Origin of the sequence: Mycolicibacter longobardus (genome assembly GCF_002102265.1) — a bacterium.
In the GTDB taxonomy this organism is placed as follows: Bacteria; Actinomycetota; Actinomycetes; order Mycobacteriales; family Mycobacteriaceae; genus Mycobacterium; species Mycobacterium longobardum.
The window spans coordinates 115,344-171,378 of the sequence record NZ_LQPG01000017.1 but is presented as its reverse complement, the minus strand read 5'-3'; the positions used below and the strand labels follow the sequence as shown (position 1 = coordinate 171,378).

Genomic DNA, 56,035 nt, shown 5'->3' with positions numbered 1-56,035 from the left:
GGAACGCAGGTGCCGGCCGTCGACATGGACCCAGCCGCGCATGGTCCGCCCGCCCATCTCCATGGGCTGGGCGGCGGTCGTCTTCAGAACCTGTTCGGCCCGCGCGACGCCGACTCGGACCAACAACCCGTCGGCCATAGCGGCGACCGCGATCTTGCCGGCGACCAGGAACGCCAGCCCGCCGAACATCGCCTTTTCGAGCACGGGCGGGCCGTCGGCGAACATCTCCCGCACCCGGGCCGCCAGCTGCTTGTCGTAGGCCACTATGACCCCGAGGATGCGTGCCAGTCGCGGATCGCCGTCGCGAATCGCTCGGCAGCCTCGGATGCGACGAAGTGGCCGGCGCCTTTGACGATGACGGTCTGGTGATCGGTCAGGGTCTGCTCCCACCGGCGTAATTCCTTGTCCCCGAAGGCGAAGTCGGCATCACCCCAGATGATCAGCGCGGGGAGCCCGGCGATGTCGGGCAACCCGGACTCGATGCCGGCGAGAAAGGCGCGGCTGGCGGTGATCTCGCGAGGAAAGACCGCCGACGCCTCGCGGCGCGCGGGGCTGTCGAGGGCCTTCTGGTAGTGGGCCATCTCCTCGCCGGTGAGCTTGGTCAGGCGGTGCCCGAGCGGGATCATGACGTTGACAAACAGGTTGAACTGCCGGATCAGCAGGCGTCCGAGCGGGCCGCCCATCACATGGGACATGACCTGCACGGCCGGGGCGTCGACCGGCCATGCCGCCGTGTTGGTCAGCACCAGCCGGTCAAAGACCTCGGGGTGCTGCTGCACCGTCGCCAGTCCGATCGGGCCGCCCCAGTCGTGAGCCACCAACGTGACCCCGCGCAGCGCCAGCGCTTCGACGAACGCGCCCACCACCCGGGCGTGTTCGGCGGGCAGGTACCGGTATCCCGGCGCCGCCGAGGACAGCCCGAACCCGGGATAGTCCACGGCGATGCACCGAAAGTCCGGCCGCAACGCCTCGATGACCTTGCGATACTCGAACGACCAGGTCGGGTTGCCGTGCAGGAACAGCAGCACCGGCCCGGATCCCTCATCCACGTAGTGGACGCGGTTCCCGTCGATGCCGACGAACCGGCTCTCGAACGGGAACAGCTTGTCGTCGACCCACGCGGGTCTTTCCGTGACCGTCATGTCCACCTCCCCAGTTCACTTGATATAATCAACTGAACTTTAAATTAGCAAGTAGATGGTGATGAGTCGAGACTACGGTCAGTACTGCGGACTTGCCCGGGCCCTGGATGTGGTGGGTGACCGGTGGAACCTGTTGATCGTCCGCCAGCTCCTGCTGGCGCCCGCCCGCTATCGCGAGCTGCGCGACGGGCTGTCCGGGATCGCGACGAACCTACTGACCGACCGGCTCCGCGATCTCGAAACCGCGGGGGTGGTGCAGCGGCAATTGTCCGAGGACGGCAACGCGGTGACCTACGCGCTCACCGAATGGGGCGCGCAACTGCGTGAGCCCATCTACGCGCTGGTCCGCTGGTCGACGCCGCTGATGATCCGCGGGCCGCAGGGCGACGAATTCCGCGCCGACTGGCTGCGGCTGGCGCTTCCGGCCCTGTTCGCCGGTCGGGTGCCGGCGGATCGGTCGGTGGCGGTGGGGGTCGCGGTGGACGGCGGCATGGTTCAGCTGCGGGCCACCGAGTCCGGCATCGACGTCGAGATGCCCGATGGGCGCGACCTGGACGCCGTGCTGCATACCGAGGCGCCGATTGTCCTCGGTCTCGCGGCGGGTGTGTTGGCGCTTGACGACGTCGCTGCGCTGGTCGAGGTCGACGGTGACGAATCCGCGCTGCGCACCTTCTTCAGCGCTACAACGACGTCAGATACCTCACCCGGTGGGCGATAACCCGTTGCGACACATCGGCATCCGGTGCCAGCAGGTCGAACGCATGCGGGCAGCCGGGGTACACGTGCAGCTCCACGGGGACTGCCGCGGCGAGCAGCCGGTGCGCAAAGGCGACGTCCTCTTCGGCGAAGATGTCCAACCCGCCGACGTCGATGTAGGTCGGCGGCAGGCCGGTCAGGTCGTCGGCTCGGGCCGGCGCGGCGTAGCCGTCGGGGGCACCGCCGCCCAGCAGCGCTCCCCAGCCGGTGGCGTTGTCGTCGTAGCTCCAGGTGAGCAACGGGGGAACCGCGCCGTCAGCACAGGTTCGGTCGTCGAGCATCGGGTAGATCAACAGCTGCGCCGCGATCCCCGGCCCGCCTCGGTCCCGGGCCAGCAGACCCACCCCGGCCGCCAGTCCCCCGCCGGCGCTGTCGCCCATCACCGCCAGCCGGGACGCGTCGACGCCGAGCTCGTCGGCGTGTTCGCGGAGCCAGCGCAGTGCGGCGTAGCAGTCCTGCAGCGGAATGGGATGCGGGAATTCCGGGGCGACCCGGTAATCCACGACCAGCATCGGCACCCCCGACGCGGCGACGTAGCCGCGCACCGCCGCGTCGTACAACGCACCGAGGTGCGCCCAGTCGAAGATCATTCCGCCGCCGTGTAGATACAGCACCGCACTGCCGGGCTGGTCCGTGCCCGCCCGCCGGTACCAGCGCAAGCCGATCGTGCTGCCGTCGTGATTCAGCGAGAACTCTGTCGTCTCAACGCCGGGGACGGGTGGCCGGGACGCCAGCACCCGCTTGAACATGTGCCCCGCGTTGCTCCGGCGGGTGGCGACGTCGCCGACCGCCGGCGGGGGCGGCGCGTCGTCGTCGCGCAGCGCCAGCAACGCCGCCAGCACCTGGGGGTCGGGCGGTCCGGCCATCAACGCTCCCTCTCCCGGACCGCGGTGGCCACCACCTTGGTCTCCAGATATTCCTCGAAACCCGCCAGGCCCATCTCCCGGCCGACTCCGGACTGCTTGTAGCCCCCGAACGGTACGTCGGCGGAGTACCACATGCCGCCGTTGACATTGACGGTCCCTACCCGCAGCCGGGAGGCGACGCGAGCGGCACGGTCATCGCTGCCGAACACGGTGGCGGACAGCCCATACGGCGAGTCGTTGGCGATCCGCGCCGCGTCGGCCGCGCCGTCGTGGGCCAGCACCACCAGCACCGGACCGAAGATCTCCTCGCGGGCCACCCGGGCGTCGTTGGTCAGCCCGGCGATCACCGTGGGCTCGATGAAGAAGCCCCGGTCCAGGCCGGCGGGCCGGCCGCCTCCGCAGTGAAACGTTCCGCCTTCGGCGATCGCCAGCTCCAGATAGGACTGCACGCGATCGCGCTGGCGTGCTGAAATCAACGGCCCACATAGGGTTTTCGGATCACTGGGGTCGCCCACCGGGACCCGCGACATCGCGGTGGCCACCGCGTCGAGAGCCTCGCGGTGGCGTTCGCGCGGCACCAGCAGGCGGGTGGTCAGCGCGCAGCCCTGCCCGGCGTGCATCGACACCGTCGATGCGGCAGCGGTACACGCGGCGTCCAGGTCGGCGTCGTCGAGCACGATGAACGCCGATTTGCCGCCGAGTTCGAGGAAGACCTTCTTGATGGTCTGCGCGGCGGCGGTCATCACCGAGCGACCGGTCACGGTCGAGCCGGTGAAGGACACCGCATCAACCCGGGCGTCCTCGGCGAGCCGGGCGCCGATCCGGTGATCGGATGCGGTGACGATGTTGACCACCCCGGCCGGAAAGTCGGTCTTCTCGGCGATGATCCGGCCGACTTCGGCTGCGCACCAAGGGGTGTCGGGCGCCGGTTTGAGCACGACGGTGTTGCCCGCCGCCAGTGCCGGGCCGAGCTTGGCGAGGGTGACCTGATGCGGGAAGTTCCACGGCGTGATCGCGCCGACCACGCCGAGCGGCTCCCGCACGATGGTGCGTGCGGTGGTTATGCCCATGGGGGCGGCCACGCCCAGATCCACCCGCCACGGGTAGTTATCCGCGGTGGCCGCCGGGAACTCCAGATCGTCCACCGGGGTCTGGAGCTGGCCGCGGTAGGTCAGCGACCGCGGCGCCCCGACCTCGGCGATGGTGATCTCACGTAGCGTCTCGATCTCGTCGTTGAGTGCGTCGCGCAGTTGGCGCAGGCAGTGCACCCGCAACTCGGTGTCGCGGCACCAGTCCGAGGAGTCGAACGCCGTGCGGGCCGCCGCGATGGCGCGGTCGAGGTCGGCCGCGTCGGCGTCGGCGGCCTCTCCGATCGGCTCTTCAGTGGCCGGGTTGATGGTGGGAAAGGCGCCCGCACCACCGGGGACCAGCGCGCCGTCGATCAGCAGCTGGGTCGGCTGGCCGGTCACGGTCCCCAGGCTAACGGCGAGGCAGCGGCGTAATCAATCGATTGATCATTTTTATGCGCTACGGTGACGCCGAGGAGGTGACCGGTCAGTCCCATGCCACTACTGAGCGCCCTGCGCCTGAACATGACCAACGTCCCCGGCGCCGGAAATGCCGACCGCTACCGGGCGGCGCTGGAGATGGCGTCCTACGCCGACGCCCACGGAGTCACCGCAGTCGGGTGCGAAGAACATCATCTCGCGGCCACCGGATGGTTGCCGGCGCCGCTGCTGATGGCCGCCGCCGTCGCGGGATGCACCACCGATATCCGCATCAGTATCAATGCGTTGCTGGTGCCGCTCTACGACCCGGTGCGCCTCGCCGAGGACATCGCGGTCCTCGATCACCTGTCCGGCGGGCGAGTGAGCTTCGTCGCCGGAATCGGTTACCGCCCAGAGGAATACCACGCTGTCGGTAAGGATTTCCGGCGGCGGGGACGGTTGATGGACGAATGCCTCGACGTGCTGCTCAAATCGTGGGGTGAGGAGGCGTTCGAGTACCACGGCCGGCTGGTCGACGTCACGCCCAAGCCGTATTCCAAGCCGCATCCGGTGTTCTTCATCGGCGGGATGAGCGCCGCGGCGGCCCGCCGGGCGGCCCGGTTCGGATTGCCGTTCTCGCCGCCGATGCCGATGCCCGAGATCGAAGCGGTGTACCGGGAAGAGCTGGCCCGCACCGGCAACCAGGGGTTTGTGTTCTGCCCCGAGAACGGCAACACCGTCACACATCTGACCACCGACCCGGAGGCGGCCTGGGCCCGGTGCGGTGACCATTTTCTGCACGAGACCACCGAGTACAGCTCCTGGGCGGTGCCGGAGGTGCCGCGCCCCAACGAGAGTCCGGCCGCCACGGTCGCCGAGCTGCGCACGGCCGCCAAGGTGGAGGTGCTCACCCCCGACGAGCTCGTCGCGCAGTGCCGCGCCGGCCGGACCGGAGTGACCCTGCACCCGCTGATCGGCGGGCTGCCGCTGGAGGAGGGCTGGGCGAGCCTGCGGCTGCTGGTCGAGCAGGTGCTGCCGGCGGTGCGGAGAGTCAGCTAATCCAGATCGAGATCGCGCAGCGCTTCCGGAATGTCACGACGCTGATGCAGGACGCGCAGAACATCGACGTGGTCACGGCGCTCGAGGTACAGGACAGTAAACGGGAAGTGTTCCAGTGTCTTTCCGCGCAAGCCCGGAATATCGAGTTCGTAGCCGTAGCGAGGAGAACCGATACCAGGGTGCCGTCCGATCAGGCGATATGCCGCCTGCAGGGAATCGACCAGCCCTGACGCGGCTTGCGCCGCGCCCTCGTTGAGGTAGTGGTCGACTGCCTGCTCGACATCATGGACGGCTCGCTCACGCGGGATAACCGGCTTGATCGTCATCCGGTGCGCTGTTGGCGGATGCGGGTACGCAGCCGATCGAAGTAGGCGTCGTCAGCGGGTTCAGTCGGCGCGGACGCGGCACCCTCAAGGATCAGGCTTCGCAGCGCCGCGCGGTCTTGATCCTTACGGATCAACTCGCGGACGTACTCACTACTGGTGCCATAACCGCATTGGGCAACCTGCCGCTCCACGAACTCCTTCAGCGAATCAGGTAGCGAGATGTTCATGGTGCCCATTGAGCAAGGCTAATGAGCAATGCCAAAATTTGTCAAAGAACTGCTCGGCGTCAGTGCTGCGCGGCCTTCTTGCGCTCGATGTCGGCCAGTGCGGCGGCCAGCTCGGCCCGCTCGGCGGCTGAGGTCTCCCAGGCCAGTTTGCGGTTCTTGACCACCTTGGCCGGCGCGCCCACCGCGATCGAGTAGTCCGGGATGACGCCTTTGACCACCGCGTGGGCGCCCAGTACGCAGCCGCGGCCGATGCTGGTGTCGCGCAGGATGGTGACCTTGGCCGCGATCCAGGTGTCCGGCCCGATCCGCACCGGGCTCTTGATGATGCCCTGGTCCTTGATCGGCACGTTGATGTCGTCCATCTTGTGGTCGAAGTCGCAGACGTAGCACCAGTCGGCCATCAGCACCGAATCCCCGAGCTCGATGTCGAGGTAGGTGTTGATGACGTTGTCACGACCCAGCACCACCTTGTCCCCGAATCGCAGCGACCCCTCGTGCGCCCGGATGGTGTTCTTGTCGCCGATGTGCACCCAGCGGCCGATCTCCATGTACGACATCTCCGGGGTGGCCTGGATCTCCACGCCCTTGCCCAGGAAGACCATGCCGCGGGTGATGATGTGCGGGTTGGCCAGCTTGAACTTCAGCAGCCGCCAGTAGCGCACCAGATACCACGGCGTGTAGGCCCGATTGGCCAGCACCCAGCGCAGTGAGGCCAGCGTGAGGAAGCGGGCCTGGCGCGGATCACGCAGTCGCGAACCCCGCCAGCGTTTGTGGATCGGAGCACCCCACATGGTCGTCATGGCCGGAAAGCCTACGCGAGCGGATTCCCGCCACGCGCTACCCTCACCTGGACTCGTTCACACACCCGGCCGAGGATTGGGGATTGCCACTGTGTTGCGGCGACGTGGTGCCCTGGCCGGACTCGCGGTGGTGGTGGCCGCGGGGTTGCTGAGCGCCTGCGCCAACACCGATTCGTGGGTGGACGCCGCCCCCGCGCCGGGCTGGCCCGCCCAATACGCCGACGCCGCCAACAGCAGCCACACCGCCACCGCGGGCGCGACCGACCTGCAGCTGGACTGGATCCGCTCGGTCAAGGGCGAGCTGGGGGCCGGCCCCGCGCTGGGCATTCACGGCTGGATGGTGCTCAACGCCCAGACCGAGGCCGGCTGCTCCTTGATGGAGTGGGAGAACGCCGACCGCGGACGGCAGCGCTGGTGCACCCGGCTGCATCAGGGCGGCGGGTTCTTCGGGGCGCTCATGGACGGCTTCGACAACGTCTACGTCGGCCAACCGGGTGCCATGCTGTCGTTTCCGCCCACCCAGTGGATCCGTTGGCGCGCACCGGTGATCGGGATGCCGTCGACGCCGCGGATCATCGGTGACGGCCTGCTGCTGGTGGTGACGCATTTGGGCCAGGTGCTGGTTTTCGACTCGCACCGCGGCACCGTCGTGGGCACCCCGCTGGACCTGGTGGACGGCGTCGACCCGACCGACTACCGGCGCGGATTGTCCGACTGCGCCACTGCCCGGCCGGACTGCCCGGTGGCCGCCGCACCCGCGTTCTCACCGGCGAGCAACACCGTGGTGGTGAGCCTGTGGGAGCCGGGCGCCAAGGAGGCCGGACTGGTCGGCCTCAAGTACCACCCGGGTGGCACCCCGTTGCTCACCCACGAGTGGACCAGCGACGCGGTCTCGGCCGGGGTGCTGGCCAGCCCGGTGCTGTCCGCCGACGGCGCCACCGTCTACGTCAACGGACGCGACCAACGGCTGTGGGCGATCGACGCCACCGATGGGAAGGCGAAATGGTCGGTGCCGCTGAAGTTCCTGGCCCACACGCCGCCGGCGTTGACCCCCGACGGGTTGATCGTCTCCGGCGGCGGTCCGGACACCGAACTGGTCGCGTTCACCGACCGCGGTGACTACGCCGAGCAGGTGTGGCGCCGCGAGGACGTCGCTCCCCTGTCGTCGTCGAGTCTGGCCGGCAAGGTCGGCTACACCGTTGTCGCCGGTACCAGCGTCGGCCCGGCCGGTTTGTCGCTGCTGGTGTTCGACCCGGCCGACGGCCACACCGTCAACAGCTATCCGCTGCCCGAATCACGCGGGTTCCCGGTCGGGGTCTCGGTGGGCCACGACCGGCGGGTGGTGGTCGCCACCAGCGCCGGGCAGGTGTTCAGCTTCGCCCCGGCCTGATGGCCGCCCGCCCGAGCTTGCTCAGACGGCCAGTTGCGGGATCGCGGTGCGCGGCACCTTCACCGAAGTGGCGCCGGCGCTCATCGGCAGCAACTCGCCGGGCGCGAAGTAGAAGATCACCTCGTCGTTGGTGATGGCGAAGTTCTGGTAGTGCATCGGGTCCATTCCCGAACCCGATGAGATCAGGATCGCCGGTACTCCGGTCTGGCGCTCCAAGTCGCGCTGCACCACCGGGAAGATCGCCTCCAGCGGCTTGCTGTTCGGCGCGAACAGGGTCTCGAAGGTGATCGGCTTGCGGGTCGCCAGATCGTAGTTGAAGGACTGGTACCAGGTAGAGGGCTGCGGGCCACCGAGGTCCTGGAAGATCTTGAGCACCACGCTCTGGGTTCCCTTGGGCGCCTGTCCGGAACGGTGCTGCTCGAAGGTGGCATCCATTTCGTAGGGGGTGCCCCGCGACCCGCCGGGCGACTTGGCCACGGTCAAGAATCCGTCGCGGTTCTGCACCAGGTAGTCGGTCAGTGTCTGCTGGTCGGGGTAGTCGACCGGGAACTTCATGTCCAGGGTGTAGTTGGCGGTCGAGGAGTGGACGTGACACAGCCCGGACTCCATCGTCCCGCCCAGTTCGGCACAGGGCGAGGCCGCAAGCGCCGGGGACAGACCGGCCACACCCAGCCAGCTGCCCACTGCCCCACCCGCCAGCAGGGCGGCAACCAGAATGCGCATTGTCGGTTCGTCTCGCTTTGTCTCGCCTTGCCGCAGCAAGCAGGAATGGCCCCGGGAACAGCCTTGGCCGACAGCCTACCGGGCCGCCTACCGGGACGGATGGCAGACGAACGCAATCGCCCGCGCCGCACCCCCGGTCCCGATCCGGGTGATCACGACCGACAGCGCCGCTCCCCCGCGCAGCCGCAGCCGGCGGCGCAGACCATCGGGGTCGGCCTGCACATCGCGGACACCGCGGACCAGGATTTCCAGGGCGCCGCAGTCGTGTGCCGCGAGTGCCTGACGAAGGCGTTTCTCGCTGTAGGCCAGCGACTCGAGCACCTCGAATCCGCGTACCCCGTCCGGCAGTTCGTCGCCGGACAGGTAGGCGATGTCGGGATCGAGCTGCCACAGGCCGTGCCGGGTGCCGTACTGGCGGACCAGGCCGGCCCGCACCACCGCACCGTCGGGATCGACGATCCAGCGGCCGGCCGGACGTACGTCGCAGTCATCCGGGTCGGCGTCGGTGATCTGCTCGTCACGGTCCAGGATCGTGGCCCGGCGGCGCACCCCGGACTCGGCCAGACCGGGTGACCACAGGCAGGCTTCCCGCACCGAGGCGCGCCACGAGGTGACCTCGATCTCGCCCTGAAAACCCAGCTCGCCAACCTTCTCGAAATCGATTCCGGGGGCGGCCTTTACGACGATGTCGCGGCCTGCGTAGACGTCCAACAGCCGGTCCAGCGCGGGCTGGTAGTCGGCCGGGTCGAAGCGTCGCCGCCCCCCGCCGCGCCGGCCCGGGTCGGCCAGCACCACCGTGTCACGACTGACCGGCGCCAGCGCGTCGGCCCGCACCACGGTCACCCCGCCGAGTCCATGCGGCGGTCCCAGCTTCGCCTCTCCTCCGTCGAGCCTCGCTGAACCGCCGAGTCCATGCGGCGGTCCCAGCTTCGCCTCTCCTCCGTCGAGCCTCGCTGAACAGCCGAGGTTGTGGCGCGCCATCGCCAACCGCACCGGGTCCAGGTCGCTGCCCAGCACCCGATCGGTCACCTCGGACAGCACCGCCAGCTCGGTGCCGACCGAGCAGGTCACGTCATGCACTACGGCGTCCGGCGCGGCCGCTGCGATCCGGCGCGCCCGGTGCCGCGCCACCGGTGCGGCGCTGGCCTGCTGCAGCGCCTCGTCGGTGAACAGCCACTGCGAGGTCCCGGGCAGTTCGGCCAGCTTGGCCGCCGCACGCCGGCGCAGCAGAACGGTCTCGACCAGTGCCGCCGTTCGATCACCGAAGCGGCCGCGCAGTGCGGTGATATCGGCGATGCGGGTGGCGTCGGTCAGCGCGAAACCGGCCACCTCGGCCAGGCCGGCGGTACCGGCGGCCGAGCTCAGATAGCCGACGTCGCCGGCAGTGAAACGGTAGCCGCTGATCAGGACGGTTTAACGCCGGTGACCATCACGTTGTAGAACCAGCCCTTGGGCACCACACGGCTCAGCACGTTGGCGTCCACCCAGCTCAGGGCGGTCCAGCTGCGGAACGCGAACCGCGCCCAGCCCCAGCCGAGCTTGCCCGGCGGGACCGTCGACTCGAAGGTGCGGACCGGCCAGCCCAGCATGGCGGCGGTGAACTCTTCACTGGCGGTGCGCACCTCGACCGCACCGGCGTTGGTGGCCATGCGCTCGAGGTCACTGGGCTCGAAGGTGTGCAGATCGACGATCCATTCCAGCGCCGCGGCCCGCGAGTTCTCATCGAGCTCTTCCTGCGGCCGGCGCCAGGAGCCCATTCCGGGCAGCTTCATCGCGGCGACCGTGGTCTTCCAGGTCAGGTCGGCCAGCCGGCGGGCGTAGAAGTTGCCGACCGTGGTGGGTTCGCCGGCGAACACGAACCGTCCGCCGGGCTTGAGTACCCGCAGCACCTCGCGCAGCGACAGTTCGACGTCGGGAATGTGGTGCAGCACCGCGTGACCGACCACCAGGTCGAAGGTGTTGTCCTCATACGGGATGCCCTCGGCGTCGGCGACCCGGCCGTCGACGTCCAGGCCCAGGGCCTGACCGTTGCGGGTGGCGACCTTGACCATGCCCGGCGAGAGGTCGGTGACCGAGCCGCGTCGCGCCACCCCGGACTGCATCAGGTTGAGCAGGAAGAACCCGGTGCCGCAGCCCAGCTCCAGCGCACGGTCATAAAGGGGCCCGTCCGTGCTCTGCCGTTCGGAAGCGGGCACGATCACGTCGAAGCGGCCCCGGGCGTAGTCGATACAGCGTTCGTCGTAGGAGATCGACCACTTCTCGTCGTACTGCTCGGCCTCCCAGTCGTGGTAGAGCACCTGGGCGAGCTTGCTGTCGTGCCGGGCGGCCTCCACCTGTTCGGCGGTGGCGTGCGGGTTCGGCGTCGGGTCCGTGCTCGTCATAGTGAGTCAGCGTAGCGGCCAGCTCAGATCGCTCCCATCAAGCCGTCCAGAACCGAGTCCCCGGCCGAGCCGGCGCTGTCGCCCAGCGCGCCGATGATGGTGTCGATCACGGCCTGGGGGAAGTTGACGAAGGCGGTCAGCACGTCGTTGAAGCCGGTCTGCAGCGCGGCAGTGATGTCGGCGGAATCCCCGCCCTGAATGGCCTCCCAGATGTTCCACAGGGCGATCTGCGGCACTGTGACCAGGTCGCGGTAGTCGACGAACAAGCCGGTGAACAGGTCCGGGGTCTGCGGAACGGGCGTCCCGCCCCAGCTGACCATCGTCCAGCCGTCGATGGGATTGCCCTCGAGCACGGCCTGGTTCACGTTGGGAGGCGGACCGAGTGTTTCGAGCAGCTGCTGCAAAAGCAGAAAAATGGGCGGGTTCTCCACGTTCATCAGCGCCCAGATGGCGATCGGCCCACCGCTGGAATACGCCACACTGGTCAGTGGTCCGTCGCCGGCGATGGTGTTGTTGTAGATCGTGTCGACGGCGTTGTTGACCTGCTCCTGGAACTGCACCCCGTTGATGGAGCCGGGTGCCTGCACGAAGAGATTGCCGAGGACCCACGAGGCCATCGGCAGGAAATAGCCGATCTGGGTGAGCAGATCCCGGGGTTGGCCTTCGAAGATTCCCGCGGGGATCTCGTTGAGCCCCGGCAAGATCTGCACGTCCATCCCCAGCGCCTGGGCCAGCGGCGCTGCGGTCTCCTGGGTCCGGATGAGCTCCGAGGCGTAGACCCCGGCGATGCCGTCCGGGAACTGCTCCTGAATGGCCTGGGCGACCTCTGCCGACTGCTGATGGCCCAGTTCGGTGAGCCCGTCACCGGGTGGCAGCGTGCCGAGAATGCCGTTGAGATCGTCGGTTGATTGGCCGTGCCGCACGAGGTCCAGCGTGATGTCCTCGGCGGCGAGGCGGATGTCGAAAATGTGCGCGGCGGCCGATGCGGGCGCCGTCACCGGCGTAGCGGTGATGACCCCGGTGACGACCAGCGTGACGCCGGCGGTGAACCACGAATGGCTGACTAGTCGCATGTCCATCCCCCCAGACAGAATGCATTGTGAGCGATGTCACATCGTATGCAGGAGGCGGCGAGCTGAGCAATACCCGACCCGGTCGGCGGCCATGGGTGTTGCAGATACGGCATAGCCGGGCGCGGTGAGGGGCGGCCGCGCCCGGCTATGCACTTGCTGTGGCTCAGCCTGCCAGGGCAGCCACCAGGTCACCGATCACGTCGCCGGTCGCCTCGGCGCTGCCGGCGGCGTCGCCCAGTGATCCGGTGATGGTGTCGATCACTGCCTGCGGGAACGCGGCGAACGCGGCGAGCACGTCGTTGAAGCCGGTCTGCAGCGCGGCCATGATCTCGGCCGGGTCCCCGCCCTGGAGGGCTTGCATGACCTGCCAGCCGGCCATCTGCGGCGCGACGATCAGGTCGCGGAAGTCCACGAACAGTCCGGTGAGCAGCCCCGGGTTCTCCGCGACCTCGGTTCCGTTCCAGCTGACCAGCGTCCAGCCGTCAGTCGGGTTGCCTTCGACGACGACCTGGCCGGTGTTGGGCAGCAGCCCCTGGGTGAGGCCCTGGAAGTACAGCCCGAAGTCGGGGTTCTTGACGTTCATCATCGCCCAGGTGGTGATCGACGCACCGTGGGAGAACGCCACGTTGTACATGGTGTCATCGGCGTCGGCGCCGCCGCCGTGGTTGTAGATGGCTTCGACGGCGTCGCTGAAGCGGTCGTTGAAGGCCATCCCGTTGATGTCGACGGTGGAGCCGAGCTGTGGCACCCAGTACTGGCCGAACATCCACGCCAGTGGCGCCATCAGGTAGAGCAGGCCGGTGAGCGTGTCCTGCTCCTGGCCTTCGAGGAAACCGGCGCTGAGTTCGTTGAGTCCGGGCAGGATCCCCACCGCGGTGTCCGGTGCGCCGGCCGCGGCGAGCCATTCCTCGGCGGTGGACTGGGCGCGCAGGAATGCCGAGGCGAAGACTCCGTCGTAGAAGTCCGGGTTGGCGAGGTGTTGTGGGTTGTCGGGGTCGGCCAGATACTCCGCCTGCGCCACACCCTCGTCGGTCAGCGGTGCACCGGGCGGAACGGTGCCCAGGATGTGGTCGACGTTGTCCTGCGACTCGCCGTGCCGTACCAGGTTGAGCACCATGTCGGCGGCGGTCAGCTGGATGCTGGGGAAACTGACGGCGGTCAGGACTCCTACGGTCGGGGTCACCGGGGTGGCGGCGACGACTCCGGCGCCGACGAGGGCGACTCCGGCGGTGATCCACGGGCGGGTGTGGTGCATGACCTTCTCCTTCAACGAATCCCTAAGTTCAGTTACGCTACGGCGCGTAGCGCAAATGGCTGGCTCAGATTAAGCTGATGTTTTTCCTAATGTCAATAGCCCGGCGGCCAAGATCCACGAGCGCTCGCCAGCCGGGTGACGGCAGCACGAGAAAGCCGGGCGCAGCAGGATGAACCTGCCACGCCCGGCCAGGCGTAAGAGCGCGGTGCCCTACCCGCTCAACGCGCCGGTGATGGTCTCGAACACGGCCTGCGGGAACGTGACGAAGGCGGTCAACACATCATTGAAGCCCGTCTGCAGCGCGGCGGCGATCTCGGCCTGATCCCCGCCCTGGCACGCCTCCAGAATGTGCCATGCTGCGATCTGCGGCGCCACGTTCAGATCGCGCCAGTCCACGAACAGTCCCGTCAGCAGGTCCGGGGTGGCGGCTACCTCATGCCCATCCCAGCTGACCAGCGTCCAACCATCGGTCGGGTTGCCCTCGATGACGACCTGACCGACGTTGGCCAACGGACTGCGGGTGTCGAGCAGTTCGTTGAAGACCAGGCCGAAGTCGGGGTTCCTGACGTTCATCAACGTCCACATCGCGATCGTCCCGGCGTGCGCGAACGCCGCGTTGGTCAACGGGTTCTCCGGGTCGGCGACGGTGTTGCCGTAAATCGCTTGGATCGCCTCGCCGACGCGGTCGTTGAACACCACCCCGTTCGGGTCGATCGTGGAGCCCAGCATGGGCACCCAGTAATGACCCATCACCCACATCAGCGGCGCGAAGGCGTAGCCGACCTGGACGAGCAGGTTGTTGAGGTCGCCGCCTTCGAGCCAGCCCGCGTTGATCTCGTTGAGACCGGCCAGGACCGTGATGTCCATGTTCAGCAGATCGGCCAGCGGCTGCGCGGTGTCCTGGGCACGAATGAACTCCGACGCGTAGATTCCGGCGATCCCGCCCGGGAACTCGGAATTGATCTCCGAGGCCACGTCGATCGCCTGTTGCTGTCCGAGCGCGGTGAGCTCAGCACCCGGCGGGAGTGTGCCCAGGATGTGCTCGGCGTTGTCCACCGACTCGCCATGGCGCACCAGGTCGATCGTGATGTCCTGGGCGGCCAGCAGGATGTCCGCCGCAACGGCCCCGGCCTGGGGCACCACCAGTGGTGTGGCTGCGACGGCGCCCGCCCCCAGGAGGGCTACGGTCGCGGTGGTCCAGGGGCGGATGGCACGTGACTGCATGGTGTGTTCCTAACGCCGGCATAGTGGGCGGCCGTCGCCGCTGAGTGGACGTTAGCTGATAAAAACGTGAAAAGAAACCGACACCCGCCCAAGTCGTTCTGGCGTGGCGGCTTAGGGTTCACTCCTCGTGGATCCGATACCAGCGGCGAACACCTCGGCATAGCGCCGCTGGTCGGCCGCGGCCCGCTCGGCCGGGGAAAGCGTCGCGACGGAGTCGATCGAGGCCTTGACCGCGGCCAGCGCCCGCGGCGGGGTGTCGACGAAACGGCGGGCCCAGGTGATCGCCGCGTCGTAGACCCCGTCGGGGGCAACCATCTCATCGATCACTCCCAGTTCCAGCGCCTCCTCGGCGTCGAAGAACCGGCCGCTGTACGCCAGCTCCTTAGCGCGGCTCGCGCCGATGGTTTGGGCCAGCCGGGCCAGTCCGGCGCCGTCGGGAACGAGGCCGGCCAGGATCTCGGTGGCCCCGAACTTGACGTTGTCGCCGCTGATCCGCCAGTCCGCGGCCAACGCCAGCGCCAGGCCGCTGCCCAGCGCGTAACCGGTCACCGCCGCCACCGTCGGCTTGGCGATCGCCGCCACGGCCTGCACGGCCTCGTGGCGGACGCGGGCGAAGACCTCGGCCTCGGCGGCGATCAGGGTGCGCAGTTCGGGCACTTCGTCACCGGCGCAGAAGATCTCGTGCCCGCCGAACAGCACCACCGCGGCGACGTCGTCACGGGCCGACACCTCGGCCGCCGCCGCGCCGATCTCCCGGTAAACCTGCCGGGTCATGGCATTGGTCGGGGTTCGCGACAGCACCAGGGTGGCCAACCCGGGCTCGTCGGTCGACGTGTGGACCGACACGAACTCGCTCATCCGGGCCACCGCTTCCCGCGTGCTGCGTTGTAGCGCTCGGAATTGAAGAATTCGATCTCCCAGTTCTCACCACGGCGGGCCAGGTCCGGTTGCACCACCACGATCTGGCGTTCCACCGCCAGCACGTCCTGCACGCTGCGACCGATGAGGGAATCCAGTTGGGTCCAGGTCGGCGGCAGCAGGAAGCTGCGCCCGGCCGCGAAGTCTTCGATCGCGGCCTCGGGGGTGAGCCAGCCGGCCCGGTCGGACTCGGTGTTCTCCCCGTCGGCCCGTTGGCCGACCGGCAGCGCGGCCGCGAAGAAGTAGGTGTCATAGCGGCGGGTGCGCTCGGCCTCCGGCGTCACCCAGTTCGCCCACGGCCGCAGCAGGTCGGCATGCAGCACCAGCTTCTCGGAGCGCAGGAAGTCGGCGAACGACAACTCCCCGCCCGCCAGCGCACGCCGGGCATCGGCATACACCGAGGCGTCGGCGACAACCCGATCCGCGTCATCGGCGGGACCGGCGAACAGCACCCCGGACTCCTCGAACGTCTCGCGCGCGGCCGCGCACACCAGTGCCGCAGCCAGGTCGACGTCCACCCCGAAGCGCTGCGCCCACCACGCCGGTTCCGGCCCGTACCAGGCGACTTCGGCGCTGCGGTCGCGGTCGTCCACCCCGCCGCCGGGAAACACCATCACGCCGGCGGCGAACTCCATCGCGGCGTGCCGGCGCATCAGGAAGACGTCCAACGCCGTGTCGCCATCCCGGACCAGCATTACCGTCGCGGCGGGCCGCGTGGGCAGCGGTGGGGCCTGGGGGTCGGTCATGCGCGCCTCCGGTGAGCTGCTCTGCTGCGGGTCCGGCGAGCGAAATAACGCCCGTCGATGACTTCCAGCGAGATCGACTGGCCGAATGCCGCCGACAGGTTCTCGGCGGTGAGCACGTCGGCGAGCAGGCCGGCGGCTACCGCGCGGCCCTCGGCCAGCAGCAGGCAATGGCTGAAGCCGATCGGGATCTCCTCGACGTGGTGGGTGACCAGCACGATCGCCGGGGCGTCCGGGTCGGCTGCCAGATCGCCCAGCCGGGCGACCAGTTCCTCGCGCCCGCCCAGGTCGAGACCGGCCGCCGGCTCATCGAGCAGCAACAGCTCGGGGTCGGTCATCAGCGCACGGGCGATCAGCACCCGCTTGCGCTCGCCTTCGCTCAAAGTGCCGTAGGTGCGATCGGCCAGGTGCTCAGCGCCCAGGCTTTCCAGCAGGTCGATCGCCCGCTCATGGTCGATGTCCTCGTAGCGTTCCCGCCACCGTCCCAGCACCGCGTAGCCGGCCGAGACAACCAGGTCGCGGACGGTTTCGCCGTCCGGTATCCGCTGCGCCAGCGACGACGAACTCAGGCCCACCCGGGCCCGCAGTTCGGTGGTGTCGACCCTGCCCAGCTGCTCACCCAGCACGTAGGCCACACCCGTCGACGGGTGTTCGGTGGCGGCGGCGATCCGCAACAGCGAGGTCTTACCGGCGCCGTTGGGCCCGATGATCACCCAGCGTTCGTCGAGTTCGACCGACCAGTCCAGCGGTCCCACCAGGGAGCGCCCGTCGCGGGACAGCGAAACGCCCTCGAAGTGGATCAACAGGTCCTGATCGGCCCCTGTTGCGGGGGCGGGGCGTCCGGTGTCGGGCACGGCCCTATCGTGCCGTACCCCGGCCCCGCGGGGACCGACCGGGTACCGCTATCGGGGACACCTGCTCGGGCCGATCTTCTTGTTGCTGACATTCCATTGTCTTGTTGTAACGTTTGCCACGGTCTGTGCACATCAATCCTTAAGACTTCAGTTCAGGGGGTTTGGATGTCCCGTATTCCGGGTGCTCTCGCAGTCGGCCTTGTCGGTGCCGGTCTCCTCGCCTCCCCCGCGGACGCCGCGGCCCCCGCGGTAGGGCTCACCGGTCTCGACTCACCGCTGGGCGGCGGAACAGCACTGATCATGGGCGGCAGCGGTATGCCGACGCCGGGCCAGGCCTACGCCGACATGGTCAACGAGCTCTACCTGGCGCCGCTCGGCTTCACCGGGAACACCCAGATCCTGAGCACCCCGGCGGCGCTGTACCCGTTCCTGGGCCCCTTCACCGAGACCTTCGACCGGTCAGCCGAACAGGGCGGAGAGATCCTGGTAGCCGCGATCCTCGATCAGATCGCCGGCGGCCAGGTCGACGCCGAGGACCCCGTGGTGGTGTTCGGCTGGTCACAGAGCGCGGTGATCTCGACGATGGTGATGCAGCGCCTCGCCGACGAGGGCGTGCCCAGCGACTACCTGCGTTTCGTGCTGATCGGTGACGAGAGCATTCCCAACGGCGGCATGCTGGCCCGCTTCGATCTGCCGGCCGGTGCCCACCCGGAGATCCCCAGCCTCGGACTGACATTCAGCGGGGCGGCACCCACGGACCTGTTCCCCACCACCGTCTACACCCACGAATACGACGGTTTCGCCGACTTCCCGCAGTATCCGATCAACTTCCTGTCCACCCTCAACGCCGCGCTGGGCATCTTCTTCCAGCACGTGACCTACCTGGGGCTCACCCCGGAGGAGATCGCGAACGCGATTCAACTGCCGACGTCGTCCGATGACGTCCTGAGCGAGTACTACATGATTCCGGCCGGCACCCTGCCGCTGCTTGCACCCCTGCAACTGCTGCCGTTCATCGGCAACCCGTTGGTCGACCTGCTGCAGCCGGCCCTGCGAGTGTTGGTGAATCTCGGGTACGGGAACATCGAGCACGGCTGGAGCCCCGGGTACGCCGACGTGCCCACTGCGCTGGGCTTCCTGCCGCCCGCCGATGTCCTGCAACAGGTTCCGGCAGCCCTCGCCGACGGCGTGCAGAAGGGCATCACGGACGCCTTCAACACCTTGATGGACCCGGCCAACTACGTGTATTCACTGCCGGAATGGGCCGAGCAGCTGCTCAGGACGGGGGAAGCCCTGGCGGGCCTGGAGACCTCCGCCGGGGCGATGGTGCCCACCACGTGGCAGGACCTCTTCGAAACGTTCCCGCCGCACACCGGTTTCCCGCCGCTGGACATGCTCAGCGCGGTGATGTTCACACTGCCCCAGTACAGCTACGAGGTCTTCATGTCCGAGCTCGCCGACGGCGACCTGCTCGACGCCATCGGCATCCCGCTCGCCGCCGGCGTCGGGCTGCTGCCCCTGATGGTGATGGGCGCCCTGATCTGACCGCCGGGCTGATGGCGGCGACCCGCCGCTAGGCCGGCGGGATCTCGACCCGGCGCAGCACTCCGTCGTTCGCGTCGGCGGCCTCGATCTCGGCGCGGGTGACACCGAGCAGGAAGAGCACCGTGTCCAGGTACGGGTAACTCAGTGACGCATCGGCCACCTCGCGCAGCGCCGGTTTGGCGTTGAACGCCACGCCCAGCCCGGCCGCGGCCAGCATGTCGATGTCGTTGGCGCCGTCGCCCACGGCCACGGTCTGCTCCATCGGCACGCCGGCACGGCTGGCGAAGTCCCGCAGCGCTTCGGCTTTGCCGGCCCGGTCGACCACCGGTCCGGTCACCCGGCCGGTGAGCTTGCCGTCGATGATCTCCAATTCGTTGGCGGCGACGAAGTCCAGCTTCAGCTCGTCGGCCAACGGCGCGATCACCTGCCGAAAACCCCCGGACACCACACCGCATTTGAAACCCAGCCGGCGCAGCGTGCGCAACGTGGTGCGCGCCCCCGGGGTGAGTTCGATCTGCCCGGCCACATCGTCGATGACACCGGCGGGCAGACCGGCGAGGGTGGCCACCCGGTGGTGCAGCGACTCGGCGAAGTCGAGTTCACCGCGCATGGCGGCCTCAGTGATCGCCGCGACCGCATCCCCGGCACCGGCACGGGCGGCCAGCATCTCGATGACCTCCCCCTGGATCAGGGTGGAGTCGACGTCGAAGACGATCAGGCGTTTCGTCCGCCGCGACAGGCTGGCATCCTGAAACGCCACGTCCACCTGCTGCTGCGCGGCCACAGTGCTCAGCGCGGACTGCAACCGACCCGCGGCGCCGTCGGGCACCGAGACCCGCAGTTCCAATCCGGTCACCGGGTAATCCGAGACGCCCCGGATCATGTCGATGTTGGCGTCGATCTCGGCGATCTCGCGGGCCAGGGCTCCGAGCGCGGTGGCCGCCACCGGCCGGCCCAGCACCACGATCCGGTGGGTGGACGGCGCCGCGATGATCGGCGCATCATCGCTGCGTTCGATCGTGACCTCAAGGCCCACACCGTGAATGGCGGCGGTGACCTCGTCGGCGAACGCCGTTCCGTCGGCCACCGTCGGCGGCACCGAGACCAGCACCCCCAATGTCAGGCGACCGCGGACCACAACCTGCTCGACGTTGAGCAGCTCGACCTGGTATCGCTCCAGCACCTCGAAGAGCGCCGACGTCACGCCCGGTTGATCGACACCGGTGACGGTGATCAACACCGGCACCTTGGGCGTGCTCACCCTCGGCGGGCGCCCGACTCGACCGGACGCCGCCTCTCCCCCAGCGGGCCCATCAGACCGGTGCGGGCTCGTACAGCTCGTCGCCGGGGTGACGGCCGACGTGCGCCTCGGCACGCAGCCGATCGATCATGTGCGGGTAGTGCAGCTCGAAAGCCGGGCGCTCCGAACGGATCCGGGGCAGCTCGGTGAAGTTGTGCCGCGGCGGCGGGCAACTGGTCGCCCACTCCAGGGAGTTGCCGTAACCCCACGGGTCGTCGACGGTGACAACCTCGCCGTAACGCCAGCTCTTGAAGACGTTCCAGGTGAAGGCGATCATCGACGTGCCCAGGATGAACGCCCCGACGGTGGAGACGATGTTCAGCGGAGTGAACCCGTCGGTGGGCAGGTAGTCGGCGTAACGGCGCGGCATACCCATGTTGCCCAGCCAGTGCTGGATCAGGAACGTGGTGTGGAAACCGATGAACGTCAACCAGAAGTGCAGCTTCCCGAGCCGCTCGTCGAGCAGCCGGCCCGTCATCTTCGGGAACCAGAAGTAGATCCCGGAGAACGTCGCGAACACGATGGTGCCGAACAGCACGTAGTGGAAGTGCGCGATCAGGAAGTAGCTGTCGCTGACGTGGAAGTCCAGCGGCGGGCTGGCCAGCATCACACCGGTCAGTCCGCCGGCCAGGAACGTGACGATGAAGCCGATCGCGAACAGCATCGGTGTCTCGAAGGTCAGCTGACCCCGCCACATGGTGCCGATCCAGTTGAAGAACTTCAGCCCGGTCGGGATCGCGATCATCAGGGTCAGCAGCGAGAAGAACGGCAGCAGCACCGCGCCGGTGGCGAACATGTGGTGCGCCCACACCGCCGTCGACAGTCCGGCGATGCTCAGCGTCGCGTAGACCAGGGTGACGTAGCCGAAGATCGGCTTGCGGGAGAAGACCGGAAAGACTTCGCTGACGATGCCGAAGAACGGCAGCGCGATGATGTACACCTCGGGGTGGCCGAAGAACCAGAACAGGTGTTGCCACAGCAACACACCGCCGTTTGCGGAGTCGTAGATGTGCCCGCCCAGGTGGCGGTCGACGGCCAAGCCGAACAGCGCCGCGGTCAGCAGCGGGAACACGATCAGCACCAGGATCGAGGTCACCAGGATGTTCCAGGTGAAGATCGGCATCCGGAACATCGTCATGCCGGGGGCACGCATGCAGGCCACCGTGGTGATCATGTTCACCGCACCGAGGATGGTGCCCAGACCACCGACTGCCAGGCCCACGATCCACAGGTCACCGCCGGCGCCCGGCGAGTGCACCGCGTCGCTGAGCGGGGTGTAGGCGGTCCAGCCGAAGTCGGCGGCACCACCGGGGGTGATGAAGCCGGCCAGCGCGATGGTCGCGCCGAACAGGAACAGCCAGAACGAGAACGCGTTGAGCCGGGGGAAGGCCACGTCCGGGGCGCCGATCTGCAGCGGCAGCACCAGGTTGGAGAACCCGAACACGATGGGAGTGGCGTAGAACAGCAGCATCACCGTGCCGTGCATGGTGAACAGCTGGTTGAACTGCTCGTTGGACAGGAACTGCAGGCCCGGTACCGCCAGCTCGGTGCGCATGAGCAGCGCGAGCAGGCCGCCGATGAAGAAGAAACCCATGCAGGCGACGCAGTACATGATGCCGATCAGCTTGTGATCGGTGGTGGTGATCACCTTGTACAGCAGACTGCCCTTGGGGCCCATCAGCGCAGGGAAGGGCCGACTGGCCTCGAGTTCTGCGCGCGGGGGTGCTTCGGCGGTCAAGATTCCTCCAAACATGGGCATCCCGGGAAACTTGGTCGAATCCTAACCCCGAGCGTCCCCCCGCCGGTATAGGCCTCCTACAAACTGTCGTATTCGTCTCCTGGACGGGCACACCGGGCGTGGGTGTTACCGTCACCGCGTGATCAGGGCGGACCGGCGGGCGGTGTCGGTGGCAACGCTGGCCGTGGCCTTGGTCACGGTCGCCGGATGCGCCGGCGAGGGGCCGGAAAGCTCCCCGACGTCGATGCACACCACCACGACCATGGTCGCCGGGGCCGGTGTGCTCGGCAACGACCGGCGGCCCGACGAGTCCTGCGCCGCTGAGCCGGTGCGCCCGGACCCCGGCCCCTCGGTGCGGTCGGTCCGCAATGCGGCCGGGGTGGAGCCGCCCAGCGTCGAGGTGCCCGAGGAACCGCAGCGCATCGTGGTGCTCTCCGGCGACCAGCTCGACGCACTGTGCGCCCTGGGTCTGCAGTCCCGCGTGGTGGGCGCGGCACTACCGGAGGGCTCGGAGAGTCAGCCGTCCTATCTGGGCGCCGTGCTGCACGGCGTGCCGGCGGTGGGGACCCGCAGCAATCCGGACACCGAAGCCATCGATGCGCTGCACCCGGATCTGATCCTGGGTGCACAGGGCCTGACGCCGGACTACTCGGCACTGGCCTCGATCGCCCCGACCGTGTTCACCGGGGCGCCGGGTGCGGCGTGGGAGGACAACGCGCGCGGTGTCGGCGCCGCGACGGCCCGCAGCGACGCGATCGACGAGGTGCTCGAGAAATTCGGCCAGAACGCCGCCGAAACCGGCGAGGTCAGCGACGCCACCCACTACCAGGTCTCGGTGGTTCAGCTCACCGACAACAGCGTGCGGGTCTACGGGGCGTCCGGCTTCGCCGCCAGCGTGCTCAAGGCCGTCGGCGTGGACCGGCCGCCGTTGCAGCGGTTCACCGACCAGCCCTACCTCGAGATCGCCGCCGGCGAGGCGGATCTGGGCGGCCGGGCGGACTTCTCGGCGGCCGACGGCGACATCGTCTACGTGTCTTTCGCCTCCCCGGCGGCCAAGGCACGGGCAGCCACCGTCTTCGACAGCGTCGCCTGGCGCCGGTTGGCGGCCAACCGTGACAGTCGGGTGTTCGTCGTCAACAACGAGGTGTGGCAGACCGGGCAGGGACCGGTTGCCGCCCGCGGTGTGGTCGAGGACCTGCGCTGGGTGAACGCGCCGATCAACTAGGCGGGCTCGGCCCCGACCACTCTGCGCAATTCGTCTGACGCCCGCTGCTGCTCCGCATCGGCCTGCTCGCGAAGCCGGCGCACCTCGGCGTCCAACGCACCGACCCGGTCTTGCAGGATCTCCAGCTCGCGCACCTGCCGGGCCCGTAGCTCACCTTCGGCGCCGTCGGTGCCGAGCACCCGCAACTGTTCGGCGATGCGGCTCTGCGCGGCGTAGGCCTCATCGCGTTGCTCTTCGGCCCGCGCGCACTGCTCGGCGAGTCGGCGCGCCGTGTTGCGATGCGCCAGCACCTGCGAAAGCGCTTGCACCGTCTGCGCATCCAGAGTGCGGTCGGCCAGCCACTCCTCCAGCCGGCCCGGTTCCAGGTCGTCATAGGCGATCTCGCGGTACACCGGCCAGGTCTCCAACACCGTCGCCTCGGCGCTGCGGTGCCCGGCAACCGTGACCGCAAATCGGCACCACACGCCGTCGTGGCCGGCGTCGGTGACGCCGGCCTGCGCGGCCACGGTGTGATCCGGGGGCACCGGCAGTTCGAAGATCACGTCAACCGAGTCGTCATGATCGTTCTCGGCGTGCAGGGTGTGTCGTCGCTCGCAGCGCTGCTCCTCGACCAGGGCGTCGGCGGCCAGCCTGATCCGGGTGGTGACAGTCTGCAACGACGCAACGCTGCGGCAGCGCACCGCGAGGTCCTTGGCGAAGGCCAGCCGTACGTCGGCACCGCGAGAGGTGAAGCCCAGCATGGCTTCCCCGGCATAGCCACCCTGCTCGTAGATCACCGCCGGGCCTTCTTCGAGCACCACGCCCGTGGTGTTGGTGAATCCGAGCACGATATCGGGAACGGGACCGCGTTCCTCGCGCCATACCAGCTCCCGGCGCACCCCGTCGACGGGTGCCACGGCCAGCGGGACCATGGCCGCACCCCCGCGCTTCAGCGACACCGGCGTGGCCAGCCGGTATTCGAAATACTCACCGCGGTCGGACGTTTCGACGTCAGCGGCGGCGGTTCGGTAGGCGTCGGCGGCGAGTCCGGCATTGCCCATCGGTACCGCGCCGAGCATCGACGCTTCCGCGCTGGAGGCACGCCGCGGCGCGGCGACGCGTTCGCTCTCCTCGACGACCACCCGCTGCACCTGCCGGCCGTGGTAGAGGTCGATGTCGAACGAGATCGGTTGGCCGGTGGTCAAAGTCACCTCGACGTCGGTCAGATCCTCGTCGATCGGGTTGTGGATGATTCCCGTCGCGACCAGGGTCACGGTGTCGCCGTCACGGATCGCCCGGTACGACACCCGCCACATCGGTGCGGCAACGATGTAGGACACCCGCACGTCGTCGGAGGCGCCGCGGATCTGCACCGCCACATCACAGTTGCGGCCCGCGGTGGCCGCGCGGGACCGGTCGATCAGGTAGTCGAGGTCGTCTTTCGACGGGCCCTCCAGCAGGTCGAGGCGGTGCGCCTCGGTGAGATCGACCAGGCTGACCGCACCGGAATCGGTGCGCAACACCAGTAGCCGCCGGGCCGGCGCATCGGCGACGTTGTCGAAACCGATCACCTCACCGCGGTGCGCCTGATCGCCGCTGTGCACCTCCACGGCGCGGCCCCGCAGCGCCTCGAACAGCCCGGCGAGGGCGTCGCCCGGGTTGAGCAGCAGGTTGCGGTCGGCCAGCTCGGTGCGAGGGTCGGCCGGGGTGTCGAAGGAGACCGCACCCACCGATGCGCTGCCGCCTGCCGCGTCGACGGTCAGCGACTTGAGCACGTCCTTCATGTCGTCGCGGCGAAACGTGAGGGTGAAGTCGCCGTCCACCGGCCCGCGGCGGCCGACGAAGGCCACCCCGTGTTTGTAGAGAACCAGCCGGTCGACGTGGGGGCGCGCGTTCATCCTTCGGACCCTAATCGCCGGTGACGACACCGCGGGAGTATCACGTCTGCCTGTTGCTTCAGTGAGCAGGCTCACGGCGCCACGGCAAAGAACTTTGTTAGACTATCTTTTTCAATTCCGTACAGATCCGAAGAGAGTTACTCGATAATGACCACCGTTTCCGCCTACGCGGCCACCTCGCCCGACACGCCGTTGACCAGGACCACCATCACCCGCCGGGAGCCCGGCCCGCACGATGTCGCGTTCGATATCGCCTTCGCCGGCATCTGCCACTCCGATATCCACACCGTCCGGGCCGAGTGGGGCCGCCCGCAGTATCCCCTGGTCCCCGGCCACGAGATCGCCGGTGTGGTGACCGCCGTCGGCGCGCAGGTGACCAAGTTCAAGGTCGGTGACCGCGTCGGCGTCGGCTGCTTCGTCGACTCCTGCCGCGAGTGCCCCAGCTGCCAGGCCGGGCATGAGCAGTACTGCACCGGCGGCGGCATGATCGGCACCTACGCCGGCGTCGGCCGCGACGGCCAGCCCACCCAGGGTGGCTACAGCGGCGCGATCGTCGTCGACGAAAACTACGTGCTGAGCATCCCGGACGAGATTCCCCTGGATGCCGCCGCGCCCCTGCTCTGCGCCGGGGTCACCACCTACTCGCCGTTGCGGCACTGGAATGTCGGCCCGGGCAAGCGGATTGCGGTGGTGGGCCTGGGCGGCCTGGGCCACATGGCCGTCAAGCTCGGCACGGCGATGGGCGCGGAGGTCACCGTGCTGTCGCAGTCTCTGAAGAAGATGGAGGACGGCCTGCGGCTGGGCGCGCAGCACTACTACGCCACCAGCGACCCGACCACCTTCAAGACGCTGCGCAGCGACTTCGACGTCATCTTGAACACCGTCTCGGCCAGCCTGGACCTGGGCGCATACCTGAACCTGCTCACCCTCGACGGCACGCTCGTCGAGTTGGGCATGCCCGAGAGCTCCCTGTCGGTGCCGCCGGGCCCGCTGGTCCGGATGCGGCGCAGTGTGTCGGGGTCGTTGATCGGCGGGATCGCCGAGACGCAGGAGATGCTGAACTTCTGCGCCGAACACGACGTGCGCCCCGAGATCGAGGTCATCGAACCGGACTACATCAACACCGCCTACGAGCGGGTGCTGGCCTCCGACGTGCGCTACCGCTTCGTCATCGACACCGCATCGCTGCGGGCCGCCTAGCATTCGATGCTCGCCGAGCGTGTACTCAGACCGAAAAATTCGCGAAATCTCCGGTCTCAGTGCACGTTCGGCGAGGGCTGCCGGCCGTAGACCCCTACCGGCGTCAGCCGTCCTAGACGTAGCGGCTGCGCCCGGCCAGTGCGCCCGCCAGTATCTGCACCAGGTAGACGGCGAGGATCAGCAGCCACGGCACGGTCCATCCGCCGGTCGCGTGGTGCAACAGGCCGAACAGGAACGGACCGACACCGGCCAGCAGATAGCCGAAGCCCTGCGCCATCCCCGACAGGCGCACGGTGTCCTCGGCGTCGCGGGCCCGCAGCGCAATCACGGTGAGCGCCAACGAGAACACGCTCATCCCCAGCCCCACCAGCACACTCCACAGCAGCGGCGCGGCCGCCGGCGCGATCAACAGCCCGAGTATTCCGGCGACGCCGAGCACCCCCAGCCCGACGATCCATCCGCTCTGGCTGCCGCGGCGCGCGGCCAGCGGCGAGACGATCAGACTGATCGGCACCGCGATCAGCGAGATCAACCCGAGCAGCAGCCCCGCCCGCGTTTCGCTGGTCCCGTGGTCGATCAGTACCTCCGGCAGCCAGCCGATCACCACGTAGGCGATGAAGGATTGAGTGCCGAAGAACAGCGTGATGGTCCAGGCCAGCTTGTTGCGCAACAGCGACCGGCCGGTCGTCGCGGCCGCAGGCGCGGCGGTGCCGGCCCGCTCGAATCCGCGGGCTGCCACCAACCATGCCGCCAGCGCCAGCAGGGCCAGCGCACTCCACGCCGCCAGTGCCGATCGCCAGCCGCCCAGCGCGTCGTCGAGCACCGGGGTTGCCGCGGAGCCCAAGGCCCCTCCCCCTTGGAGCGCCGCGGTGTAAACCCCGGTCATCAGCCCGATCCGCGCCGGGAAGGAACCTCTGATGATCACCGGGATCAGCACATTGATCAACGCGATGCCCGCGGTGGCCACCAATGTCCCGCCGAGTACGACCAGGGGCCCGTCGCACACCCGGATCAGCAGTCCCGCAACAAGTGTGAGCAGCGCCGCCGAGACCGTGCGGCCCAACCCGATCCGCCGGGACAACCACGGCGCGGCCAGCCCGGCTCCCGCGAAGCACAGACCGGGCAGTGTGGTCAGGATGCCGGCCCAGGTGTCCGAGGCGCCCAACGCCCCACGCATCTCCGGGAGCAGCGGCCCCACGCTGGTGATCGCCGGGCGCAGGTTCAGCGCGGTCAACACCACCGCGACGGTCAGCAGCGCACCACCGGCCGCCATCGTCGCCACCGGCCGGATCTCGATGACGCCATCGAGCTCCAGTTCAAGGTCATGCTCGTACTGGTCGAGCGTTTCGGTGCGGACTGTGCGGGTCACCTGACGTAGGATCGCATACATCCCATGATTGGATGAAGGGAGGATGCTGTGCCGTTGGTCACCGCCCGCCGCACCGGCCTGGTCGATCAGGTGATCGAACAGCTTCGAGCCTCAGTGACCGGCGGGGAATGGCCGGTCGATTCGCGAATCCCGCCCGAGCCGGAGCTCGCCGATGCGCTGGGTGTCGGCCGCAATACGGTGCGCGAGGCGGTCCGGGCGTTGGCCCACAGCGGGATCCTGGAGGTCCGCCAGGGCGACGGAACCTATGTGCGCGCCACCAGCGAGGTGTCCGGCGCCGTGCGCCGACTGTGCGGCTCCGAGCTGCGCGACGTGCTACAGGTGCGGCGCTGCCTGGAGGTGGAGGGGGCCCGGCTTGCCGCCGCCGCCCGCACCGAGGAGGACCTGACCGAGCTGCAGGCACTGTTGGATCGCCGTGACGGGCACCAGCAACAGGGCCGCCACGAGGACTTCGTCCGGGCGGACACCGATTTCCACCTCGCCGTGGTCCGCGCGTCGCACAATCCGGTGCTGACCGAACTGTATTGCGGGCTCACCGAAGTGGTGATGGCCAGCGTGGCGACGACGAGCGCGAAACCGGTGCAGTCAGACCAGATCCGGCACCGGGGATTGGTGGAGGCGATCGCCGCGGGCGCCGTCGAGGCGGCCGGACGTGAGGCGGGCGGATTCCTCGACGAGCTGTTGGACCGGCTGCCGTCCCGATAAGCCGCTCAGTTGCGCCGAAGTCCCAACACCCGCAGCAGTTCCGGCCGGCGCAGAATCAGCCCGATCCACATCAGCACGCCGACGTACACCGCGAAGAACACGAAGCCGGCCAGCGGCTTGTCGGCATGCAGGTTGATGGTGACCGCCCCACCCAGGTAGGCGGTCAGGCCAAGGGCGCCCAGGACCGCGGTGCGGGGAATCAGAAAGACGATCAGGCACACCAGCAGAACCCAGCCGATAACAGCGGTCTTGTCCGGCGAAAAGCCGAGTGACTCCGTACCTTCGCGGGCGAACTGCATCCCGAGGATCTTCGGGATGCTGTCGAACGCGAAGAACACGCCAAGCAGGGCGGTGATCGCGGCACCAGCAATCCATGCCCGGGACCGTCGCGGTGTGGTGCTCTCGGTGTTTGTGGTCATCCTGCAACACTAGGCGCTTGTCGCGACGCTCGCCGGTTCGTGAGCGTGCAGGAACACCGCGGTGTAGCCGAACAGGAGCACCGCGGTGGCTACCAGCATGGTCAGTGCGACCGTGTAGTTGTTGTGCACCGGGTCGTAGGTGGCGCCCATCACCAGCGGCGGGAAGTAACCGCCCAATCCGCCGACGGCCGCGACGATTCCGGTGACCGAGCCGATCGAGCCGGCCGGTGCGCGCCGAGACACCCAGGCGAACACCCCACCGGTGCCCATGCCGAGTGCGACGGCCAGCGGGATGAACGTCAATCCGGTCCACAGATCGGCCGGCGGGTGGAAGACCGCGATCAGCGTCTGCACGGCGATGCCGGCCAGTGCGGCCAGCACCACGTATTTGGGCAGGATGTGGTCGGCCAGCGTTCCACCGAGCAACCGGGCCAGCACCGCCGCCAGCGCGAACGCCGCCGTGCGCTCGCCGGCACCGACCGCGGAGAAGTCGTAGATCGTCTTGGTGTAGATGGGCAGGTAGTTGCAGAACGCCACGAACCCACCGAAAACCAGCGCGTAGAGAACCGACATCTCCCAGGTGACCCGCAGCTTTGCGGCGGCCATCAGCTTCGGCAACGCGCTGGCCGTGTTCGGGACGAACTGCGGGCCATTGCGCATCAGCACCACACACAGCAGCGCCGAAATCGCCAGGGCCGCCGCGACAATCACATGGGTGGTGAACAGCCCGAACCACCGCACGAACCGCGGGGTGAAGAACGCCGACACCGCGGTACCCACCATCCCCATCCCGAACACCCCGGTGGCGAAGCCGCGACGTTCGGGGGCAAACCAGTTGTTGGCGAACGGGATTCCGATCGCGAATACCGTTCCGGCGACGCCGAGGAAGAACCCTCCGGTCAGTATCAGCGGGTAAGAACCGATCTTGGCCGCATAGCCGACCACGAGCACCGGGACGATCGATGCCAGCGAGACCCCGATGAACATGGCGCGACCACCGAAGCGGTCGGTCATCAGTCCGGTCACGATCCGGCCCAGTGCCCCGACCAGGATCGGGGTGGCCACTATCAACGCCTGTTGGTTGGCGCTGAGCGACATCTGGGTGGCGTACTGCGTCGAGAGCGGGCCGACCAGATTCCATCCCCAGAAGCAGATCACCGACACCCAGGTGGCCAGGAGCAGGTTCACCAACTGCTGGGTTCTGGTGCTCGGTTCGGCGACGACAGCCATTGCGGTATGTAAGCACGGTGCCGGCGGCTGTGCGGGGCGAACGAATCCCGCGGCAGATCCGATCGGGATTTGTCACCCCTGCCCGCTACGGTCCTGCCATGCGACGACAGCACGGCGAGCGGGGAATCCCCAAGGTGAACCTGATCCAGACGAACGATCATGACAGTGACCGGATCGAACCCGTCCCAACCGGTTTTCGCGAAATTGACGCAGCACTCGGCGGCGGACTGCAGCCGGGGTCCCTGACCATCATCGCCGGTCACACCGGATCCGGTGTGACCGCTCTGGCTACGCATATCGCCAAGAGGCTGGTCACTGACACCGATACGGCCGCCAACATTCTGGCCTTCGGCACCACCCTGGACCAACTTGAGCGTCGGATACGGGCAGACTCAGATCCGCCGGCCGAACGTTCATTCATCGCTGGGCAACGCGAACTGCATGGTGGACGTCTGCGCATTTCCGAAACCCATGATCGCGAGCCGGGGGACATCCTCCGCCGTCTTTCCATTGAGCTTTGGACGAGCGAACCGCGGGCGAGTCTGATCGTGGTCGATTCGCTAAACATGGTGGGCGTCGTCAGCGACGATCTAGACTTCCCCCGCTCTCCAAAGATTCATTCACCGACAATGAGCGATTTCTGTCGACACCTGAAAGGTGTTGCCCTAGAAGAAAATATTGCGGTCATCGCTACCACTACGTTCGCAGTGAGCGCAGGCGTAGGAATGGAGCCGGGCGATTGGATCGAACACCTTCCATCGGTCGGCCCCGCCGCAGTCGCCGCCGACAACGTCCTTCTCCTCTACCGGCCCGACAGGTGGGACAGGCACACGCCCCGCGAAGGAGAAGTAGACGTCGTCCTGGCCAAAGGCGCAGCCGCACCGAAGACGTGCACGGCCGAGCACCAACTCACCCGCGGAAAATTCGCCGATTTCCCGATCAATCCGCGGCACGACCCTCAGTGAACAGCTCGGCCTCCACGGCCTCCGGGTCGTTCGGGTTCTGCTCCTGGCAGTAGTTCAGGTAGCGCCGGTACAGCTCGCTGGGCCAGCTGTCGTTGCCGACGTTCGAGTCGAAGATGCCGCGAGCCCGCAGCGCCGTGGCTACGCGGCTGTCGAGCACCAGCGGGCGCAGCCCATCACCGGCCGGGTTGCGCCCGCCTACGAAGAACAGGAACTTGGTGAAGTAAGCCGGACCCATGTGCTTTGTCCTAGCGACCCCACCCGGCAGCATCGCTGCGTAGGCAGCGACCGCTCCCTCGGTGGCCTGGATCGCCGCGGCTTTCCGCAGGTTCTCCTCGACCGTTTCGGCGTTGGTGGTGAACGCCCGAACCATCCGCCCAATGGAATACGCGTTCTTACCCAGCCCCCAGACGTAGGCGGCGACGGCGGTGTGCAGCTCGCGGTGTTCGGATTCGGTGGCCGCGATGCTGAACACGTCATCACGGGAAATCCATCGATAGCCGCCATCGCCGAGCTCCAGCTGATCCAGCCTCGGCGGCCAGAAATGCGCGAGCTCACCGGTGAAATAGCGTGTCCACCACTCCGATCGGTACTTCGCCCAGTTGGAGTACGGACGCTCCTCGGTGTCGGTGCCTCCGATAGCTGTCAAGGTTCTGAGCCTCCTAACCGGGGATGCCCGGCTTGCCCGGCAGACCAAATTGGCCGCTCCCGCCGGACGTCCCGGCCTTGCCATCACTGCCGCCCGGAGATCCAGCCGGTCCGCCGGTTCCACCACCGCCGCCGTAGCCACCGTAGCCAGCTCCGCCAGCGGGTCCGGCCGGGATCCCGTCGGCGCCGTTCCCACCGTTGCCGCCCTTACCCCCCTGTCCACCGCTGCCCGCGTCGCCACCATTGCCGCCGGTACCCATAGCAGAGTTGCCACCGGCACCGCCGGTTCCGCCCGTGCCGCCATAACCGCCTTGCCCGCCGTACGGCGTCCAAAGGCCTGGGTCGTCTCCGTTAGCGCCGGTACCTCCGGTACCTCCGACACCACCCGAACCGCCCTGCCCACCATTGCCGCCGCGACCGGATCCCGCAGCGTCGCCGCCATTCCCGCCGTAGCCGCCGATACCACCCGTACCACCACTTGAGCCAGGGTGGTTTGTCAGGCCATTTCCACCGTTTCCGCCAACTCCTCCGGCGCTGCCCGCACCGCCGTTACCTCCGTTACCGGACCCTACTGCCGCACCGCCGTCTCCTCCGCGGCCACCAAACCCACCTTGACCTCCCCAACTATCAATTGTCCCGATCGCGCCACCATCGCCGCCTGCGCCAGCCTGCCCGGCGGATCCGCCATCGCCACCGTTGCCAGACCCCAACCCAAGGCCTCCGGTGCCCCCGTTTCCTGCGTTTCCACCTCTGCCACCCGGGGCTTGGGACAAGTTGCCGGGGTCACTGACGCCATTGCCGCCAGCAGCGCCATTGCCTCCAGTACCGCCAACTCCGCCGTCGCCGTCCCGGCCGCTGCCGCCCGTACCGAAGGCTGCACCGCCCTTGCCACCCACTCCACCTACTCCGCCAGTCCCGCCTGTGCCACCGGTACCGCCCGTCAAGCGTGTGTAATCGGGCCACTGTGAGCCGTCAGCACCGCGGCCGCCGTTGCCACCGGTGCCGCCCGTTCCCCCGGCACCGCCGACGCCACCGTCACCGTCGAGGCCTTCGGCTCCTGAGCCGAGGGCCGCGCCGCCCTTGCCGCCGATGCCACCGTTTCCGCCAGTGCCCCCTGCACCGCCCGATCCGCCGTCCTCACCAGAACCGTTCGGGGTGGTAGCCGCGGCCCCATCTGCGCCGGTTGCGCCGGTGCCGCCGACCCCGCCCATGCCGCCAGTTCCCCCGCGACCGCCGTCGCCCATGATCGAGCCTCCCAGCCCGCCATCGCCTCCGATTCCTCCGGTACCTCCGGCACCTCCCGGAGTAGCGATGTCAACGCTGGCTGCTCCAGGGCCTCCGCGACCACCCTCACCCCCTTGGCCGCCGTTGCCCACCGAACCAGCCGCACCGCCGTTGCCGCCGTTCCCGCCCGATGCACCAGTGCTCGTGGCATTAAACCCAGCGCCACCGGTTCCACCGTTACCGCCGCTAGTAGCCTCCACACCAGCTGCACCAGCCACGCCACCAGGACCACCAGCCGCACCGCCAGCACCCGCGCTACCCGCGTCACCACCATGTCCGCCGACACCGCCATCGACATTCACCGCGTCGCCAGCGCCACCCGTCCCGCCGTTACCACCGACCCCGGCGTTACCACCGTCTCCGCCGTGACCTGTGCTCCCCCTGCTGCCTGCTGCTCCGAGTAGGCCGCTGGCGCCACCGACGCCACCAAAAGTGCCTCCGGCGCCACCCGTACCACCGTTTCCGCCATCACCGGCATTGCCGCCGACACCACCAGCTATAGCCGCGTCCTGGCCGTTCCCGCCGGTGCCGCCATTGCCGCCCACGCCACCTACACCGGCGTTGCCACCGTTACCGCCCGAGCCCAACAGCCAGGCTCCCCGACCGCCGGCGCCACCGTTGCCACCGATGCCACCAGCACCGCCGTTACCGCCATCGACACCAGTGCCCCCGGACTCACCGGCAGCGCCCGCGCCGCCGCGACCACCCGCGCCCCCGGCGCCACCGTTGCCGAACAACATGCCTATGCCAGCACCACCGACGCCGCCTTCACCACCGGCGAGACCCGATAGCCCGGTCCCGCCGGCCCCACCGGCGCCGCCGATGCCCATCAGCCAGCCGCCGGAGCCTCCGTCACCGCCGTAACCTCCGTCAAGGCCGGCGCCACCAGCACCGCCATTGCCGAACGCACCCAGCGCCGAGCCACCCGCGCCGCCAATGCCATCCGCGCTGGTACCGCCGGCGCCGCCGTCGCCGAACCACAGCCCGCCGTTGCCACCGGCCGCCTCGGCCAAGGTGCCGCCATCGATACCGTCAGCGCCGTTGCCAATCAGGTCCTGCCCGAACAGCAATTGCGGCAACGGATTGATCAGGTTGTCGTTGACCCACGCCCCGAACTCACTGTCGATCCAGCTCTTCTGCAACGCATGGATCGGCATGTAGAACCACGAGTTGTACAGATCGGCCATGAAGTCCGGGTTCCACTCCGGATCGGTTGCCGGCGCCATCGACGCCTCGGCCGAACCCCACTCGGCCGAACCCAACAGATCGACGAACCAGTCGAAGTCGTCGGCCTGCGCAGCCGGCGCGACCGCCACCGGAGCCACCCCGAGCGCCAAGAACGCACCCAGCGCACCAACGGCACCCGATGCACGCGAAGCTGCCTTGCCCACCCCAGGGCAACGCTGCCCGTTACGACGACTCATCGAAAATGGCCTTCCCCGAGAACCCTTGGCTTTAGCTGCGGCAATCCTCAGAGAGCCACCACAAGTCCGATGAATGTAACACTAGTAGGGCAGACAAACGCGACCATTGGTCGGTTAGTGGTACAGGTGCCCACGCGCCCCGGACAGACTGATCCTGAGCAGGCCGCCGCATGGGCGCGGCGGCGCATGGACGTCGGGACCCGAATCCGCACGCTGCGAATCGAACTCGGCCTCACCCAGGAAGCATTGGCGTTGAGGTCTGGCGTTACCCGCAACGTCTTGATCGACGTAGAGCACGGTCGGCGCAGCCTGCTATACGAGCGCCTGTTCGACTTAGCCGATGCGCTTGGGGTTCCCGTCAGCGAACTCATGCAAGAGTCGTAGGAACAGGTCCACCGGGCCGGTCCTACGACCATTCAGCCGACCGGCGAGGTCGAGATTCAGACCGTCAGGCGGGTACCGAAGCCCCGAATAACCTCGGCAGTGTCGGAGCCCGCTGCTAGCTTCCGTGTTACCTGGGCGCTCCCGGACGGGAGGCCGCAGAGAACGGAGAAGATGATGTCAACGTGTTCAGCAGTCCCCGAGCTTGTCCTCGGGGGACGACACTTGAAAGACGCCCTCGAACAGGTCCGCCGGTATTGCGGACTCCCGTGGAGCGGCGGACCACCGGAGACGTGGGCCTTCGCGTACTACGACGCGATCGCAACTGACCCCGCCCGGGTGACACCGGTTGATGTGCTGAGCACCGCGGCCCTTCATCCTGGGATTAGCCGGAGCGACCTCGCATTCTTCGTGGAGCAACGCGAGGGGATTCAGGCATGGCTTAGCGAAGTTCCTTCTGACGTACCGCTGCAAAAGGCGGACGACGATGTTCTGATCCATCTAGCGGCGCTGGCGGAATGGGGATCGGCGCCACATCTGACACTCCTAACGAAGGTCCTGCACCGCAAGCGACCTCAACTTATCCCTCTCATTGACCGGCACGTCATCAACCACTACAGGCCACTGACCGGCGAACGGCGTGCAGAATCCGCATGGCCGCGGCTACTGCGCGAAATCAAGATGGACCTGCAGGGGCCAGCCGGTGGTGTAGTGAGCGCGTGGGCGAACTATGTCCGCACCGAGTCCGGTGTTTCCGTCAGTGCACTCCGGATTCTGGACATCGCTGTGTGGATGGACGGTAACCAATAATGGGAAATATACCGCTCGCCATCCCGGTCGGCGGGGCGCGTCATGAGTTCAGAGAATTCAACGGCCAAGACCAAACGATGGAAGCTGCGTTCCTTACCCATGTCTTGGATGGCACGCAGCCATTTGTCCGGTCTGTGAGAGTAATGCGAGCCACCGAATCAACGCTTCATCTACCCGCCGATCTGCTAATTGAGCGGCGCTGGCAAAGTGACCGTTCGACACAAATCTTGGCACGGACTGAAGATGCGAGCGTTCTACTCGATTTCCGCAGAAGCCAGCCGGTCTTAGTCGAGGTCAGCGCCGATTGTATGAAACGTGCCGACGATATCTCGGAAGCTCTCACCGCTCAATCCCAAAAGCCCCGATCACCGGACACTGTCACATTGAAGATGGTCGCTGCCACGGATCATGGCGTCAGCGTCCGACAAAGCGATATCGAAGCGCCGTGCTGGGACGAAATACACCGCAACTACCCCACCGACGTCAGTGGACGGCTCGCTGATCTGATGGAACTCGAAGGGCCCGGTTCGAGCGGGCGCCTGGTGTTGTGGCATGGTCCTCCGGGCACCGGAAAAAGCACCGCACTTCGCGCACTTGCCCGGAAATGGCAACCGTGGTGTGACACTGTGTATGTCGTCGACCCCGAGCAAATGTTCCGTGATGCCGGGTACCTCTTGGAGGTGATGTGCGTCAGATCTTCCGACAGTGAGGACGAGCCTCGGTGGCAGCTCGTCATCGCGGAAGACACCGATGAGTATCTCCGGGTGACGGCGCGCCGAGATGCCGGCGCAGCTTTGGGGCGACTCCTCAATGTGACCGACGGAATCCTGGGACAGGGGATGCGGAGCATCGTCTTGTTGACCACCAACGAGGACATCAGCAAACTACATCCCGCGCTCACCCGGCCCGGTCGTTGCCTAGCTGAAGTCGGGTTCCAGAAGTTCAACCCGCGGCAGGCACGCGCCTGGCTCCCCGAGGGCGTTCCTTCACCTACGGCAGAACCGTCGCTCGCGGAACTGTACGAAATACTTGGCACCAACAGTCCAATCAGCACGGTTCCAAAGCAAGAATCGACCAGTTTGGGGATGTACCTATGATCCGACACACCGCCCTACGCATGCCGTCCGTTCTGCAAGAAGAGTTCGCCGACCAAGCGGTAGAGTTGCTCCGTCAGTATCAACGTTACAGCGGCTGGCATTTCGAGACGCTCGGCCATCCGTGGAACGATCCGGCGACGATCAACACGGTGACAGCCGCAGACCTCCTCGCACTGAACACCCTGTCAGTTCAGGGATCTGCGTGGGCATCCATCGAGATCCTCGACACCGATCTTGGCCGAGAGTTCGCCGAGCTTCTCAAGCAGATCAGTCCCAATCTCGACTTGGTCGATGCAACCGACGCCGACCTCGGAGAAGGCTCGCCCGCGGATCGATTGTGGAAGCTCTGCCGTCCCAATGGCACCGCCCGCTGGAAGCACTTCGGACCGGTGACGACGAGCAAACTGCTAGCTCGCAAGCGTCCACGACTGGTGCCAATCTACGATTCCGTGGTCGGTGATCAGTACGGTCTCAAAGATTCACGCGGACTGTGGTTCGGCATGCGCGAGGCACTCCTTGCAGACAACCGGCGACTGCACAATCACGCGGTCAGACTTCACCGCGCCGCGGGCCTACCTGAAACGGTCACACCCCTGCGTGTCATCGACATCGTCGTGTGGATGTACGGAAAGGCGTCAAGCTTCTAAGGTCCTGCGCTGACGGGATCCGCCTATCAAATCCCAGGGGCAACACGGCGCTTGGAACCCAACTGGGTAAGCCGAACTGAGGCTTCCAACCGGCGGCCAGCACTCGGCCAAGTCTCCAAAACCAGGTTAGTACCCAGTGAAGTCTAGGAAATCCTGGTTAGCTTCTCTTCCGTATACCCACGCCTCGGCCAACTGGTCCAGGGTGCATTGCTCTGGTCCGATCCAGTGGCTTCGCGTTGATCGAGCAGCACATAATAAACGGGATACTGCCAGCCTTGCTCGTGGTCCATCAATGAGATACCAACCACGGTTCCCGAATATTCGTTCACGTGTTCATTGCTGTAGCAAAATACTCGATCCCCGAGCGAGAACTTGACGCTATTTCGGCGGCCCGGAAGCCACTTCAAGCATATTTCTGAATACCATTGCGGGTCAGTCAAATCCGGCCGCTGAGGATCTCCAAGTACAACTTGAAACATTGGGTACGTTGGCGTGCCGCCACCCACATCCAATAATATTGAAGCAGCACGAACCGTCCCAATACCATCGTATAATTCACCTGCGGTTCTGCATTCCACTCTGTCACCGACCTGGAAAGGGGATCGCACAGGAACACCCGGCGTCCAGTCATGAATCTCGGTCAGAATCTGGCTGGTCAATTCTTCAGAATCAATCTGCTTCGCGAGAGCGCCGATATCTATTGGCTCCGCCGGACGGGAGTCCTGTGGTCTAGTTGTCCGATCATCGACGACTGGAGATAATAACTCGGCAATATATTGAGCAGCTTGGACCTGCGAGGTATAGAACTGCCACCGCTTGCCCTGTCGCGATTCAAGTTGGAGAACTCCGTATTGTACGATTGGCACTTTTTGATTGTTGGCGAACCTGCCATCCGGCCCACCATTTTTATTGAGGTACCGCCAGGTGGACCCGACCACGACCGCATCGGCAGGGAGACGGTCTGATCCATCCTCAATAAATTCGACGGTAGAATGCCGCGCCGTTAAGTCAGTATAGCCGAGAGTGTTGTACCATTTACCCTCTCGAATCAAAATTCGGTCTGGTAAAAAATATAGACCCGTTTCGCCCATTTCCAGCGCGGGGACGTGAATATTGGTCGAGAGATGCGGAGGCCCGGAAACCGTTGCTTGCGTGGTTCGACGCGAAACACCTCCGGTCGCTCCGGCGTTCATTTTCTGCTGCCGGAGGGTGACATAATCCCCTCGATCAACTACTTGCGACAGTCGATTACATGCCGTCAACCAACCCCACGCCTGCACCAAAGCGTCGAACCATTGCGCCGACGCATCGTTCACGTCATAGAACAACGCAACCGTTTGCTTCCGTCCCCAGCGACTCGTCTGAGCTGCCGCATTGAGCTGATCAACGATATCATCAGAATTCGTAGGTGCTAGCGGAATTATTTGCGACCCAATGACGTCTTCGGTAAGAAATTCATTGGGATGATAACTCGAATCTTCCAGCTCCAAATTCTGAGCCGAATTTTGGTTCAGGAGTTTTCCCAGGGAGGTTCGGTAGTAGACGCCATGTCGTCCCATGTGAACATAGTTTCCTCGAGGTCCCGTCCCCACTCGAAAACCACGGACCCCCGTGCTGACACCGAGGCCTGATTTACTAAGGTTAAACCTGACGGGACCAACATTGATACTCTTCCGAAAGTAAAAGCCCACCACACCGCCAATTTCCATAGTCACCTACGCGCTACGCCCAAGGCTATCGCGGATTCAGGGTGACGTTGCCTTGACTCCAGCTTTTTGTTCAAACCACCGCCCCGTCGACCAGTGTGTTACCTGATTTCGGAAGCGTGCCCACGATCCTCGCCTTGGCGCTCCTGTGACGTAGGGATTCGTCAAACAGAAGGTTGCGTTTGAGGTCTTGTGGCCGAGCCGTCTCGCTGAGAACCAGCTGGCCACCACCGCGCCCTACGGCACACCTCCGAAGGTCAGGCGACCAGCGACATATCGTGTGGATGCCTAGCATCGCCCTTCTAGAATCGCCTGCACAACGGGAAGCGCCCTAAGGGTTTCCGCGCCGCAACATGGCGCGCTCGGAAGCCATTTGGATCCGATCCCCGCACCACCCGAACTAGAACTCCCAGTCTTCGTCTTCCGTGATGACGGCCTTGCCGATCACATACGACGACCCCGAGCCGGAGAAGAAGTCGTGGTTCTCGTCCCCGTTGGGTGACAGCGCGGACAGGATCGCCGGGTTGACGTCGGTCTCGTCACGCGGGAACAGCGCCTCATAGCCGAGGTTCATCAGCGCCTTGTTGGCGTTGTAGCGCAAGAATTTTTTGACGTCCTCGGTCAGCCCCACCCCGTCGTACAGGTCCTGGGTGTACTCGACCTCGTTGTCGTAGAGCTCGAAGAGCAGCTCGTAGGTGTAGTCCTTGAGCTCTTGACGCTTTTCCTCGTCGACCAACGCCAAGCCGCGCTGGTACTTGTAGCCGATGTAGTAGCCGTGCACGGCCTCGTCGCGGATGATCAGCCGGATCACGTCAGCGGTGTTGGTCAGCTTGCCCCGGCTCGACCAGTACATCGGCAGGTAGAAGCCGGAGTAGAACAGGAAGCTCTCCAGCAGAGTGGAAGCCACCTTGCGCTTGAGCGGCTCGTCACCGCGGTAGTACTGCATGACGATGGAGGCCTTGCGCTGCAGGTTGGGGTTCTCCTCCGACCAGCGGAAGGCTTCGTCGATCTCGGCGGTCGAACACAGCGTGGAGAAGATCTGGCTGTAGCTCTTGGCGTGCACGGACTCCATGAACGCGATGTTGGTGTAGACGGCCTGTTCGTGCGGGGTCAGCGAATCAGGGATCAGGCTGACCGCGCCGACGGTGCCCTGGATGGTGTCCAGCAGCGTCAGGCCGGTGAAGACCCGCATGGTGAGCTGCTTCTCGTCGTCGGTCAGGGTTCCCCAAGAGGGGATGTCGTTGGACACCGGCACCTTCTCGGGGAGCCAGAAATTCCCGGTCAGCCGGTCCCAGACCTCGGCATCCTTTTCGTCTTGCACTCGGTTCCAGTTGATCGCGGATGTCCGGTCGATCAGCTTCATACCCTCAGCCACCAGAACCTCATTTCACACGCCGGGACCTAGGTCTTCGACACTACCCCTGGTGGCGAATAACGGGTGGCAACACAAGGTCTTGTGTTTGGCGTGTCGTTGCGTGATCAGCCGGAGACCACGACGGGAGGCGCGTCGGGCCCGCTCAGGCGGGCTGCTCGTTGGCCGCGACCTCGCGAATCGGCCGGTCGGGATCCATCGCGACGCCGAGGTTGTCGGCGGTGCCGTTGACGACACTGATCATGATGGTGGTCAGGTAGGCGACGAACGTGTCGCGCGGCATTCGCCGCGGGCTGTCCAGTTCCGGGCCGAGCCACCAGTCGGTGGCCGAGGTCGCCGTCCCGAACGCCGCAAACGCCGCCAGCTCGATCGCCTCCCGGTTGAGGTCCAGATCCCGCAGCTCGTTACTGAACATCTCGGCCATCGCCAGTGTGATTGTCCGGCCCTCGTTGAGCGTCCGCATCGTCGACTCGGACTGGGCGCGCATCCGGCCCTGGATGAAGAACCGCAACACGTTGGGATGCTCGTCGACCAGGGTCACGTACTCTTCGACGCTGCGCCGCACGATGTCGCGCAGCGAGTTGGTGGCGATGTCGATGGAGGCGAAGATCGCCGTCCACAACTCATCGCGCAGCCGGGCACCGACAGCCTCGAACAGATCGTCCTTGTCGGCGAAGTGCCGATAGATCTTGGGCTTGGCGGTGCCGGCTTCCGCGGCGATCTCCCGCACGCTCACCTCGGGCCCGAGCCGGTCGATAGCCCGGAAGGCGGCCTCGACGATCTCGCCGCGGACCTTCTTGCGGTGTTCGCGCCAACGCTCGCTGCGCGCGTCCACCTTCTGCCCACCGTTCTCGGCCGGCTTGGGTCTAGGAGTTCCGCGCACGTCAAGCACCATACAGCGTTGCCCCGGCTGACCTGGGGAGACCGCATGGTGACCTGGTCCGATAGCATCGAAGGCAGTTCCCGGCCGGCCCAAGACGCATCACCGCGCATAGTTGAGACGAGATTTAGTGACGCAACGATTCGACGTGGCCATCGTCGGCGGCGGCCCAGCGGGATCGGCGGCCGCCTGGCAGGCTCGCCAGGCCGGCGCCAGCGTCGTCGTCCTGGACAAGGCCGAGTTCCCCCGCGACAAGCCCTGCGGTGACGGCCTGACCGCGCGTGCGGTCAGCTACCTGCAGAAGATGGGCCTCACCCAGCAGGTCGACAAGTTTCACCGGGTCAACCGGGTGAAGGTGTTCAGCCCGAGCGAGTGGGAGCTGTCGTTTCCGCGCCGGCCCGGGATGCCCGACCACGGATACGTCGCGCGCCGCCCGGAGCTGGATACCCTGATGCTCAAGCACGCCGAGTCGGCCGGCGCGGAGATCCGCCAGTCCGCCGAGGCCACCGGGCCGGTGCTCGACGACACCGGCCGGGTGGTCGGGGTGTTGCTCAAGAGCGGCGAAAAAGTGCTGGCCGACGCGGTGATCGCCGCCGACGGCGCCTACTCGCCGATCAAGCGGGCGCTGAAGCTCGACTCCGACTACAACGGCTACTCGGCGATCGCGATCCGCGCCGAGATGCCCGCCAACCGGCCTGATGTCGACTCACTCGACATCTACATGAAGCTGGTGTTCGAGGGTGACCAGCTGCCCGGCTACGGCTGGGTGTTCCCGCTGGGCGACGGCCGGGTCAACATCGGCTTGGGCTACGTCAACAGCTACAAGAACTGGCAGGCCATCAACGCCACCACGTTCCTGGGCGAGTTCCTGGAGACGCTGCCGCGGGACTGGGAGCTGCCGTCGATCACCGAACTCAAGCAGTCCAAGACGGTGCGGGCCTGGCGGCTGCCGATGGGCTTCACCGCGTGGCCGCCGTGGCGGCCCGGGGTGCTGTTCGCCGGGGACTCGCTGGGCGCGGGCCGGCCGACCTCCGGCGCCGGGATCTCCAAGGCGCTGGAATCCGGGCTGACCGCCGGCGAGTGCGCGGTCGCGGCGCTGGTCAACGGCGGGCCGGACGACTTCACCAACTACGCCCAGCGGATGCAAGCCGCCTGGGGCCGGGAGTACAAGCGCGGCCGGTTCTTTCACAAGTTGGCCGGTAAGCCGGCGTTGGCCAATGCGGGCCTCAAGCTGCTCGACAACCCGCGATTCCGCGACCTGATGCTGGCTCGGCTGTACTCGGGGCAGCAGGGGCCGGCGCACACGTACTGAGTTGGTCAACAGGTTACGTCAGCGGCGACCGCGCTCGGCTCGGCCCGGCTTGCGGGCCACTTTTCCCGCAGCAGCGCGTGCGGCCTGCTTGGCCAGGGTCTTCTCCCGCGCGGTGCGTTTCGGTACCGGCTGAGTCTGTCCCCGCGACGAGCCGGGTTTGCGGCCCCGCACAATGCCGACGAACTCTTCGACCAGTGACGACTGCTCCCCCTCCGGGAAGGCAAGCGCCACCGGGCAGGTGGGCGCGTCGCTGATCGGACGATAGATGAGGTCCTTGCGGTGATACAGCCGCGCCAGTGACTGGGGAACGATGAGCGCGCCCATCCCCGTGGCGACGAGTTCTATTGCTTCCTTGGTGGTTTCGGGACGGTAATCGACTGGAGTTCCGGGAGCTTCCGCCCAGTCGATGACATCGTCGAGTGGGAGCAGCGTCGGCTCACCGTCAAGATCGGCGGCGGTGATCGCGTCGAAGGCACTGAGGATGTGATCGGCCGGCACCACGGCCACTGTCGTCTCCTCGTAGAGCGGGATGGCGGCCAGCCCCGAGGTGTCGGCCGGAAGCCGGAGCAACGCCACGTCGACGGCGCCGGTCCGTACGGCATCGGCCGCGTCTGCCGCGGCAACGGCGTGCAACTGCAATGGAACTTCGGGGTGACGCTCCGCCCAGATCCGAGCCCACTTCGCGGGCGTTCCGCCGGGGACATACCCGAGGGTGAGGGAGCGCCGGGTCACCGCATCAGGCTACCGATAAGCTCGACGCATGAGCAGGTCGAACGCGCAGTCCATGAAACCCGCCACGGCGGCGAAGAAGCTGGACGTGTACCTGCCCGCGACACCTGCGGAATTCCAGGAGAACCCGATCACCCGCGCCGAACTCGCTGCCCTGCAGGCAGACCCGCCGCAGTGGCTCAAGGACCTCCGCGAGAACGGGCCGCACCCGAAGAACCTCGTGGCAGCCAAGCTCGGCGTCTCGATCTCCGGTCTGGCGCGGGGCGGCGTCGGGAATGCACTTACCACCGAACAGATCAATGAACTGCTCGAGGAGAAACCGGAGTGGCTGGTCGCAGAACGCGAGAGCTACCAGACGGTGTTGCGTGAACAGCGCCGCCTCAAGTCGCTGCATGCGGAACAGGCTCGCCAGAACTGATTTCCGCCAGTCAGCCGCTAGACAAGCTGCGTAGCATCGCTACGTGAAGAAAACAACGCTCAAGGACAGGTTTGCGCTCGCCGCGGCAGCCGTCGCGCTGTTGTTGATCACCGCAGGCCCACTCGCAATGCCCACGGTCGCGGCCGCCGCAAGTGGTCCGCCCGCAGCGCTGGAACCGGCGCCGCCGCCCCCGTCAGATCCGACCGCAGAACCGGGAACAGATCCCAATCCCGTCCCGCCCATCGGATCCGGTATCCGTGATAGGCGCTGCGGCAGCGATCTGTTCACTGGGGCTCCGCTGCCCTGCTAGGCGCGGGTCCGGGGAAGCCCGCTACCCCAACTGGTGCGCGCTCACAGCATCGCCGGAACACATCGAGCTGGCCAGCGGAGTCAGCTCCGCGGCTCTTGCCCGGCGGTGCGTGAGCCGTCGTGCTCCTCGGCTCGAGCCGTCGAAGTGGGCGCCGACCAGCTGGCGAGCATACGGAGTTTCTCGTCGGCGGGGGATCCAGGGGGCGCGGTGTAGCCGGTAAGCACCAGTTGGTCATCACCTGTGCAGCGGACGTCGAGGGAGTCATAGGACAGATCGACAGCCCCGACGACGGGGTGATTGAAGTGTTTGAGCCCGGTGTTGTGACTGCGAACATTGTGAGTGCCCCAACGACTGCGGAAATGCTCACTGCGGGTAGCGAGTTCGCCGATGAGCTCGGTGAGGTCCTTGTTGTACGGATCGCGGCCCGCCTCGGTGCGCAGCAACGCGACGGTAGTGTCCATCGAACCTGCGTAGTCGGGGAAGAAGTCCGCGGCGCGCTCGTCGAGAAAGTTGAAGCGGGCGATGTTGGCCTTCCATGCCGGCTCGTCGAGCACCGGCGCGTACAGCGCTCGGCCAAGGGCGTTGGTGGCGATGATGTCGAGCCGGCCGTTGCGGACGAACACGGCCGCTCCGGTCATCGCGTCAAGTAGCTGCTGCAGGCTCGCAGGTAGCTTGACGGGTGTACGCCTGCGTGGAGTTCGAGCGGGTTTGGCGGCGCGGGCCAGATGGAACAGATGCGCTGTCTCGGCGTCGTCGAGCAGCAACGCGCGTGCGACGGCGGACAGCACATCGTCGGAGACACCGCGGATGTGGCCCTTCTCCAGGCGGGTGTACCAGTCGGTGCTCACCCCGGCGAGCACGGCGACTTCCTCACGGCGCAGCCCGGGAACTCGGCGTTGAGTTCCACCGGCCGGGAGACCAACCTGTTCGGGAGAGATCCGGGCGCGGCGGGTGGCAAGGAAGTCGCGTATGTCGGTCCGCTCCGGGACACCACTGGCGTTCATCCTTCCGACGGTACGACGAGTTCCCCCTGCAGTGGGGGGTTGTACTTGTACCCCCGCTGACTCGACCTGCCGCGCGCTGCTGAGAAGGAGTTCTCTGATTCAGGTGATGTTCCAGGAGATCGAGACCCGCGCCCGCCGCGTCAACGGTTGCGCGCGCGGGTACGTATCCATGGGTGCCGTCGTCGACGGCTCACTGACCAGCACACTCCCGAGGAAAGGACACCAGCGATGACCGACGAACAGAACACCGGCTGGACCGGCGGCCAGCGCGCCTTCGGCGACTTCGCGCCCGGCATGGTGCACTACACCGACCGCGTGCTGTTCGACGAGGTGTGGGCACGGCCCGACCTGTCCAAGCGGGACCGCAGTCTGATCACTGTTGCGGCGTTGACCACCATGGGCAAGACCGAACAGCTGACCTTCCACATCGACTACGCACACCGCAACGGCGTCACCGTGGAAGAGCTGAAAGAGGCGATCCTGCACCTGGCCTTCTACACCGGCTGGCCCAACGCCATGTCCGCGATGGGCGTCGCCAAGCAGATCTTCGGCGATACCAACAACACCGGTGAGGAGAGCTGACCATGTACGGAGCCGTCATCCACGCTCCCGGCGATGTCCGCATCGAACAGCGCGCGCACCCCCGGATCACCGAACCCACCGACGCCGTCGTTCAGCTGGCCGCGACCTGCGTGTGCGGCTCGGACCTGTGGGACTGGCGCGGCATCAACCCTGTCGACCGCCCCACCCCGATGGGCCACGAGTACGTCGGCACCGTCGTCGAGGTCGGCGATGCCGTGACGAACATCAAGGTCGGCGACTTCGTCGTGGGCTCGTTCTTCGCCTCCGACAACACCTGCGCCATCTGCCGCGCCGGCTACCAGTCCCGCTGCGAAAACGTCCAGTACGTCGGCGCCTGCGGAGCCCAAGCCGAGTACCTGCGCGTCCCTCTGGCCGACGGCACCCTCGTCGCCACTCCCGGCCAACCCGACCCCGACCTGATCCCGTCTCTGCTGGCTGCCTCCGACGTTCTCGGCACCGGCTGGTTCGGCGCGGTAGCCGCCGAGGCCGGGCGGGGCAAGACCGTTGCCGTTGTCGGCGACGGTGCCGTAGGTCTGATGGGTGTGCTCGCCGCCAAACAGCTTGGGGCCGAGCGCATCATCGCCATGTCCCGTCATGAACCGCGGCAGAAGCTGGCTCTGAAGTTCGGCGCAACCGACATCGTCGCCGAACGCGGCGACAAAGGTGTGACCCGGGTCAAGGAACTCACCGCTGGCCTCGGGGCGCACAGCGTGGTCGAGGCCGTCGGCACCCAGGAGGCCATGATGCAGGCCATCCGCTCCACTCGGCCCGGCGGACACGTCGGATTCGTCGGCGTCTCGCACGGAGTCCAGATCCCCGGCGAAGAACTCTTCAACGCCGAAGTGCACCTGATGGGCGGGCCCGCCCCAGTGCGCCGATTCCTCCCCGACCTCATCGGCCGCATCTGGCGCCGCGAGATCGACCCTGGCAAGGTCTTCGACCTCATCCTTCCCCTGGCGCAGGCCGCTGAGGCCTACCGAGCGATGGACGAACGCCGCGCCATCAAGGCGCTCCTGCAACCGTAGCCGTCATTCACTCACCCAATTCGAGTAGCACAGAACGGATAGCGCATGGAATACACAACACTCGGATCAACCGGGGTACAGGTCTCCCCGTTGTGCTTCGGCGCAATGTCGTTCGGCGCCGAGGCCGACGATCAAAGCTCTGCGGAGATGTACCGGCGCGTGCGCGACGCCGGTATCAACTTCTTCGACTCCGCCGACGTCTACAGCGGCGGCGCATCGGAGGAGATCCTCGGACGCTTGATCAAGGACGAGCGCGACGAGGTGGTGATCACCTCGAAGGTGTTCTACCCGACCGGTACCGGCCCCAACGCCGCCGGACTGTCCCGCCGCCACATCAGCCTCGCGGTCGACGCCAGCCTGCGACGCTTCCGCACCGACTGGATCGACGTCTACTTCGTCCACGCCTTCGACGAGAACACCCCGATCGAGGAGACCCTCCGCGCACTAGACCAGGCGCAGCGGGCGGGAAAGATCCTCTACCTCGGCGTGAGCAACTGGGCCGCATGGCAGATCGCCCTGGCCCTGGGTGTCTCCGCCCGCGAAGGCCTGGCCCGGTTCCAGGTCATCGAACCGATGTACAACCTGGTCCGCCGACAGGCCGAGGTCGAAATTTTGCCGCTGGCCGCCGCACAGCAGCTCGGCGTCATCACCTATAGCCCACTCGGCGGCGGCCTGCTGACCGGTAAGTACACCAGCACCGCCAAACCGGCCAGCGGACGGCTGGTGGACGTTCCTCGCTACACCGACCGATTCGGTCTCGACAGCGACTTCGCCACCGCCGAACGCTTCACCGCTCTGGCCGCGGACCTCGACGTCACGCCCCCGGCTCTGGCCGTCGCCTGGGTGATGGCCAACCCCGCGGTCACCGCTCCCATCATCGGGGCCCGCAACCTCGACCAGCTCGAAGGCTCCCTCGCCGCACTCGACATCACCATGACCGAGGAGCTATACCGCCGGGTCACCGACCTGTCCACAACCCCCGCTCCGGCCACCGACCGCACCGAAACCCTGAAACCGGGCTGGGCGTGACAGCGTGCTGCGGAAACTGCGCGTAACCCGATCTCAACGAGAGGACTCACCATGATCACCTACGACTTCACCGACAGGGTCGCCTTCGTCACCGGTGCGGCGGCCGGCATGGGCGCAGCGACCGCCCGGAGCTTCGCCCAGGCCGGAGCGGCAACCGCGATCGTCGACCGCGACATCGAGGTCGCAGAACGCTTCGCGACGGAACTCACCGGCGAGGGGCTCAATGCGATCGCGATCGGCTGCGACGTCGCCGACGAACTCCAGGTCAAGAACGCGGTCGACACCACGGTGGCAATCTTCGGCCGCCTCGACGTGGCCTTCAACAACGCCGGCATCATGCTGCCCCCGGTCGGCGCCGCCGACGAGACCGCCGACGCATTCAACAAGATCGTCTCGGTGAATCTGCAGGGCGTGTGGGCGTCGATGAAGTACGAGCTGGCACAGATGCGGGAACAAGGCTCCGGATCGATCGTGAACTGCTCGTCGCTGGGTGGCCTCGTCGGCGGTAACGGCCGCGCGACCTACCACGCCACCAAGCACGGGGTGATCGGCCAGACCAAAAGCGTTGCGCTGGAATACGCGCCACTCGGCATCCGCGTCAACGCCGTATGCCCCGGCACCATCGACACCCCCATGGTCGAGCGGATGACAGCCGGCGGCGAACTGGACTCCCAAGCCGCTCTCGCCGCGATCCCGATGGGCAGACTGGGCCACGCCGACGAGATCGCCGCGGCGGTGCTCTGGCTCTGCAGCGATGCCGCAAGCTACGTCACCGGCGTCGCGCTCCCCGTCGACGGCGCATACACCGCCCAGTAGCCACCAACGGCCCGCGCGACTTTCAGCCAGTTGTTCGACGCGCTTAGGCTCGTTCCATGAGCAGGCCGCACCCGAAGCCCTCGTGGCAGCCACGCTCGGCGTCTCGGTCTCCGGTCTGGCACGGGGCGGCGTCGGGAATGCGCGGAACGTCGAACGGGTACGCGAGAACTGACCCCGCGACACCATGACCGAAATGGACGCCGCCGCCTCTGTCAGGGCGAGATATGACGACTCCGGCACCGGACCGGCGCTGTCGGCGCTGATGTGCGGGACGCTGGTGGGCACGTTGAGCAACAACATCGTCAACGTGCCGCTGCCGGAGATCCTCGCCGAGTTCAACGCCCCGCTGTCGAGCGGGGTGTTCGTGGTGGTCGGCTTCCTGCTGACGTTCGCCGCGACGATGCCGCTGACCGGCTGGGCCGGGGACCGGTTCGGCCGGCGACGCGCCTACTGCGTGGCGCTGGTGGGTACCGCGGCGTGTGCGATCGGCGCCACCACGGCACCGTCCCTGGCGTCGCTGATCGCCTGGCGCTCGCTGGGCGGTGTGTTCGCCGGGGCCTTCGCACCCGGAGTGATGGGGCTGATCAGCTGGCTGTTCGGGGCGCACCGACGCTCCCGCGCCATCGGGGTGTGGGCCTCGGTCAACGGGATCGGCCAGGCCATCGGACCGACCATGGGGGGCGTGATCGCCGACGGCTGGGGCTGGCGGTGGGTGTTCGTGCCGTTGGTCCCGGTAGCCCTGCTGGGCCTGGTGGGCACGCTGCGCCACATCCCGGCCTTCCCCGGTACCCACATGCGCATCGACCTGCCCGGCGCCGTGGCGCTCACCGTGGGTACAGCGCTGTTGGTGCTGTCGGTGGGTCTGGCGCCGGGGCCGGCGCGGTGGTCCGCGTTGGGTGCACTGGTGGCCGCACTGCTGATCCTGGCCTGGTTCGTGTTCCACTGCCTGCGGGTACCCGATCCGTTCGTGCAGGTGCGCCTGGCCGCTGAAGCGCGATTTGTGCGCAGCAGCATCGCCTCGTTCGCGCAGATGTTCTGCCTGAGCGCGACACTGCTGGTGGTGCCACTGTTCATGGCCGATGGCGGGTATGCGTCCACGGTCATCGGACTGGTGCTGTTGGCCATCCCGGCTGCCATGGTGACGCTCGGCCCCACGGTGGGGCGCCGGCAGGATCGGTTGGGGCCGCGGCGGGTTCTGCGCGCCGGACTGATCGTGCTCATCGGCGCCCAGAGTGCACTGGCCGCGGTCGCTATCGCCCCGGCCCGGTCGGCAGTGCTCATCCCGCTCCTGCTGGCCACCGGGGTGGGCGTTGCGCTGGTCCAGACCCCGACGGCTACCGGCTCCACGCGGTCACCGGCGGGAGCCCAGGGCACCGGCCTGGGGTTGTTCAACCTGATCCGGTTCACCGGGTCGGCATTAGGTGCGGCCTGGGTGTCGTTGGCACTGAACGTCGGTGACTATCCGCTGGTGTTCGCGGTGTCGGCCGCTGTTTGCTCCATCGGTGTGGCCGGATCCTTCCTGGGCCGAGATCCGACCGGCGCTATCGGCGCCGACCCTTGAGTTGGATCTCTCGTTTATCGTCGGCTCCCCCGTTGCGAAAGCACCTGGAGACTGGGCGTTTTCATTTCCTGTTGGAGCAGACCTGACCCAAGTCAGCGTTTACGCGCGGTCTCCCGGTGGTGGCTGGTGGTTGCCAACGGCGAAGCCGACGTGTGCGACTTCGACCCCGGTTACGAGGTCACCTGATCAGCGCCGGAGGGGTCACCCCGTCGGCCCGGCACCGAACAACGCCGGTCAGCACAGGTAGCGTTCGGCGGAGTCGACCAGACGGCTGACGCTTCCGCGATCCAGGCCGTCGTGGCGGTTCACGCCCAACTTGCGCGCTGCCCTGCTGACGACTTGATTGGCCTGACCGCGTGACTCGGGGGTCGCCCGTCCGTCCGGCCCCTTGTGCAAGACGTTGCATGCTTCATGACCCAATTGCAGCGCTTGGCGATCGAGTAACCGGACCCGGACCGTGCTGTGGACCTCGTGGAGGAAGCTGTTGGCGTCCGCATGTGCGGTACCAACTGCCAGCGAAGGCAGGGCCGAGAAAAGGATGGCTGCCAGCATTACCCCCGAGCGCCCGGCTTTGATCTGGGTCATTTGACGCCTTTCCTCGGTTTACCCCGCGCAGAAGTGAACGCCGAGAACGGTTCATTCAGGACCTTCACACTCAGCATAATCGCTCGGACCTCCTCAAAGAAAACAGGCGGGCCAGAGGAAATCTCCCCTGGCCCGCTAGTCGTCGAGAAAGTGGTCACAACATGCAGCTGACGCAACCCTCCACCTCAGTGCCCTCCAGCGCCATCTGACGCAGCCGGATGTAGTACAGCGTCTTGATTCCCTTGCGCCAGGCGTAGATCTGCGCCTTGTTCACATCGCGAGTGGTCGCGGTGTCCTTGAAGAACAGCGTCAGGCTCAACCCCTGGTCCACGTGCTGGGTGGCCGCGGCGTAGGTGTCGATGATCTTCTCGTAGCCGATCTCGTAGGCGTCCTGGTAGTACTCCAGGTTGTCGTTGTTCATGTACGGCGCCGGGTAGTAGACCCGGCCGATCTTGCCTTCCTTGCGGATCTCGACCCGCGCCACGATCGGGTGGATCGACGACGTCGAGTGGTTGATGTAGGAGATCGACCCGGTCGGCGGCACGGCCTGCAGGTTCTGGTTGTAGATCCCGTGGGCCTGCACCGATTCCTTGAGCCGGCGCCAATCGTCCTGACCCGGAATCCGGATGCCCGCATCGGCGAACAGCTGACGCACCCTGACCGTCTTGGGCTCCCACACCTGGTCGGTGTACTTGTCGAAGAACTCGCCGCTGGCGTACTTCGACTTCTCGAAGCCCGCGAACGACTTACCCCGTTCCAGGGCAAGGCGATTCGAGGCGCGCAGGGCGTGATACAGCACGGTGTAGAAGTAGATGTTGGTGAAGTCGATGCCCTCTTCGGAACCGTAGAAGATCCGCTCGCGGGCCAGGTACCCGTGCAGGTTCATCTGGCCCAGCCCGATGGCGTGCGACTCGCTGTTGCCCTTCTCGATCGACGGCACCGACCAGATGTGGGTCTGATCCGACACCGCGGTGAGCGCCCGGATGGCGACCTCAATGGTCTGGCCGAAGTCGGGCGAGTCCATCGCCTTGGCGATGTTGAGCGAGCCCAGGTTGCAGGAGATGTCCTTGCCCACCTGCGAGTAGGTCAGGTCGTCGTTGTACTCCGACGCGGTGGAGACCTGCAGGATCTCCGAGCACAGGTTGGAGTGGGTGATCTTGCCGGCGATGGGATTAGCCCGGTTCACCGTGTCCTCGAACATGATGTAGGGGTAACCGGACTCGAACTGCAACTCCGCCAAGGTCTGGAAGAACTCACGCGCCTTGATCTTGGTCTTGCGGATCGCCGAGTTGTCGACCATCTCGTGGTACTTCTCGCTGACCGAGATGTCGGCGAACGGCACCCCGTAGACCTTCTCGACGTCATAGGGCGAGAACAGGTACATGTCCTCGTTCTTCCTGGCCAGCTCGAAGGTGATGTCGGGGATCACCACGCCCAGGCTCAGCGTCTTGATCCGGATCTTCTCGTCGGCGTTCTCCCGCTTGGTGTCCAGGAATCGGTAGATGTCCGGGTGGTGGGCGTGCAGATACACCGCACCGGCGCCCTGGCGGGCACCGAGCTGGTTGGCGTAGGAGAACGAGTCCTCCAGCAGCTTCATGATCGGGATGACACCGGAAGACTGATTCTCGATGTTCTTGATCGGGGCGCCGTGCTCGCGAATGTTGCTCAGCAGCAACGCCACTCCCCCGCCACGCTTGGACAGCTGCAGGGCGGAGTTGATCGAACGGCCGATCGACTCCATGTTGTCCTCGATGCGCAGCAGGAAGCAGCTGACCGCCTCACCGCGCTGCTTCTTGCCGGAGTTCAGGAACGTCGGGGTGGCCGGCTGGAACCGGCCGTCGATGATCTCGTCGACAAGTTGCTCGGCCAGCTTGGTGTCACCGGCGGCCAGGGTCAGCGCCACCATGCACACCCGGTCCTCGAACCGCTCCAGGTAGCGCTTTCCGTCGAAGGTCTTCAGCGTGTAGGAGGTGTAGTACTTGAACGCACCCAGGAACGTCGGGAACCGAAACTTCTTGGCGTAGGCCCGATCCAGCAGCGACTTTACGAAGTTGCGCGAGTACTGGTCGAGGACCTCCCGCTCGTAGTAGTCCTTCTGAATCAGGTAGTCCAGCTTCTCGTCCTGATTGTGGAAGAACACCGTGTTCTGGTTGACGTGCTCCAGGAAGTACTGACGGGCGGCCAGCACATCCTTGTCGAACTGGATCTTGCCGTCGGCGTCGTACAGGTTGAGCATCGCGTTGAGCGCGTGGTAGTCCAGCTCGCTCACCGGAGCGCTGCGGGTGGGTGCGGTTACCTGCTCTGCAGTTGCAGCGGTCGGTGGCATGCCTCGTCCTTCCAGAAATCAGCCAAGCCCGCGCGGACGGCTTGCACGTCCTCGTCGGTTCCCATCAATTCGAATCGGTACAGATACGGCACCCCGCACTTGCGGGACACCACGTTGCCCGCGTAGCAGAACTCCGCACCGAAGTTGGTGTTGCCGGCCGCGATCACGCCACGCAGCAAGCCCCGGTTGTGTTCGTTGTTCAAGAAGGCGATGACCTGCTTGGGCACGTAGCCGCCTTCGTCGGCATCGGGCTGCTGGCGCCCACCGCCGTAGGTCGGCAGCACCAGCACATAGGGGTGGTCCACCTCGATGCGCCCGTGCAGCGGGATCCGGATGGCCGGCAGGTTCAGCTTCTGCACGAAGCGGTGGGTGTTCTCCGACACCGAGGAGAAATACACCAGGCTGCATTCAGAATCCGCAGACATGGCGACCCCCTTCAGCTCTCAGTCAGACTCCACCCATACCCGACCGGCGACCCGGCTATGCGCTCAGCGCGGTCTGCGCCAGCGCCTTGATCCGGTCCGGCCGGAAACCCGACCAGTGCTGGTCGCCGGCGACGACGACCGGGGCCTGCAGGTAGCCCAGCGCCATCACGTAGTCGCGCGCCTCGGAGTCGAGCGAGATGTCGACCTTCTCGTAGGCGATGCCCTGGTTGTCCAGCGCCTTGTAGGTGGCGTTGCACTGCACGCAGGCGGGCTTGGTGTAGACGGTGATGCTCATGGCGGCGGACTCCTCAGCGAATCGTCGACAACGAACAGATGACGGATCAGGTACTGCTTTCAGCGGGCCGCCAAGGCCTTGGATTTCCGGCTTCCGCCGCAGCTCCGGGCACCAAATCGATGCCTTTCGCCGCAGTCCGGCCAGCCGTACGATCCGGGGTCTGTCGGTGCTGCAAACACTACACCTAGTGGGTGACCTTGAGAAGCGATACCAGATGTTCCGAACGACATTCTTGAAATTCGCTGGTTGTAAGCCTGCAAGCAGGCGCGCCTCGGCGTGTCGAACATCACAATGCGGCCCACGATCACCCATGACGGCAGGTCTACCACCGCCCACCGACAACATCGCCGCGCCGCCGCACCGCCACCCCACGTCCAGCAAAGACGCGTAGCGTGCCTGCCATGCTCTGCACCGTCGCGGTGCGCGGGTACCGCTCGCTGCGCGAGGTGGTGCTGCCGCTGCACCGGCTCACCGTCGTCACCGGCGCCAACGGCACCGGCAAATCCTCGCTGTACCGGTCACTGCGGCTGCTCGCCGACTGCGGCCGGGGTGAGGTGATCGGCTCGCTGGCCCGCGAGGGCGGACTGGAGTCGGTGTTGTGGGCCGGCCCGGAGCAGCTCGGCGAAGCGCGCCGCAGCGGGGCCGGACAGGGCACCCGCCGAACCCGGCCGGTCTCGCTGGAGCTCGGCTACGCCGCCGACGACTTCGGCTACCTGGTCGACCTGGGCCTGCCGCAGTCTCCCGGCGTGGACTCGGCGTTCATCCACGACCCGGAGATCAAGCGCGAAACGATCTTCGCCGGGCCGGTGCCCCGGCGCGGGACCACGCTGGTGCGCCGCACCCGGGCTTTCGCCGAGGCCGACACCGACTCCGGCGTCGAGGAGCTGTCCCGGACACTTCCGTCATACCGCAGTGTGCTCGCCGAATTCGCCCACCCCGCAGCGCATCCGGAGCTGGCCGCGGTCCGGGACCGGCTGCGGGACTGGCGCTTCTACGACGGGTTCCGGGTGGACGCCGGCGCGCCGGTGCGCCGGCCCCAGGTCGGCACCCGCACCCCGGTGCTGGCGGGCGACGGCGCCGATCTGGCCGCGGCGGTTCAGACCATCATCGAGTCCGGCGACGACAAACTGGCCCGTGCGGTTGCGGCCGCGTTCGACGGGGCGACGGTGTCGGTCAGCGTCCATGATGGGACGTTCGACCTGCAGCTACACCAGCGGGGCATGCTGCGACCCCTGCGTGCCGCCGAATTGTCTGATGGCACACTGCGTTTCCTGCTGTGGGCCGCCGCCCTGCTGAGCCCGCAGCCGCCGTCGCTGATGGTGCTCAACGAGCCGGAGACCTCCCTGCATCCCGATCTGGTGGCACCGCTGGCCGAGCTCATCCGGGCCGCCGCCGCCCGGACCCAGATCGTGGTGGTCACCCATGCGCGCCTGATGCCGGAGCTGCTCGCCACCGTGCCCGTCGCCGACGCCATCCGAGACGACGCCGCGGAGATCGAGGTCTACAAGGACTTCGGCGAGACGCGGGTCGCCGGGCTGGGCCTGCTCAACACTCCGGCGTGGGACTGGGGCAGCCGATAACGCGGGTGACGCGGGTTATGAACTTCGCACCGAACCCCGCGACGGCCGCAGTGCGCGGCTGAACAGCCCGTTGACCTGGCGCATGGCCAAGCTGTAGGGCAGCCAGGCCAGCCGCTTGAACGCATACAGCGCCCGGATGTCACCGGAGGTGTAGACCAGGTAGCGGTTGCGCGCCACCCCGGCCAGGATCTTCTCCGCCGCCTTCTCCGGCGTTACCGCATGGCCGGCGAAGCGGCCCACCCAGCGTTCCACCTGCGGGTCCTCGCGGTCCACGCCGGCGATCTCGACGGTGTTGACCAGTGGGGTCTTCACCGCTCCGGGCACCACCACCGACACCCCGATGCGATGTCGGGCCAGGTCGAACCGGAGCACCTCCGACACTCCGCGCAGTCCGTACTTGCTGGCGGAGTAGGCGGCATGCCAGGGCAATGCGACGATTCCCGCCGCCGAGGACACGTTGACCAGATGCCCGCCCCGACCGGCCGCCATCATCGGCGGAATGAAGGTCTCGATGACGTGGATCGGCCCCATCAGGTTGATCTCGACCAGCTTGCGCCACTGTGCATGGGTGAGCCGGTCGACGGTCCCCCAGGCCGAGATCCCGGCGATGTTCATCACGACGTCCATGGCGCCATGGCGCGCGTGGATGTCGGCGGCCAATGCGGCGACGTCGTCGTAGTCGGCAATGTCGATCACCCGGTGCTCGGGTACCAGCGCCCCCAGGGCACGCGCGTCGGCGACGGTTTCGGCCAGGCCTTCGGCATTGCGGTCGGTCAGGTACAGCTCAGCGCCGTGCTCGGCCAACCGGAGCGCGGTAGCCCGGCCAATGCCGCTGGCCGCCCCGGTGATGAAGCACCGCTTGCCCCGGTAGTACTGCGCTACGCGTGTCATGGGTGCAGACGATACCGCCGGTACCGACCGCTGGGTCAATGGCGGTGACCCGCTTCGCCCGGCTCCGCCGCGCTTGCGATCACCGC

General features: G+C 66.8%; 55 protein-coding genes (2 of these 55 only partly in view). 20 read left to right on the top strand and 35 right to left on the bottom strand.

Annotated elements, in window-relative coordinates; genetic code table 11:
- Together AWC16_RS09375 and AWC16_RS09370 are read right to left on the bottom strand one after the other, a co-directional pair.
- A protein-coding gene (locus AWC16_RS09375) for a TfoX/Sxy family protein (RefSeq protein WP_085264466.1) crosses the window boundary here: on the bottom strand, window positions 1–264 show its 5' portion. Its footprint begins 57 nt before the window's first position; 264 of the gene's 321 nt are visible here — the first part of the coding sequence; it begins with the start codon at window positions 262–264; the stop codon falls past the left edge of the window.
- The gene (locus tag AWC16_RS09370; RefSeq protein ID WP_085264565.1) at window positions 264–1,142 is read right to left on the bottom strand and encodes an alpha/beta fold hydrolase; all 879 of its coding nucleotides are present in this window, start codon (window positions 1,140–1,142) and stop codon (window positions 264–266) included. The genes AWC16_RS09375 and AWC16_RS09370 overlap by 1 nt, the downstream gene beginning before the upstream one ends.
- Window positions 1,143–1,203: 61 nt before the next feature.
- Here AWC16_RS09370 and AWC16_RS09365 point away from each other — a divergent pair, with 61 nt between their 5' ends.
- Entirely contained in the window at window positions 1,204–1,860 is a 657-nt protein-coding gene (locus tag AWC16_RS09365; RefSeq protein WP_085264566.1) for a winged helix-turn-helix transcriptional regulator, read from the top strand.
- Here the strand turns inward: AWC16_RS09365 and AWC16_RS09360 are convergent.
- Window positions 1,823–2,764: an alpha/beta hydrolase gene (locus AWC16_RS09360; RefSeq protein ID WP_085264465.1), complete on the bottom strand. Its 942-nt coding sequence runs from the start codon at window positions 2,762–2,764 to the stop codon at window positions 1,823–1,825. The genes AWC16_RS09365 and AWC16_RS09360 overlap by 38 nt on opposite strands.
- Window positions 2,764–4,233 carry an aldehyde dehydrogenase gene (locus AWC16_RS09355; RefSeq protein WP_085264464.1) on the bottom strand — a complete coding sequence of 490 codons (1,470 nt, stop codon included), beginning with the start codon at window positions 4,231–4,233 and terminating at the stop codon, window positions 2,764–2,766. The genes AWC16_RS09360 and AWC16_RS09355 overlap by 1 nt, the downstream gene beginning before the upstream one ends.
- 93 nt (window positions 4,234–4,326) lie before the next feature.
- On the opposite strand from AWC16_RS09355, the gene AWC16_RS09350 reads away from it, so the two are divergent.
- A complete protein-coding gene (locus AWC16_RS09350; protein ID WP_085264463.1) occupies window positions 4,327–5,310 on the top strand; it encodes an LLM class flavin-dependent oxidoreductase in 984 nt (327 codons plus the stop codon).
- Here AWC16_RS09350 and AWC16_RS09345 read toward each other — a convergent pair.
- The 3 genes from AWC16_RS09345 to AWC16_RS09335 are packed head-to-tail and all read right to left on the bottom strand — an operon-like array spanning window position 5,307 to window position 6,663.
- Window positions 5,307–5,636 (bottom strand): type II toxin-antitoxin system RelE/ParE family toxin, encoded by a 330-nt coding sequence (locus AWC16_RS09345; RefSeq protein ID WP_085264462.1) that lies wholly within the window; start codon window positions 5,634–5,636, stop codon window positions 5,307–5,309. The two genes, AWC16_RS09350 and AWC16_RS09345, sit on opposite strands and share 4 nt — an antisense overlap.
- Entirely contained in the window at window positions 5,633–5,872 is a 240-nt protein-coding gene (locus AWC16_RS09340; protein ID WP_085264461.1) for a type II toxin-antitoxin system ParD family antitoxin, read from the bottom strand. Before AWC16_RS09340 ends, AWC16_RS09345 begins: the two co-directional genes overlap by 4 nt.
- Window positions 5,873–5,922: 50 nt before the next feature.
- The gene (locus AWC16_RS09335; protein ID WP_085264460.1) at window positions 5,923–6,663 is read right to left on the bottom strand and encodes an acyltransferase; all 741 of its coding nucleotides are present in this window, start codon (window positions 6,661–6,663) and stop codon (window positions 5,923–5,925) included.
- A gap of 91 nt (window positions 6,664–6,754) precedes the next feature.
- On the opposite strand from AWC16_RS09335, the gene AWC16_RS09330 reads away from it, so the two are divergent.
- On the top strand, window positions 6,755–8,053 hold the full coding sequence (locus tag AWC16_RS09330) for an outer membrane protein assembly factor BamB family protein (RefSeq protein ID WP_409370654.1): 1,299 nt from the start codon (window positions 6,755–6,757) through the stop codon (window positions 8,051–8,053).
- Window positions 8,054–8,074: 21 nt separating this feature from the next.
- Here the strand turns inward: AWC16_RS09330 and AWC16_RS09325 are convergent, their stop codons facing one another.
- From AWC16_RS09325 to AWC16_RS09285, 9 genes are all read right to left on the bottom strand, one after another.
- A complete protein-coding gene (locus tag AWC16_RS09325) occupies window positions 8,075–8,776 on the bottom strand; it encodes an esterase (RefSeq protein ID WP_085264458.1) in 702 nt (233 codons plus the stop codon).
- An 87-nt stretch (window positions 8,777–8,863) separates the two neighbouring features.
- Window positions 8,864–10,180, bottom strand: a complete 1,317-nt coding sequence (locus AWC16_RS09320) for a THUMP-like domain-containing protein (RefSeq protein WP_234812197.1) — start codon at window positions 10,178–10,180, stop codon at window positions 8,864–8,866.
- A complete protein-coding gene (locus tag AWC16_RS09315) occupies window positions 10,180–11,157 on the bottom strand; it encodes a class I SAM-dependent methyltransferase (protein WP_085264457.1) in 978 nt (325 codons plus the stop codon). Before AWC16_RS09315 ends, AWC16_RS09320 begins: the two co-directional genes overlap by 1 nt.
- Window positions 11,158–11,180: 23 nt before the next feature.
- Window positions 11,181–12,230: a histidine phosphatase family protein gene (locus AWC16_RS09310; protein ID WP_234812187.1), complete on the bottom strand. Its 1,050-nt coding sequence runs from the start codon at window positions 12,228–12,230 to the stop codon at window positions 11,181–11,183.
- Window positions 12,231–12,393: 163 nt separating this feature from the next.
- Window positions 12,394–13,485, bottom strand: a complete 1,092-nt coding sequence (locus tag AWC16_RS09305) for a histidine phosphatase family protein (protein WP_085264455.1) — start codon at window positions 13,483–13,485, stop codon at window positions 12,394–12,396.
- 210 nt (window positions 13,486–13,695) lie between these two features.
- Window positions 13,696–14,709 carry a histidine phosphatase family protein gene (locus AWC16_RS09300; protein WP_085264454.1) on the bottom strand — a complete coding sequence of 338 codons (1,014 nt, stop codon included), beginning with the start codon at window positions 14,707–14,709 and terminating at the stop codon, window positions 13,696–13,698.
- Window positions 14,710–14,820: 111 nt separating this feature from the next.
- Complete coding sequence (locus tag AWC16_RS09295; RefSeq protein ID WP_085264563.1) at window positions 14,821–15,567, bottom strand: enoyl-CoA hydratase; 747 nt, start codon at window positions 15,565–15,567, stop codon at window positions 14,821–14,823.
- Window positions 15,564–16,373 carry an NUDIX hydrolase gene (locus AWC16_RS09290; protein ID WP_085264453.1) on the bottom strand — a complete coding sequence of 270 codons (810 nt, stop codon included), beginning with the start codon at window positions 16,371–16,373 and terminating at the stop codon, window positions 15,564–15,566. Before AWC16_RS09290 ends, AWC16_RS09295 begins: the two co-directional genes overlap by 4 nt.
- Entirely contained in the window at window positions 16,370–17,224 is an 855-nt protein-coding gene (locus tag AWC16_RS09285) for an ABC transporter ATP-binding protein (protein WP_085264452.1), read from the bottom strand. Before AWC16_RS09285 ends, AWC16_RS09290 begins: the two co-directional genes overlap by 4 nt.
- 165 nt (window positions 17,225–17,389) lie before the next feature.
- Here AWC16_RS09285 and AWC16_RS09280 point away from each other — a divergent pair, with 165 nt between their 5' ends.
- A complete protein-coding gene (locus AWC16_RS09280) occupies window positions 17,390–18,769 on the top strand; it encodes a PE-PPE domain-containing protein (RefSeq protein WP_085264451.1) in 1,380 nt (459 codons plus the stop codon).
- A 28-nt stretch (window positions 18,770–18,797) separates the two neighbouring features.
- Here AWC16_RS09280 and serB read toward each other — a convergent pair whose 3' ends face one another.
- Both serB and ctaD read right to left on the bottom strand, forming a co-directional pair.
- Window positions 18,798–20,030: a phosphoserine phosphatase SerB gene (gene serB / locus AWC16_RS09275; protein WP_085264450.1), complete on the bottom strand. Its 1,233-nt coding sequence runs from the start codon at window positions 20,028–20,030 to the stop codon at window positions 18,798–18,800.
- 52 nt (window positions 20,031–20,082) lie between these two features.
- Window positions 20,083–21,807: an aa3-type cytochrome oxidase subunit I gene (gene ctaD, locus AWC16_RS09270; protein WP_085264562.1), complete on the bottom strand. Its 1,725-nt coding sequence runs from the start codon at window positions 21,805–21,807 to the stop codon at window positions 20,083–20,085.
- 139 nt (window positions 21,808–21,946) lie between these two features.
- Between ctaD and AWC16_RS09265 the strand changes: the two genes are divergently transcribed.
- Window positions 21,947–23,032 carry an iron-siderophore ABC transporter substrate-binding protein gene (locus AWC16_RS09265; RefSeq protein ID WP_085264449.1) on the top strand — a complete coding sequence of 362 codons (1,086 nt, stop codon included), beginning with the start codon at window positions 21,947–21,949 and terminating at the stop codon, window positions 23,030–23,032.
- Here the strand turns inward: AWC16_RS09265 and AWC16_RS09260 are convergent.
- On the bottom strand, window positions 23,029–24,909 hold the full coding sequence (locus AWC16_RS09260; protein ID WP_085264448.1) for a hypothetical protein: 1,881 nt from the start codon (window positions 24,907–24,909) through the stop codon (window positions 23,029–23,031). The two genes, AWC16_RS09265 and AWC16_RS09260, sit on opposite strands and share 4 nt — an antisense overlap.
- A 147-nt stretch (window positions 24,910–25,056) precedes the next feature.
- Between AWC16_RS09260 and AWC16_RS09255 the strand changes: the two genes are divergently transcribed.
- Window positions 25,057–26,109 carry an NAD(P)-dependent alcohol dehydrogenase gene (locus AWC16_RS09255; protein WP_085264447.1) on the top strand — a complete coding sequence of 351 codons (1,053 nt, stop codon included), beginning with the start codon at window positions 25,057–25,059 and terminating at the stop codon, window positions 26,107–26,109.
- Between the two features lie 112 nt (window positions 26,110–26,221).
- Here the strand turns inward: AWC16_RS09255 and AWC16_RS09250 are convergent, their stop codons facing one another.
- Window positions 26,222–27,478 (bottom strand): CynX/NimT family MFS transporter, encoded by a 1,257-nt coding sequence (locus AWC16_RS09250; protein ID WP_234812186.1) that lies wholly within the window; start codon window positions 27,476–27,478, stop codon window positions 26,222–26,224.
- Between the two features lie 48 nt (window positions 27,479–27,526).
- On the opposite strand from AWC16_RS09250, the gene AWC16_RS09245 reads away from it, so the two are divergent.
- Window positions 27,527–28,201, top strand: coding sequence for a FadR/GntR family transcriptional regulator (locus AWC16_RS09245; RefSeq protein WP_085264445.1), 675 nt, complete (start codon window positions 27,527–27,529; stop codon window positions 28,199–28,201).
- Between the two features lie 5 nt (window positions 28,202–28,206).
- Here AWC16_RS09245 and AWC16_RS09240 read toward each other — a convergent pair whose 3' ends face one another.
- Both AWC16_RS09240 and AWC16_RS09235 read right to left on the bottom strand, forming a co-directional pair.
- Window positions 28,207–28,620: a DoxX family protein gene (locus AWC16_RS09240; protein WP_085264444.1), complete on the bottom strand. Its 414-nt coding sequence runs from the start codon at window positions 28,618–28,620 to the stop codon at window positions 28,207–28,209.
- A gap of 9 nt (window positions 28,621–28,629) precedes the next feature.
- The gene (locus tag AWC16_RS09235) at window positions 28,630–29,850 is read right to left on the bottom strand and encodes an MFS transporter (protein ID WP_085264443.1); all 1,221 of its coding nucleotides are present in this window, start codon (window positions 29,848–29,850) and stop codon (window positions 28,630–28,632) included.
- Window positions 29,851–29,948: 98 nt separating this feature from the next.
- Between AWC16_RS09235 and AWC16_RS09230 the strand changes: the two genes are divergently transcribed.
- Window positions 29,949–30,815: an RAD55 family ATPase gene (locus tag AWC16_RS09230; protein WP_085264442.1), complete on the top strand. Its 867-nt coding sequence runs from the start codon at window positions 29,949–29,951 to the stop codon at window positions 30,813–30,815.
- On the opposite strand, the gene AWC16_RS09225 is transcribed toward AWC16_RS09230, so the two are convergent.
- Entirely contained in the window at window positions 30,790–31,461 is a 672-nt protein-coding gene (locus AWC16_RS09225; protein WP_085264441.1) for an 8-oxoguanine DNA glycosylase OGG fold protein, read from the bottom strand. The genes AWC16_RS09230 and AWC16_RS09225 overlap by 26 nt on opposite strands.
- Window positions 31,462–31,474: 13 nt before the next feature.
- A complete protein-coding gene (locus tag AWC16_RS24290; protein ID WP_165759193.1) occupies window positions 31,475–34,135 on the bottom strand; it encodes a hypothetical protein in 2,661 nt (886 codons plus the stop codon).
- Window positions 34,136–34,294: 159 nt separating this feature from the next.
- On the opposite strand from AWC16_RS24290, the gene AWC16_RS09200 reads away from it, so the two are divergent.
- From AWC16_RS09200 to AWC16_RS09185, 4 genes are all read left to right on the top strand, one after another.
- Window positions 34,295–34,552, top strand: a complete 258-nt coding sequence (locus tag AWC16_RS09200) for a helix-turn-helix domain-containing protein (protein WP_085264438.1) — start codon at window positions 34,295–34,297, stop codon at window positions 34,550–34,552.
- 222 nt (window positions 34,553–34,774) lie between these two features.
- Complete coding sequence (locus AWC16_RS09195; protein ID WP_133055926.1) at window positions 34,775–35,359, top strand: DUF6308 family protein; 585 nt, start codon at window positions 34,775–34,777, stop codon at window positions 35,357–35,359.
- Window positions 35,359–36,456 carry a DUF5925 domain-containing protein gene (locus AWC16_RS09190; RefSeq protein ID WP_085264436.1) on the top strand — a complete coding sequence of 366 codons (1,098 nt, stop codon included), beginning with the start codon at window positions 35,359–35,361 and terminating at the stop codon, window positions 36,454–36,456. The genes AWC16_RS09195 and AWC16_RS09190 overlap by 1 nt, the downstream gene beginning before the upstream one ends.
- On the top strand, window positions 36,453–37,103 hold the full coding sequence (locus AWC16_RS09185; RefSeq protein ID WP_085264435.1) for a DUF6308 family protein: 651 nt from the start codon (window positions 36,453–36,455) through the stop codon (window positions 37,101–37,103). Before AWC16_RS09190 ends, AWC16_RS09185 begins: the two co-directional genes overlap by 4 nt.
- Before the next feature lie 143 nt (window positions 37,104–37,246).
- Here the strand turns inward: AWC16_RS09185 and AWC16_RS09180 are convergent, their stop codons facing one another.
- The 3 genes from AWC16_RS09180 to AWC16_RS09170 form a co-directional block, all read right to left on the bottom strand.
- Window positions 37,247–38,812, bottom strand: a complete 1,566-nt coding sequence (locus tag AWC16_RS09180) for a DUF4236 domain-containing protein (protein WP_133055925.1) — start codon at window positions 38,810–38,812, stop codon at window positions 37,247–37,249.
- A gap of 397 nt (window positions 38,813–39,209) precedes the next feature.
- The gene (gene nrdF / locus AWC16_RS09175; protein ID WP_085264560.1) at window positions 39,210–40,172 is read right to left on the bottom strand and encodes a class 1b ribonucleoside-diphosphate reductase subunit beta; all 963 of its coding nucleotides are present in this window, start codon (window positions 40,170–40,172) and stop codon (window positions 39,210–39,212) included.
- 154 nt (window positions 40,173–40,326) lie between these two features.
- Complete coding sequence (locus AWC16_RS09170) at window positions 40,327–41,076, bottom strand: TetR/AcrR family transcriptional regulator (RefSeq protein WP_085264433.1); 750 nt, start codon at window positions 41,074–41,076, stop codon at window positions 40,327–40,329.
- A gap of 115 nt (window positions 41,077–41,191) precedes the next feature.
- On the opposite strand from AWC16_RS09170, the gene AWC16_RS09165 reads away from it, so the two are divergent.
- The gene (locus tag AWC16_RS09165; protein WP_085264432.1) at window positions 41,192–42,373 is read left to right on the top strand and encodes an NAD(P)/FAD-dependent oxidoreductase; all 1,182 of its coding nucleotides are present in this window, start codon (window positions 41,192–41,194) and stop codon (window positions 42,371–42,373) included.
- A gap of 18 nt (window positions 42,374–42,391) precedes the next feature.
- On the opposite strand, the gene AWC16_RS09160 is transcribed toward AWC16_RS09165, so the two are convergent.
- Complete coding sequence (locus tag AWC16_RS09160) at window positions 42,392–43,105, bottom strand: LysR family substrate-binding domain-containing protein (protein ID WP_085264431.1); 714 nt, start codon at window positions 43,103–43,105, stop codon at window positions 42,392–42,394.
- 28 nt (window positions 43,106–43,133) lie between these two features.
- Between AWC16_RS09160 and AWC16_RS09155 the strand changes: the two genes are divergently transcribed.
- Window positions 43,134–43,520: a DUF5997 family protein gene (locus tag AWC16_RS09155; protein WP_085264430.1), complete on the top strand. Its 387-nt coding sequence runs from the start codon at window positions 43,134–43,136 to the stop codon at window positions 43,518–43,520.
- Between the two features lie 390 nt (window positions 43,521–43,910).
- Here the strand turns inward: AWC16_RS09155 and AWC16_RS09150 are convergent, their stop codons facing one another.
- Window positions 43,911–44,834 (bottom strand): helix-turn-helix transcriptional regulator, encoded by a 924-nt coding sequence (locus tag AWC16_RS09150; RefSeq protein WP_085264429.1) that lies wholly within the window; start codon window positions 44,832–44,834, stop codon window positions 43,911–43,913.
- Window positions 44,835–45,062: 228 nt separating this feature from the next.
- Between AWC16_RS09150 and AWC16_RS09145 the strand changes: the two genes are divergently transcribed.
- From AWC16_RS09145 to AWC16_RS09125, 5 genes are all read left to right on the top strand, one after another.
- Window positions 45,063–45,416: a carboxymuconolactone decarboxylase family protein gene (locus tag AWC16_RS09145; RefSeq protein ID WP_085264428.1), complete on the top strand. Its 354-nt coding sequence runs from the start codon at window positions 45,063–45,065 to the stop codon at window positions 45,414–45,416.
- 2 nt (window positions 45,417–45,418) lie between these two features.
- Window positions 45,419–46,441, top strand: coding sequence for a zinc-dependent alcohol dehydrogenase family protein (locus tag AWC16_RS09140; protein WP_085264427.1), 1,023 nt, complete (start codon window positions 45,419–45,421; stop codon window positions 46,439–46,441).
- 45 nt (window positions 46,442–46,486) lie between these two features.
- Complete coding sequence (locus tag AWC16_RS09135; protein WP_085264426.1) at window positions 46,487–47,470, top strand: aldo/keto reductase; 984 nt, start codon at window positions 46,487–46,489, stop codon at window positions 47,468–47,470.
- A 51-nt stretch (window positions 47,471–47,521) separates the two neighbouring features.
- Window positions 47,522–48,286 (top strand): glucose 1-dehydrogenase, encoded by a 765-nt coding sequence (locus AWC16_RS09130; RefSeq protein ID WP_085264425.1) that lies wholly within the window; start codon window positions 47,522–47,524, stop codon window positions 48,284–48,286.
- A gap of 184 nt (window positions 48,287–48,470) precedes the next feature.
- Window positions 48,471–49,847 carry an MFS transporter gene (locus tag AWC16_RS09125; RefSeq protein ID WP_085264424.1) on the top strand — a complete coding sequence of 459 codons (1,377 nt, stop codon included), beginning with the start codon at window positions 48,471–48,473 and terminating at the stop codon, window positions 49,845–49,847.
- A 234-nt stretch (window positions 49,848–50,081) separates the two neighbouring features.
- Here AWC16_RS09125 and AWC16_RS09120 read toward each other — a convergent pair whose 3' ends face one another.
- The 4 genes from AWC16_RS09120 to AWC16_RS09105 all read right to left on the bottom strand — a co-directional run bounded on the left by AWC16_RS09120 (window position 50,082) and on the right by AWC16_RS09105 (window position 53,478).
- On the bottom strand, window positions 50,082–50,432 hold the full coding sequence (locus tag AWC16_RS09120; RefSeq protein ID WP_085264423.1) for a DUF732 domain-containing protein: 351 nt from the start codon (window positions 50,430–50,432) through the stop codon (window positions 50,082–50,084).
- A gap of 154 nt (window positions 50,433–50,586) precedes the next feature.
- Entirely contained in the window at window positions 50,587–52,758 is a 2,172-nt protein-coding gene (gene nrdE, locus AWC16_RS09115; protein ID WP_085264422.1) for a class 1b ribonucleoside-diphosphate reductase subunit alpha, read from the bottom strand.
- Entirely contained in the window at window positions 52,725–53,183 is a 459-nt protein-coding gene (nrdI, locus tag AWC16_RS09110) for a class Ib ribonucleoside-diphosphate reductase assembly flavoprotein NrdI (RefSeq protein WP_085264421.1), read from the bottom strand. The genes nrdE and nrdI overlap by 34 nt, the downstream gene beginning before the upstream one ends.
- Before the next feature lie 55 nt (window positions 53,184–53,238).
- Window positions 53,239–53,478 (bottom strand): redoxin NrdH, encoded by a 240-nt coding sequence (locus AWC16_RS09105; protein WP_085264420.1) that lies wholly within the window; start codon window positions 53,476–53,478, stop codon window positions 53,239–53,241.
- Window positions 53,479–53,879: 401 nt separating this feature from the next.
- On the opposite strand from AWC16_RS09105, the gene AWC16_RS09100 reads away from it, so the two are divergent.
- The gene (locus AWC16_RS09100; RefSeq protein WP_085264419.1) at window positions 53,880–55,058 is read left to right on the top strand and encodes an AAA family ATPase; all 1,179 of its coding nucleotides are present in this window, start codon (window positions 53,880–53,882) and stop codon (window positions 55,056–55,058) included.
- A 15-nt stretch (window positions 55,059–55,073) separates the two neighbouring features.
- On the opposite strand, the gene AWC16_RS09095 is transcribed toward AWC16_RS09100, so the two are convergent.
- Both AWC16_RS09095 and AWC16_RS09090 read right to left on the bottom strand, forming a co-directional pair.
- Window positions 55,074–55,949: an SDR family oxidoreductase gene (locus tag AWC16_RS09095; RefSeq protein ID WP_085264418.1), complete on the bottom strand. Its 876-nt coding sequence runs from the start codon at window positions 55,947–55,949 to the stop codon at window positions 55,074–55,076.
- Window positions 55,950–56,034: 85 nt separating this feature from the next.
- Window position 56,035, bottom strand: a 1-nt sliver of a protein-coding gene (locus AWC16_RS09090; RefSeq protein WP_085264559.1) for a TetR/AcrR family transcriptional regulator. The gene runs 602 nt beyond the window's last position; just 1 of its 603 coding nucleotides falls inside the window; the start codon falls outside the window, past its right edge — the gene reads right to left on this strand; only part of the stop codon is in view: it crosses the right edge, with 1 base visible at window position 56,035.

Bases quoted from the DNA above. Each gene is read 5' to 3' on its own strand.
- AWC16_RS09170 (WP_085264433.1), bottom strand. From the start codon at position 41,076: ATGGTGCTTGACGTGCGCGGAACTCCTAGACCCAAGCCGGCCGAGAAC.
- AWC16_RS09280 (WP_085264451.1), top strand. From the start codon at position 17,390: ATGTCCCGTATTCCGGGTGCTCTCGCAGTCGGCCTTGTCGGTGCCGGT.
- AWC16_RS09145 (WP_085264428.1), top strand. From the start codon at position 45,063: ATGACCGACGAACAGAACACCGGCTGGACCGGCGGCCAGCGCGCCTTC.
- AWC16_RS09120 (WP_085264423.1), bottom strand. From the start codon at position 50,432: ATGACCCAGATCAAAGCCGGGCGCTCGGGGGTAATGCTGGCAGCCATC.
- AWC16_RS09255 (WP_085264447.1), top strand. From the start codon at position 25,057: ATGACCACCGTTTCCGCCTACGCGGCCACCTCGCCCGACACGCCGTTG.
- AWC16_RS09230 (WP_085264442.1), top strand. From the start codon at position 29,949: ATGCGACGACAGCACGGCGAGCGGGGAATCCCCAAGGTGAACCTGATC.
- AWC16_RS09360 (WP_085264465.1), bottom strand. From the start codon at position 2,764: ATGGCCGGACCGCCCGACCCCCAGGTGCTGGCGGCGTTGCTGGCGCTG.
- AWC16_RS09340 (WP_085264461.1), bottom strand. From the start codon at position 5,872: ATGGGCACCATGAACATCTCGCTACCTGATTCGCTGAAGGAGTTCGTG.
- AWC16_RS09290 (WP_085264453.1), bottom strand. From the start codon at position 16,373: ATGACCGACCCCCAGGCCCCACCGCTGCCCACGCGGCCCGCCGCGACG.
- AWC16_RS09315 (WP_085264457.1), bottom strand. From the start codon at position 11,157: ATGACGAGCACGGACCCGACGCCGAACCCGCACGCCACCGCCGAACAG.
- AWC16_RS09155 (WP_085264430.1), top strand. From the start codon at position 43,134: ATGAGCAGGTCGAACGCGCAGTCCATGAAACCCGCCACGGCGGCGAAG.
- AWC16_RS09345 (WP_085264462.1), bottom strand. From the start codon at position 5,636: ATGACGATCAAGCCGGTTATCCCGCGTGAGCGAGCCGTCCATGATGTC.
- AWC16_RS09100 (WP_085264419.1), top strand. From the start codon at position 53,880: ATGCTCTGCACCGTCGCGGTGCGCGGGTACCGCTCGCTGCGCGAGGTG.
- AWC16_RS09240 (WP_085264444.1), bottom strand. From the start codon at position 28,620: ATGACCACAAACACCGAGAGCACCACACCGCGACGGTCCCGGGCATGG.
- AWC16_RS09295 (WP_085264563.1), bottom strand. From the start codon at position 15,567: ATGAGCGAGTTCGTGTCGGTCCACACGTCGACCGACGAGCCCGGGTTG.
- AWC16_RS09310 (WP_234812187.1), bottom strand. From the start codon at position 12,230: ATGCGACTAGTCAGCCATTCGTGGTTCACCGCCGGCGTCACGCTGGTC.
- AWC16_RS09140 (WP_085264427.1), top strand. From the start codon at position 45,419: ATGTACGGAGCCGTCATCCACGCTCCCGGCGATGTCCGCATCGAACAG.
- AWC16_RS09185 (WP_085264435.1), top strand. From the start codon at position 36,453: ATGATCCGACACACCGCCCTACGCATGCCGTCCGTTCTGCAAGAAGAG.
- AWC16_RS09135 (WP_085264426.1), top strand. From the start codon at position 46,487: ATGGAATACACAACACTCGGATCAACCGGGGTACAGGTCTCCCCGTTG.
- AWC16_RS09335 (WP_085264460.1), bottom strand. From the start codon at position 6,663: ATGACGACCATGTGGGGTGCTCCGATCCACAAACGCTGGCGGGGTTCG.
- AWC16_RS09105 (WP_085264420.1), bottom strand. From the start codon at position 53,478: ATGAGCATCACCGTCTACACCAAGCCCGCCTGCGTGCAGTGCAACGCC.
- AWC16_RS09350 (WP_085264463.1), top strand. From the start codon at position 4,327: ATGCCACTACTGAGCGCCCTGCGCCTGAACATGACCAACGTCCCCGGC.
- nrdI (WP_085264421.1), bottom strand. From the start codon at position 53,183: ATGTCTGCGGATTCTGAATGCAGCCTGGTGTATTTCTCCTCGGTGTCG.
- AWC16_RS09130 (WP_085264425.1), top strand. From the start codon at position 47,522: ATGATCACCTACGACTTCACCGACAGGGTCGCCTTCGTCACCGGTGCG.
- AWC16_RS09305 (WP_085264455.1), bottom strand. From the start codon at position 13,485: ATGCACCACACCCGCCCGTGGATCACCGCCGGAGTCGCCCTCGTCGGC.
- AWC16_RS09325 (WP_085264458.1), bottom strand. From the start codon at position 8,776: ATGCGCATTCTGGTTGCCGCCCTGCTGGCGGGTGGGGCAGTGGGCAGC.
- AWC16_RS09150 (WP_085264429.1), bottom strand. From the start codon at position 44,834: ATGAACGCCAGTGGTGTCCCGGAGCGGACCGACATACGCGACTTCCTT.
- nrdE (WP_085264422.1), bottom strand. From the start codon at position 52,758: ATGCCACCGACCGCTGCAACTGCAGAGCAGGTAACCGCACCCACCCGC.
- AWC16_RS09300 (WP_085264454.1), bottom strand. From the start codon at position 14,709: ATGCAGTCACGTGCCATCCGCCCCTGGACCACCGCGACCGTAGCCCTC.
- AWC16_RS09370 (WP_085264565.1), bottom strand. From the start codon at position 1,142: ATGACGGTCACGGAAAGACCCGCGTGGGTCGACGACAAGCTGTTCCCG.
- AWC16_RS09260 (WP_085264448.1), bottom strand. From the start codon at position 24,909: ATGAACGCGCGCCCCCACGTCGACCGGCTGGTTCTCTACAAACACGGG.
- AWC16_RS09190 (WP_085264436.1), top strand. From the start codon at position 35,359: ATGGGAAATATACCGCTCGCCATCCCGGTCGGCGGGGCGCGTCATGAG.
- nrdF (WP_085264560.1), bottom strand. From the start codon at position 40,172: ATGAAGCTGATCGACCGGACATCCGCGATCAACTGGAACCGAGTGCAA.
- AWC16_RS09180 (WP_133055925.1), bottom strand. From the start codon at position 38,812: ATGGAAATTGGCGGTGTGGTGGGCTTTTACTTTCGGAAGAGTATCAAT.
- AWC16_RS09125 (WP_085264424.1), top strand. From the start codon at position 48,471: ATGACCGAAATGGACGCCGCCGCCTCTGTCAGGGCGAGATATGACGAC.
- AWC16_RS09365 (WP_085264566.1), top strand. From the start codon at position 1,204: ATGAGTCGAGACTACGGTCAGTACTGCGGACTTGCCCGGGCCCTGGAT.
- AWC16_RS09235 (WP_085264443.1), bottom strand. From the start codon at position 29,850: ATGGCTGTCGTCGCCGAACCGAGCACCAGAACCCAGCAGTTGGTGAAC.
- AWC16_RS09095 (WP_085264418.1), bottom strand. From the start codon at position 55,949: ATGACACGCGTAGCGCAGTACTACCGGGGCAAGCGGTGCTTCATCACC.